The organism is Micromonospora zhanjiangensis (genome assembly GCF_042650605.1).
Lineage (GTDB): Bacteria > Actinomycetota > Actinomycetes > Mycobacteriales > Micromonosporaceae > Micromonospora_J > Micromonospora_J zhanjiangensis.
The window spans coordinates 222371-280041 of sequence record NZ_JBHSBN010000004.1 but is presented as its reverse complement, the minus strand read 5'-3'; the positions used below and the strand labels follow the sequence as shown (position 1 = coordinate 280041).

The following is a 57671-nucleotide window of genomic DNA, read 5'->3' as shown; positions in this document are numbered from 1 at the left end:
CCGGCCCGCGCGGCGTGCCGTAGAGGTTGCCCGCGAACTCGGCCCACTCCAGCAACTGGCCGGCGGCGATCATCCGCTCGAACTCGGGGCGGTCGACGAAGAAGTAGTGGACGCCGTCGACCTCGTAGTCCCGCATCTTGCGGGTGGTCACCGAGACCGACAGCCAGACCCAGGGTGAGCGCGCCCGGATCAACTCGATCACGCTGTCCTTGCCGACCCCGGAAGGGCCGGACAGGACGGTCAGCCGAGCTGCCGGGCGCGCCCCGTCATCCATGCTCACTGCTTGTTTCTACACGGTGCTGCGAATCAGTTCGCAGCGAACTCCCCAAGCAGTGCCTTGCGCTGCTGCTCGCCGAGGCCACGAAGGCGACGGCTGTCAGCGATCTTGAGCTTCTCCATGATCTGAGTCGCCCGGATCTTGCCGATACCCGGCATCGCCTGCAGCACGGCCGAGACCTTCAGCTTGCCGACGACGTCGTCCGATTCCGCCCGGTCCAGGACGGCGGCGAGGGTGGTCTTACCCTGCTTGAGCTGCTCCTTCAGCTCAGCGCGGGCTTTGCGGATCTCCGCGGCCTTCAGCAGCGCGGCCGTGCGCTGCTCGGGGCTCAGTGACGGGAGCGGCACCAGTTCTCCTCAGGTCCCTATTGCGGCGGGCGGGACGCGCCGCCGCAGCTGTGAAACTTGGTGTGGCTGTGAACCAAGGGGTATTTGGTTCCCAGCGCCGGGAAAACTAGCGTTCTACGGAGCTTTCGGCAACGTGGGCACGCGATGATCACGGGAAAGTGACCGAGCGGTCACTCAGTCGGTGGCGGCGAGCGCGGCCCGGCAGTCGGCCAGTACGCGGTCGGCGGCGTCCCGTAGACCGGACGCGGTGGGGCCCGCGCCGAGCACCTCGCGGGAGTACGACGGCAGCACCGCGGCGAGCGCTCCGCCGAAGACGGCGCGGAGATCGGCGGCGCTGCCACCCTGCGCGCCGAGCCCCGGGGCGAGCAGCGGACCACCCACCCGGGACAGGTCGTGGCCGGTCTCCCCGACCGTCGCGCCGACCACCAGACCGAAGCTGCCGAGCGGTTGCGCACCCGCGTTGAGCTGCGCAATCTCGTCGATCACGGTCTGTGCGACCGTGCGGCCGTCCGCGCCGCGCGCGTGCTGGACGCTCGATCCCTCGGGGTTGGAGGTGAGCGCCAGGACGAAGACGCCGCCGCCGTGCGTCGCCGCCGTCTCGAACATCGGCGCGAGCGATCCGACACCGAGGAAGGGACTCGCGGTGATCGCGTCGACATACATCGGGCTGGATGGGTCGAGGTACGCGGAGGCGTACGCGGCCACCGTCGAACCAATGTCGCCACGCTTCACGTCAAGCAAGACAAGCGCTCCAGCGGAATGTAACTGTCGGATAGTTGACTCAAGCACGCCCACACCGTGGGCGCCGAAACGCTCGAAAAAGGCGGACTGGGGCTTGACCACCGCAACTCGGTCACCGAGCGCCTCGACCACGGTGTCGCAGAACCGGGTCAGGCCGGTCACGTCGTCCGGCAGCCCCCACCGGGCCAGCAGGCCGGGATGCGGGTCGATCCCGACACAGAGCGGCCCGCGCCGCGCCGTCGCGCGGTGCAGCCGGGTCCCGAAGCTCTCCATGGGCGTCTCCATCTCTCCGAGGTCGCGGGCCGGCCCGCGACCTTCAGCTCCTGTCCCCCGGGCCGGTCCCGGGCCGCCGGCCGCCGCGCCCGCGGCTCAGCCGGCCGCGACGGCAGCCGCGACGGCGGTGGTTATCCGCGTCACGTCGTCGTCGGCCGTCAGGTACGGCGGCATCGTGTAGACCAGGTCCCGGAACGGCCGCAGCCACACGCCGTGCTCGACGGCGGCGGCCGTGGCGGTCGGCAGGTCCACCTCGTGGTCGAGCTGCACCACGCCGATGGCGCCGAGCACCCGGACGTCGGCGACCCCGGGTGCGCCCCGCAGCGGGGCCAGGCCGGCGCGCAGGCCGGTCGCCACCCGGGACACCTCGGCCGCCCAGTTCCCGGCCCGCAGCAACCCGATGGAGGCGTTGGCAACCGCACAGGCCAGCGGGTTGCCCATGAAGGTGGGGCCGTGCGCCAGCACCCCCGTGGCGGAGATGCCCCGGGTCACCTCGGGCGTGCACAGGGTCGCCGCGAGCGACAGGTAGCCGCCGGTGAGCGCCTTGCCGACGCACATCACGTCCGGCGTGACGCCGGCGTGTTCGGCGGCGAACAGCGTCCCGGTCCGGCCGAACCCGGTGGCGATCTCGTCGAAGACGAGCAGCACCCCGCACTCCCGGGTGACCTCGCGCAGCACCCGCAGGTAGTGCGGGTTGTGGAAGCGCATGCCACCGGCGCCCTGGACCACCGGCTCGACGATCACGGCGGCCAGTTCGCCGGCGTGCCGGCGCACCGCGTCGGTCAGCTCCGCCTCGTACGCCGGGTCGACCGGCGCGTCGAAGCCGGCCGGCGGTTCGGCGGTGAAAACCTGCCGGGGCAGCACGTCCGTCCACAGGTGGTGCATCCCGCCGACCGGGTCGCAGACGCTCATCGGATGGAAGGTGTCCCCGTGGTAGCCGCCCCGCCAGGTGGCCAGCCGGTGCCGCTGCGGGCGGCCCCGGCCGCGTTGGTACTGCAGGCACATCTTGACCGCGACCTCGACGCTGACCGAGCCGGAGTCGCACAGGAAGACGTGTTCCAGCCCGTCCGGGGCGAGCTCGACCAGGTCACGGGCGAGGCGGGTGGCCGGCTCGTTGGTGAGCCCGCCGAACATGACGTGACTCATCCGACCGAGCTGGTCGGTGACCGCCGCGTCCAGCACCGGATGTCGGTAGCCGTGGATCGCCGCCCACCACGACGACATGCCGTCCACCAGCTCCCGGCCGTCGGCCAGCCGCAGTCGTACCCCGGCGGCGGACTCCACCAGGTACGGCGGCGTGGCCGGCGGCAGCGGGGCGTACGGGTGCCAGACGTGCGCCCGGTCGGCGGCGAGGACCTCCTCGGGCGTCACCGGGCCGCCCGCCGGGCGATCGCGCGGACCAGACCCGGCCCCCGGTAGACGAACCCGGTGTAGAGCTGGACCAGGCTCGCGCCGGCGTCGAACAGCGCGTCCGCGTCGGCCGGGTCGAGAATGCCGCCCACCCCGATCACCGGCAGTCGCCCGCCGGTCTCCCGGTGGACGAACGCGACCACCTCGCGGGCCCGGGCGGTCAGCGGCCGGCCGGACAGGCCGCCGGCCTCGGCCGCCCGGGCGCCGTCCGAGGTGGACAGCCCGGACCGGCCGAGGGTGGTGTTGGTGGCGATCACTCCGGCGGCGCCCCGGTCCAGGCAGACCTCCAGCAGCTCGGCGACGGCCTGGTCGGTCAGGTCCGGGGCGATCTTCACCAGGATCGGCCGTTCGCCGACCAGCGTGTCGAGCAGCGCGGTCAGGTGCTCCCGGTCCTGCAGGGTACGCAGCCCCGGCGTGTTGGGCGAGGAGACGTTCACCGCGAAGTAGTCGCCGTACGGGTGCAGCGCCCGGTAGGAGGCGAGGTAGTCGTCCACCGCGTCGGCCAGTTCGGTGACCTTCGACTTGCCGAGCGAGATGCCCAGCGGTACGCCGAGCGGACGGCGGGCGGCGGCCAGCCGGGCGGCGAGCGCCTCGGCGCCGGCGTTGTTGAAACCCATCCGGTTGATCACGGCTTGGCTCGCCGGCAGCCGGAACAACCGGGGCCGGGGGTTACCCGGCTGCGGGTGCGCGGTGACGGTGCCCACCTCGACGAAGCCGAAGCCCAGCGCCGGCCAGGCGGGCAGCGCCACCCCGTTCTTGTCCATCCCGGCGGCCAGCCCCACCGGGTTGGGGAAGTCCACCCCGAACACCCGTCGCGGCGCCGCCACCGCGTACCGTCGCCGCAGGGCCGCGAGCGCGAGCGACGAGCGCGACACCCCGGCCAGCCGCCGCAACGTCCACTCGTGCGCCGTCTCCGCGTCACCGCCCCCGATCCGGAACAGCCCGGACCGGACGACCCCCTCGAACGCCCCCACGCCTACTCCCCGCCGTTCCGGACCGCAACGATCGTGCGGTCGTCGACACCGCGACCGGCGCGCGGCGCCCCGCGACCCAGGGTGAACCCGCGGCCGGGCCGGGTCCACCCGACGCGGTCCGGGCCGGCCGGGCTGGCCGTCGCGGCTGACTCGATGCTCAACGGGCCAGCTCCGGGCGGAGCGCGGCGTGCAGGGACTGCAGCGGACGGACGGTCATGTCACCCCGGATCCGGGCTTCGATGCCCATCACTGCGGCGGCGGCGCCGGGGACCGTGGTGATGCAGGGGATGTCCGCCGTCACGGCGGCGCTGCGGATCTCGTAGCCGTCCGAGCGGGCGCTCGCGCCGGAGCCCTGCGGCGTGTTGATCACCAGCGCGACCTCGCCGGCGAGGATCAGCGAGACCGCGTCCGGTCCCGCGCCGGCCTCCTCGTAGTGCTTGCGGATCAGCTCGCAGGAGATGCCGTGCCGGCGCAGCACCTCGCCGGTGCCGGTGGTGGCGACGATCTCGAAGCCGAGGTCGGCCAGCCGCTTGACCGGGAAGATCATGCCCCGCTTGTCGCGGTTGGCCACCGAGACGAAGATCCGGCCGGCGGTGGGCAGCGAGCCGTACGCGGCGGACTGCGACTTGGCGAACGCCTCGCCGAACGACACGTCGATGCCCATCACCTCGCCGGTCGACTTCATCTCCGGGCTGAGCAGCGAGTCGACGCCCTTGCCGGCGGGGGTACGGAACCGCTTGAACGGCAGCACCGCCTCCTTGACCGCGATCGGCGCGCCGGCCGGCATGGCGCCGCCGTCCCCGGTCGCCGGCAGCAGACCCTCGCCCCGCAACTGCCCGATGGTCGCGCCGAGCGCGATCCGGGCCGCCGCCTTGGCCAGCGGCACCGCCGTCGCCTTCGACACGAACGGCACGGTCCGCGAGGCGCGCGGGTTGGCCTCCAGCACGTACAGCGTGTCGTCCTTGAGCGCGTACTGCACGTTGAGCAGGCCGCGCACGCCGACCCCGCGGGCGATCGCCTCGGTGTAGGAGCGCACGGTCACCAGGTGCGAACTGGCCAGCGTGATCGGCGGCAGGGCGGACGCCGAGTCGCCGGAGTGGATGCCGGCCTCCTCGATGTGCTCCATCACGCCACCGAGGTAGACCTCGCCGTCGGCGTCGCAGAGCGCGTCCACGTCGATCTCGATGGCGTCGTCGAGGAACCGGTCCACCAGCACCGGGTGGTCCGGCGACACGGCGGTGGCCCGCCCGATGTAGTCGCGCAGGGTCGCGTCGTCGTAGACGATCTCCATGCCCCGCCCGCCGAGCACGTACGACGGGCGCACCAGCACCGGATAGCCGATCTCGTCGGCGATGGCCTTGGCCTCCTCGTACGAGGTGGCGGTGCCGTGCGCCGGCGCCCGCAACCCGGCCCGGGCCAGCACGGCGCCGAACGCGCCCCGCTCCTCGGCCAGGTTGATCGACTCCGGCGAGGTGCCGACGATCGGCACCCCGGCGTCCTTGAGCCGCTGGGCGAGCCCGAGCGGGGTCTGCCCGCCGAGCTGGACGATCACCCCGACCACGCCGGGACCGCCGGCCGCCTTGCCGGAGCTGTCCTCGGCGTGCCAGACCTCCAGCACGTCCTCGAAGGTCAGCGGCTCGAAGTAGAGCCGGTCGGCGGTGTCGTAGTCGGTGGAGACGGTCTCCGGGTTGCAGTTGACCATCACGGTCTCGTACCCGCCGCGCAGCGCCATGACCGCGTGTACGCAGGAGTAGTCGAACTCGATGCCCTGGCCGATCCGGTTCGGCCCGGACCCGAGGATCAGCACCTTCGGCCGGTCCGACGGCGCCACCTCGGTCTCCTCGTCGTACGACGAGTAGTGGTACGGCGTGGTCGCGTCGAACTCGGCCGCGCAGGTGTCCACCGTCTTGTAGACCGGTCGCAGGCCGAGCCGGTGCCGCAGGGTCCGTACCCCGTCCTCGGCCGCCAGTTCCGGACGCAGCGCGGCGATCTGACGGTCGGACAGCCCGGCCCGCTTGGCCCGGCGAAGCAGCTCCTCGTCGAGCACGGCGGCGTCGACGATCTCGGCGCGCAGGTCGACCAGCGCGGCGATCTGGTCCAGGAACCACGGGTCGATCCCGCCGGACGCCTCAGCGACCCGCGCCACCGAGGCACCCAGCCGCAGCGCCCGCTCCACCGTGTAGAGCCGCCCGTCGTGCGGCGTCGCCAACGCCCGCAGGGTGTTCTCCAGGGTGGCGCCGAGGGGATCCGGCAGGGTCCAGAAGCCGGCCGCCTTCGTCTCCATCGAGCGCATCGCCTTGTTCAGCGCCTCGGTGAAGTTGCGACCCAGGCTCATCGCCTCGCCCACCGACTTCATGGTGGTGGTGAGCTCCGGGTCGGCGCCGGGGAACTTCTCGAACGCGAACCGCGGGATCTTCACCACCACGTAGTCCAGCGTCGGCTCGAACGCGGCCGGAGTCTGCAGGGTGATGTCGTTCGGGATCTCGTCGAGCGTGTAGCCGATGGCCAGCTTCGCGGCGATCTTCGCGATCGGGAAGCCGGTCGCCTTCGAGGCCAGCGCCGACGACCGGGACACCCGGGGGTTCATCTCGATCACCACGAGCCGGCCGTCGCGCGGGTTGACCGCGAACTGGATGTTGCAGCCGCCGGTGTCCACCCCGACCTCGCGCAGCACCGCGATGCCGAGGTCGCGCAGCGCCTGGTACTCCCGGTCGGTCAGGGTCATCGCCGGGGCCACCGTCACGCTGTCCCCGGTGTGCACGCCCATCGGGTCGATGTTCTCGATCGAGCAGACCACCACGACGTTGTCGTTCCGGTCGCGCATCAGTTCGAGTTCGTACTCCTTCCAGCCCAGCACGCTCTCCTCGATGAGGACCTCGTGCACCGGGCTGGCCGCCAGGCCGGCGCCGGCGATCCGGGCCAGTTCGTCGGGCGTGTGCGCCATGCCGGAGCCGAGCCCGCCCATGGTGAACGACGGCCGGATCACCACCGGCAGGCCGAGTTCCGCCACGGTCTGCTCGACCTCGGCCATCGAGTGGCAGACCCGCGACCGCGGCGTCTGCCCGCCCGCGGCGGCCACGATGTCCTTGAACAGTTGCCGGTCCTCGCCCCGGCGGATGGCCTCGATGTCCGCGCCGATGAGTTCCACGCCGTACTTCTCCAGGACGCCGGAGGAGTGCAGCGCGACGGCCGTGTTCAACGCGGTCTGCCCACCCAGCGTGGGCAGCAGGGCGTCCGGCCGTTCCTTGGCGATGACCAGCTCGACGAACTCCGGCGTGATCGGCTCGATGTACGTCGCGTCGGCGAACTCCGGGTCGGTCATGATGGTCGCCGGGTTCGAGTTGACCAGGCTGACCCGCAGCCCCTCGCCGCGCAGCACCTGACAGGCCTGCGTGCCGGAGTAGTCGAACTCGCACGCCTGCCCGATCACGATCGGCCCCGAGCCGATCACCAGGACGTGTTCCAGGTCGGTCCGTTTCGGCATCAGCGCGCCCCCTCGGTCGGCTTCCGGTCGTGGCGGCCCGATCCCTCGATCAACTCGGCGAACCGGTCGAACAGGTAGTCGGCGTCGTGCGGGCCGGCCGCCGCCTCCGGGTGGTACTGGACGGTGAACGCGGGCACCTCACGGGCCCGCAGCCCTTCGACCACGTTGTCGTTGAGGCAGACATGACTGATCTCGACATCACCGAACTCGGTGGAGATCAGCCGATCGGGCACCACCGCGTCGGCAGCGCCGACCCCCGGCCGCGCCCCGCCGGCCGCGCCGGGCTGGTCGTCGCGGCCCGGCCAGGCGACCGCACCGGGCTGCTCGTCGCGGCCCGGCCAGGCGACCGCGAAGCCGTGATTGTGCGACGTCACCTCGACCTTGCCGGTGGACCGGTCCAGCACCGGCTGGTTGATCCCCCGGTGGCCGTAGCCGAGCTTGTAGGTGCCGAAGCCCAGCGCCCGGCCGAGCACCTGGCTGCCGAAGCAGATCCCGAACAGCGGCAGGCGGCGGGCCAGCACCTCCCGGGCCAGCGCCACCGGGTGGTCGGCGGTGGCCGGGTCGCCCGGTCCGGGCGAGATGAACACCGCGTCCGCGCCGGTGGCCAGCACGTCGTCCAGGGTCGACGAGGCGGGCAGCACGTGGGTGGTGACGCCGCGGGCGGCCAGCCGGCGCGGCACGTTGCGCTTGATGCCCAGGTCCAGCGCGGCCACCGTGAACCGGTGCTCGCCGATCGCCGGCACCGTGTACGGCCGTTCGGTGCTCACCTGCGCGGACAGGTCGGCGCCGACCATCGAGGGGGCCTGGCGAACCCGCTCCAGCAACGCCCGTGGGTCGTCCTCGACGCTGGACACGCCGACCCGCATCGCGCCCCGCTCGCGCAGGTGGCGGGTCAACGCCCGGGTGTCCACGCCACAGATGCCGACCACGCCCTCGGCGGCCAGCCGGTCCTCCAGGCCGCCGATGGCCCGCCAGTTGGAACCGATCCGGGCCGGGTCGCGGACCACGTAGCCGGCCACCCAGATCCGGCCCGACTCGTCGTCCTCGCCGTTCACCCCGGTGTTGCCGATGTGCGGCGCGGTCTGCACCACCACCTGCCGGTGGTAGGACGGGTCGGTCAGGGTCTCCTGGTAGCCGGTCATGCCGGTGTTGAAGACCGCCTCGCCGAAGGTCTCCCCCACGCTGCCGTACGCCTCGCCACGGAACGTCCGCCCGTCCTCCAGGACCAGGATCGCGGACCGCCGCCGGATGGAACTCATTTCACAGCCTTTCCGTCGAGGACCGTCGGCTCGCCGTGCAGGAAGGTGGCGACCACCCGGCCGGGCAGTTCGCGCCCCGCGTACGGGGTGTTGCGGCTGCGGCTGGCCAGGTCGCCCGGGTCGACGACGCGCCGGGCGGTCGGGTCGACCAGGGTGAGGTTGGCCGGGACGCCGGGCGCCGGGGTGCGACCGTGGCCGGTGAGGCCGGCGATCCGGGCCGGGGTACGGGACATCCGCTCGGCGATCAGGTCCCACCGGGCGACGTCGGCCCGCCCGGCACCGGCGCCGGACGCGTCACCGTCGCCCAGCACGTCGATCACGACCGACAGCGCCGTCTCCAGCCCGAGCATGCCCGGCCGGGCGTACGCCCACTCGCACTCCTTGTCCTCCACGGCGTGCGGCGCGTGGTCGGTGGCCACCACGTCGATCACCCCGTCGGTTAGCGCCGCCCGCAGCGCGAGCACGTCGGCCCGGGTCCGCAGCGGCGGGTTGACCTTGAACACCGGGTCGTAGCCGGCGGCCAGTTCGTCGGTGAGCAGCAGGTGGTGCGGGGTCACCTCGGCGGTGACCCGGACCCCTCGGGCCTTGGCGTGCCGCAGCACCTCGACGCTGCCGGCGGTGGACACGTGGCACACGTGCAGCCGGCTGCCGACGTGCTCGGCGAGCAGCACGTCCCGGGCGATGATCGCCTCCTCGGCCACCGCCGGCCAGCCGGTCATGCCGAGCCGGGTGGACACCTCGCCCTCGTGCAGCTGGGCGCCCTCGGTCAGCCGTGGCTCCTCGGCGTGCTGGGCGATGATCCCGTCGAACGCCTTCACGTACTCCAGCGCCCGGCGCATCAGCCGGGGGTCGGCGACGCAGAACCCGTCGTCGGAGAAGATCCGTACCCGGGCCGCGGAGTCGGCCATCGCGCCCAGTTCGGCCAGCCGCTCGCCGGCCAGCCCGACGGTGACCGCGCCGATCGGCTGCACGTCCACCAGGCCGGCCTCCCGGCCGAGCCGCCACACCTGCTCCACCACCCCGGCCGTGTCGGCAACCGGGGAGGTGTTGGCCATCGCGCAGACCGCCGTGTAACCGCCCAGCGCCGCGGCCCGGGAGCCGGACTCGACGGTCTCGGCGTCCTCGCGTCCCGGCTCGCGCAGGTGGGTGTGCAGGTCCACCAGGCCGGGCAGGGCGACCAGCCCGGCGGCGTCCAGCACGCCGGCGCCGCGGGCCGACAGGCCACGCCCGACCTCGGCGACCACGCCGTCGCGGATCAGCAGGTCGGTCGGTTCCGCGCCGAGGACACCGACCCCCTTGATCAGGTACGGAGAACTCATTTACTCATCCCTCCGAGCAGTAGGTAGAGGACGGCCATCCGCACGGAGACCCCGTTGGCAACCTGTTCGACGATGGTGGACCGGGGCGAGTCGGCGACCTCGGGGGCGATCTCCATGCCCCGGTTCATCGGTCCGGGGTGCATCACGATCGCGTGGTCGGGCAGCCGACGGCACCGGGGCGCGTCCAGCCCGTAGCGCCGGGCGTACTCGCGGGCGGACGGGAAGTAGGAGTCGGCCATCCGCTCCCGCTGCACCCGCAGCATCATCACCACGTCCGTGCTGGGCAGCACCGCGTCCAGGTCGTACGACACCTCGGTGCCGGGCGCGAGCGCGGCGCCGATGTCCACCGGGATCAGGGTGGGCGGGCCGACCAGGGTGACCTTGGCACCCAGGGTGGACAGCAGCAGCACGTTCGACCGGGCCACCCGGCTGTGCAGCACGTCGCCGACCACGGCGACCTGGAGGCCGGCGAGCCGGCCCAGCCGGGACCGCATGGTGTACGCGTCGAGCAGCGCCTGGGTCGGGTGCTCGTGGGTGCCGTCGCCGGCGTTGACCACGCAGCCGTCGACCCAGTTGGCCAACCGGTGCGGCGCGCCGGACGCCGGGTGCCGGACCACCACCGCGTCGGCGCCCATCGCCTGCAGGGTCAGCGCCGTGTCCTTCAGGCTCTCGCCCTTGGAGACGCTGGATCCCTTGACCGAGAAGTTGATCACATCGGCGGAGAGGCGCTTCGCGGCGGCCTCGAAGGAGATCCGGGTCCGGGTGGAGTCCTCGTAGAAGAGGTTCACCACGGTCCGGCCGCGCAACGCGGGCAGTTTCTTGACCTCCCGCCCGGAGACGGTGGCCATCTCGGCGGCGGTGTCCAGGATCAGGGTGGCGCGCTCGGCGTCCAGGTCGGCGCCGGACAGCAGGTGTCGCATCAGGATCGCTCCCCGTAGAGCTTGACCTCGTCGGTGCCGTCGGTCTCGGCCAGGGTGACCTTCACGCTCTCGCTCAGCGCGGTCGGGATGTTCTTGCCGACGTAGTCGGCCCGGATGGGCAGTTGCCGGTGGCCGCGGTCGACCAGCACGGCGAGTTGGACCGAGTTGGGCCGGCCCAGGTCGCTCAGCGCGTCCAGGGCCGCCCGTACGGTGCGGCCGGAGAAGAGCACGTCGTCGACGAGGATCACCCGGCGGCCGTCGATCCCACCCTCGGGAAGTTGGGTGGGGCCCACCGCGCGGGTGGCCTGGCGACGGAGATCGTCCCGGTAGAGAGTGATGTCGAGCACACCGACCGGCACCCGGACGCCTTCGAAGGCACCGATCCGGTCGGCCAGCCGACGGGCCAGCGGCACACCCCGGGTGGGGATGCCGAGCAGGACCGTGTCGGCGGCGCCCTGGGTCTTCTCCAGGATCTGGTGTGCGATGCGGTCGACCACGCGGAGCAGATCGGCACTGGTCAGGATGCCCTTCACGGACGGTGCTGACGCCGCCTGCGGGCTGGCAGCCGAGGGTAAGGCCACGGCGGACCTCCTTCCCCGCCTCACGGGACGGGTCGTTAAAGGATGTCGGGTTCGGCCTGGTCAGATGCGGTCAGGCCGGGGCTGGCCGTCACGTTACCAGCGATCCGGGGTGGCCGAACCCGGGCCGGGCAACGAGGGTCGTACGTCACTGACCGACTGATCAGCGGGCTGCTGTGGCAGGCATCTTCGGCGGGCCGGGGCCGACACGAAAGTAACTGGCACTTGACCCCGTCTCGCAATCCCCGTACCGTCACGCTCCGTAGCGACCGCTGGGGAGAACCCCGAGCCAGCACCCTGGGAGTGACGCCAATGCCCTCTGAGTACGCCAAGTCGTTGGGCGCCCGACTGCGCTCAATCCGCCAGCAGCAGGGGCTCTCCCTGCAGGGGGTGGAGGAGAAGTCGAACGGGCGCTGGAAGGCCGTTGTGGTCGGCTCGTACGAGCGTGGGGACCGGGCAGTCACCGTGTCCCGGCTCGCCGAGCTGGCCGACTTCTACCGGGTGCCCGTCTCGGAACTGCTGCCCGACGGCAGCGGTGTCCGGCACGAACCCACCAACAAGATCGTGCTCGACCTGGAGCGGCTCTACGACGAGGCGTCCGAGGAACTCGCCTACGTCGCCCGCTACGCCCGGGCCATCCAGCAGCAGCGCGGTGACTACAACGGCCGCGTGCTGTCCATCCGGGCGGACGACCTGCGGGCGCTGGCGATCGTGTACGACGCCTCCCCGTCCGGGCTGATCGAGCGGCTCACCGAGCACGGTGTGCTGGTCGCCGACCCGCGGGCGCTGTTCGCGTCCTGACCCGAGCCGGCCGAACCCGAGCCGGCCGACCGCGAGCCGACCGACCGCGAGCCGACCGACCGCGAGCCGACCGACCGCGACAGGGCGGGTGCCATCCGGCACCCGCCCTGTTCGGCACCGGTGTCAGCGGGTGGCGTACTCGGCGATGCGGCCCAGGACCCCGTTGAGGAAGCGCGGCGAGTCGTCGGTCGACATCTGCCGGGCCAGTTCGACCGCCTCGGTGATCGCCACGGCGTCGTCGATCTCGTCGACGTAGAGCAGTTCGTAGACCGCGATCCGGGCCAGGTTACGGTCCACCACCGGCATCCGGTCGAGGGTCCAGCCCTCCGCGTAGCTGGCGATCAACTCGTCGATCCGGTCCAGGTGCTGGGCCACCCCCTCGACCAGGCTCACCGCGTACCCGAGGTGTTCGGGACGGGGCTGCTCCAGCCGCTGGATGTACCCGGCGAGCACCTCAACCGGCGGCCGGTCCCGCAGGTCGGCCTCGTAGAGGACGTCGAGGGCCCGCTTACGCGCCTTGCGGCGGGCGGGCATCTGCTGTTTGGGACCCTCGGCCATCAGGAGCGGCCGAGGTAACGGCCGTCGCGGGTGTCGACCTTGATCTTCTCGCCGGTGGTGATGAACAGCGGCACCATCACCGTGGCCCCGGTCTCGACGGTGGCCGGCTTGTTGCCGCCGGTGGAGCGGTCGCCCTGCAGCCCCGGCTCGGTGTAGGTCACCTCGAGGAAGACGCTGGTGGGCAGCTCGATGTAGAGCGGCACGCCCTCGTGCAGGGCCACCGTCGCCTCGGCCTCGGGCAGCAGGTAGTTGGCCGCGTCGCCCACGGTCTGCCCCGGCACCGGGATCTGGTCGAAGGTGTCCAGGTCCATGAACACGTAGTCTTCGCCGTCGGCGTACAGGTACTGCATGGTGCGCTTGTCGACGGTGGCGGTCTCGACCTTGGTGCCCGCGTTGAAGGTCTTGTCGACAACCTTGCCGGACAGCACGTTCTTCAGCGTGGTGCGGACGAACGCACCGCCCTTACCGGGTTTGACGTGCTGGAACTCCACGACGGCCCACAGATCGCCGTCGAGGTTGAGAACCAGACCGTTCTTGAGGTCGTTGGTGGTGGCCATTTCCTGCCTTGATCTTCAATTGACGGACAGACCCGGCAAGTCTACTGGTCGGCCACGCCCGACAGCCGGGCCAGGTGGTGCAGCGCCAGCCGGTAGCCGTCGATGCCGAGACCGCAGATCACCCCGGTGGCGATCGCGGAGATCACCGAGTGGTGCCGGAACTGCTCCCGGGCGTGGATGTTGGAGATGTGCACCTCGATCAGCGGACCGCGCAGCATCGCGCAGGCGTCCCGGACGGCGTACGAGTAGTGCGACCAGGCGCCCGGGTTGAGCACCACGGCGGCGGCCTCGTCGGCCGCGGCGTGCAGCCAGCCGAGCATCTCGTGTTCGGCGTCGGTCTGCCGAACCTCGACGTCCAGGCCCAGCTCGGCGCCGTCGGCCCGGCACCGCCGCTCCAGGTCGGCGTAGGAGGTGACGCCGTACACGTCGACCTGCCGGGTGCCCAGCCGGCCAAGATTCGGGCCGTTGAGCACGTACACCCTCATCCGCCGACCGCCCGGTACGCCGCCCGCAGCAGCTCGTCGTCCGGGCCGTCGAGGATCTCCGGCCGGCCGGTGCCGGCCAGCACCACGAAACGCAGCCGCGCGCCCCGGGTCTTCTTGTCCACCCGCATCGTGGCCAGCAGGTCCGGCCAGGCGTCCGCCCGGTAGCCGGTCGGCAGGCCGAGCAGGTCGAGCACCGTCCGGTGCCGGCGGGCGGTCGGCTCGTCCAGCCGCCCGGCGAGCCGGCTCAGCTCGGCCGCGTAGACCAGGCCGACCGCGACGGCGTGCCCGTGCCGCCACCGGTAACCCTCGGCCCGCTCGATCGCGTGGGCCAGCGTGTGCCCGTAGTTCAGCACCTCGCGTACGCCCGATTCGCGCAGGTCGGCGGAGACCACGTCGGCCTTCACCCGGATCGCCCGCTCGATCAGCTCGCGGACCACCGGCCCGTCCGGTACGACGGCCGCGACCGGGTCCGCCTCGACCAGGTCCAGGATCGCCGGGTCGGCGATGAAGCCGCACTTGACCACCTCGGCCAGGCCGGCGACCAGGTCCACCGGCGGCAGGGTGGCCAGCGACGACAGCTCACACAGCACGCCGGCCGGCGGATGGAAGGCGCCCACCAGGTTCTTGCCGGCCGCGGTGTTGATCCCGGTCTTGCCGCCGACCGCGGCGTCGACCATGCCGAGCAACGAGGTCGGCACGGCCACCCAGCGGACCCCGCGCAGCCAGCAGGCCGCGACGAAGCCGGCCAGGTCGGTCACCGCGCCGCCGCCCAACCCGACCACCGCGTCGGTACGGGTGAAGCCCGCCTCACCCAGCCGGTCCCAGCACCGGGCGGCGACCTCGATCGTCTTGCCGTCCTCGGCGTCCGGCAGCTCGATCGGCGTGGGCGCCACCCCGGCCGCCCGCAACCGCTCGGCGAGCGCGTCGGCCCGTCCCTTCAACGGTGGCGCGAACAGCACCGCTACCCGGGTCGCGCCCACCAGCAACGGCGGCAGCGCGTCGAGCAGGTCACGCCCCACCAGTACGTCGTACGGCCGCTCGCCGCCGACCGGGATCCGGGTCACCTCGTCCATCGGCTGGCAGCCTAGTCGTTCCGGGGCGCCGCCGGGTGCCCTCGCGACGCCCGCAGCCGCGCCGCGTCCAGCCGGTCGGCGGTGGCCCAGTCGGCGAGCCGGGCGGCGTGCCGGGCCACGGCGGTCCGCAGCTCGTCCGGGGTGAGCACGGTGAACGGCCAGCCCAGCCCGGCGAGCAGGTGCGCCATCCCGTCCAGGCTCTCCGCCCGGGTGTGCAGCAGCACCCCGTCGTCGGTCTCGGTCAACCCGGCCACCGTGGCGGGGATCCGCCGGCTGGCGGTCGGTAGGTCGACCGCCAGCAGCACCCGTACCTCGACCGCGTACGGCACGGCCGCCAGCCCCCGGGTCACCTGGGCGACCGGGTCGAAGCCGGCCGGCGCGGTGAAGGTCTCCGCCCCGGTGGTCACCTCGTCGACCCGGTCCAGCCGGAAGGTCCGCGGCTGCCCGCGCAGGTGGTCGTGTCCGGTGACGTACCACCGGCCGGCGTGGAAGACCAGGCCGTACGGGTCGAACCGGCGCCGGGTCCGTTCGCCCCGCCAGGACCGGTAGTCGAGGGTGACCCGGCGCCGGTCCCGGGCCGCCGCGCCGAGGGTGAGCAGGGTGTCGGTCGCCGGCTGCGGTCGCGGGTCCCGGGGACGCATGGTGAAGCCGAGGTGTTCCCGCAGGCCGGCGAGCCGGTCGGCGAGGGCGGCCGGCAGGACCCGGCTGATCTTCGCCAGCGCGGACCCGGTGGCCGGCGCCTCGGTGGCGAGCCCGATCCGCTCGGCGGCCAGCAGACCGAGCACCACCGCCGCCGCCTCGTCCTCGGTCAGCATCAACGGCGGGAGCTTGAAACCGGGCCGGATCCGGTAGCCGCCGTACCGGCCCCGGCCGGCCTCGACCGGGACGCCCAGGGCGGTGAGGGTGCCCGCGTACCGGCGGACGGTCCGCTCGTCGACGCCGAGCCGGCCGGCCAGCTCGACCCCGGTGAGCCGGTGGTGGGCCTGCAGCAGTTCGAGCATGCCGAGCACCCGGGCGGCCGGACGTGACACGGGCCACACTCCTTATCCGGGCGGGTTCTGTCCGGATGCCATCGTACGGTCGCCGGAACGACGGGAACGAAGGAGCGAGCAATGGCGACATTCGTACTGGTGCCGGGGTTCTGGCTGGGGGCCTGGGCGTGGCGGGAGGTGACCGCCGGGCTGCGCGCCCACGGACACGAGGTCCACCCGCTGACCCTGACCGGGGTCGCGGACCGGGCGCACCTGGCCGGCCCGGAGGTCGGCCTCAAGACGCACACCGAGGACATCGTGCGGGTGGTCGAGACCGAGGAGCTGCGCGACGTGGTGCTGGTCGGCCACTCCGGCGGCGGGATGCCGGTGGCCCAGGTCGCGGACCGGATCCCGGACCGGCTGGCGCGGGTGGTCTACCTGGACAGCGGCCCGCTGCCGGACGGCACGGCCCAGTTCGACGTCAATCCGCCCGAGGAACAGGACCGGCTGCGCGGTCTGATCGGTGCCGGTCACCTGCTGCCGCCCCCGGCCTGGGATCCGGCGGCCGACCCGCGGAACCTGGCCGGCCTCGACGCCGACACGCTGGCGCTGCTGCGTCGCCGGGCGACCCCGCAACCGCTGCGGGCGGCGACCGACCCGGTCCGGCGCACCGGCGCGGCCGCCCCCGTGCCGACCGCCCTGATCTCCTGCACCTTCCCGGTCGAGGTGGCCCGGTCCATGATCGAACAGGGACACCCGTTCTTCGCCCTGCTCGCCGGGGCAGACCTGCACGGGCTGCCGACCGGGCACTGGCCGATGTTCAGCGAACCGGAGCGGCTGGTCGCGATCCTCGACGAGATCGGCCGGAAGAGCTGACCCACGGTCGGTCGGCGTCCTCGGGCCCGCCGTCGGTGGCGGCGGGCCCGACGGCTCGCCATGCTCACAGTCAGACCTTGAGCAGGGCGACGATCTCCTCGACGATCTCCTCGGGGGTGCGCCCGTCGGTGCCGACGGTCCCGACGGCGACCTGCTCGTAGAGCGGGCGGCGCTGGTCCATCAGATGCTTCAGGGTGGCCCGCGGGTTGAGCGCGAGCAGCGGCCGGCCGGCGCCCATGCCGATCCGCTTCATCGCGTCCGGCAACTGCACCGACAGGTGGACCACCGGATGTCCGGCGAGCGCGGCCCGGGTCGACTCGGCCAGGATCGCCCCGCCGCCCAACGCCAGCACCCCGTCGAAGGAGGCCAGCGCCACCGTCACGGCGGCCCGTTCCAGGGTACGGAAGTGCTCCTCCCCCTCGTCGATGAAGATCTCCGGGATCGGCTTGCCGGCGGTCGCCTCGATGTCCAGGTCGGTGTCCCGGAAGCCGCGGCCCAGCCGGTCGGCCAGCAACTGCCCGACGGTGCTCTTGCCGGCGCCGGGCGGGCCGACCAGCACGCAGACCGGCCCGGTCGACGGCGTTCCGGCGGCCGTCGGGGCGGTCACCGGATCACCAGGTGGTCGAGGTAGCCGGCCAGGTTGCGGCGGATCTCGGTCACCGAGTCGCCGCCGAGCTTCTCGGTCGCCGCCTCGGCCAGCACCAGCGCGACCATCGCCTCGGCCACCACCGCGGCGGCGGGCACCGCACACACGTCGGACCGCTGGTTGATGGCGGTGGCCGGCTCGCCGGTGCTGACGTCCACCGTGGACAGGGCCCGGTTCAACGACGAGATCGGCTTCATCGCGGCGCGTACCCGAAGGGGTTCGCCGGTGGTCATGCCGCCCTCCAGGCCGCCGGCCCGGTCGGTGACCCGACGCACGCCGGTCGCGGTCGGCACGATCTCGTCGTGCGCCACCGAGCCCCGGGAGCGGGCCTGCTGCCACGCGTCGCCGATCTCCACGCCCTTGATGGCCTGGATCGACATCAGCGCGGTGGCCAGCCGGGCGTCCAGCTTGCGGTCCCACTGCACGTGACTGCCGAGGCCCGGGGGCAGTCCGTAGGCGAGCACCTCGACGATGCCGCCGAGCGTGTCGGCGTCCTTCTTGGCCGCGTCGACCTCGGCGACCATCCGTGCGCTCGCCTCCGGGTCGAGGCAGCGCAGCGGGTCGGCGTCCACCCGCTCGGCGTCCTCCGGCCGGGGCTGCAGGCCCGGCTTGGCCGCCACCGAGCCCAACTCCACCACGTGCGAGACGATCTCCACGCCCAGCGCCTGCCGCAGCAGCGCCTTGGCGACGGTGCCCACGGCCACCCGGGCGGCGGTCTCCCGGGCGCTGGCCCGTTCCAGGATCGGCCGGGCGTCGGTGTGCCCGTACTTCTGCATGCCGGCCAGGTCGGCGTGGCCCGGCCGGGGACGGGTCAGCGGGGCGTTGCGGGCCTGAGCGGCCAACTCCTCCTCGGACACCGGATCGGCCGCCATCACGGTGCGCCACTTGGGCCACTCCGAGTTGCCCACCCGTACGGCGAACGGGCTGCCCAGGGTCCGGCCGTGCCGCAGGCCGCCGATGATCTCGACCTCGTCCTGCTCGAACGCCATCCGGGCGCCCCGGCCGTAGCCGAGCCGCCGGCGGGCCAGCTCGCGGACGATGTCCGCGCTGGTCACCTCGATCCCGGCGGGTACGCCCTCCAGCACGGCCATCAGGGCGGGGCCGTGCGATTCACCTGCGGTCAGCCAGCGCAACACGTTCCGACGCCTTCCGTCTCAACGGCGGCGAGGACTCCGGCTCGCCCGCCCGCCGATCAGTCTGTCACGCTCGGTGCCCGCTCCGGCTCCCCGCCCGCCGCGTCCCGCCCTGCGGACGCGGGGCCAGGCGGGCGGCCAGGTCGTCACGGTCCTGACCGGATCAGGTGACCGGCATCGGGACGAGTTGGAACCGGGCCGTGAGCCAGGGCAGGATCTCCTGGTACGCCACCGGGGTCTGCGGTTTCAGGTTGTCGTGGCTGAGGATGATCGAGCCCTTACGGGTCTCCTGCCGCACCATCGCCGCCATGTGACCGGTCATCTTCGCGCCGCTGCCGTACTTCGCGGTCTGCCAGCACTCGTCGTCGACGTTCCAGGACAACGGGATCATGCCGAGCCTCGCGGCGAAGCCGTTGAGCCGGGTGGTGAAGTTGCCGTACGGCGCCCGGAAGTACTGGATCTTCGCGCCGGGCACCGCCTTGTGGATCTGCTCGTTGGTCGCCACCAGGTCCCGCATCAGGTACTTGTCCGGCCGCTTGGCCAGGTCCTCCAGGTGCTGCCAGGAGTGGTTGCACAGGGTGTGCCCCTCGGCGGCGATCCGCTTCACGATCTCCTGGTTGTCCCGCACCCGGTGGCCGACCAGGCAGAAGGTCGCCTTCACCCCGTGCGCCTTGAGCAGGTCGAGCAGCTTGGGGGTGTTCACCGGGTCCGGCCCGTCGTCGAAGGTCAGCGCCACCGCGTCGGTGCCGGTACGGCTCTGCGAACCGGCGGGACCGTGCATCACCTCGGGTCGCGGGCTCGGTTTGGGGCCGGGGGCACCGCCCGGCTGCGTACCGGCCCCGGCCGGCCCCGAGGTCGACGCGGTAGCCGGATCGCCGGCCGGCTGACCGGGCCTGGCCGCGCCGCCGTCGGCCGCCGGTGCCGCCGCGGCCCGGCCGACCGGCTTCGGACCGATCACCTGCCGAGCGGAGGACGACCCGCAGCCGGCGACGGTGAGCAGCAGCGCCAGGCCCAGGGCCGGGACCCGGACGGCGAACGGCAGTACGCGTACCAGATGCATCGGAAGAAACTCCCTGAGGCGGAGGGGACGCTTCCCGAGGAACGCTCGTCCGGCGAATGGTACGCGCCGTCATCTTCCAATCAACCAGCTCCGGTCGCCCGGAACAAGACTTGATCTTCGGTTGTGGACGGTCGACGCTGTCCGGCATGACCTGGGACCCGTTCGGCACCATCCGGAACGCCCTCTGGATCGGCGGCGGCCAGTGGGCCGGCAAGTCCACCGTCGCCCGGCTGTTGGCGGTGCGGTACGGCCTCACCGCGTACCACCACGACTACCACGACGCGCGCGGCCACGACGACCGCCGGTTGGCCCACCGGGTCCGCAGTGGACAGTCCGCCGAGCGACCCGATCCGGAGCGGGAATGGGTCACCGCGACGCCGCAGGAGATGGCGGAGGCGGCGCTGGCCGACTTCGAGCTGCGGTTCGAATGGATCCTCGACGACCTGCGGGCGCTGGTCTCCGGCCGGCCGGTGCTCGCCGAGGGTTGGGGACTACGGCCGCACCTGGTGGCCCCGATCCTCGACTCGCCGCGTCGGATGGTGCTGCTGGTGCCCACCCCGCAGTTCCGCCGTCGTCAGGTCGCCGAGTTGCCCCGGGCCGGCGCGCTGGGCGTACCGGTGAGTGATCCGGAACGGGCGCAGCGCAACCGGCTCGCGCGGGACGAGCTGGTCGCCGCGGCGGCGGCGGATTCGGCCCGGCGGCTCGGCGTCCGCGTGATCGAGGTGGACGGATCGGGCGGGCCGGAGGCCGTCGCGCACATGGTCGCCGACCACTTCGGGCCCTACCTCCACCGCGTCTCCACCGACTGAGCGAGCGATCGAGCCGACCTATGCGACGTCGGGTCGGGTCATCAGCGGCGACCGCAGGTGCACCACCAGATCGGGGCTGCTCATTGGCACGGTGTGCCACGTCGCCACGGCTGTCCCCGCGGCGGCGTCGACCACCAGCCGGACCCGGTGCGGAGTGGTGATGACGTAGAGGTCGGCGACGAACGTGTCGCCCTGCCAGGCGCCGGCCGCGACGACAGGACGGCCGAGCGGGAGGCTCTCCCGCCATTCGCCGTGTCCGACGTCGACGGTGAGCGACGACCCTATCCGCAGGCGCCAGCCATCGTCCAGGGCGTCGAGGAGCACCGTGGTGCCGTCGGGCAGCGGCGGACACTCGGCGGAGGCGTCGATTCTCGCCTTGGCCGCACGTCCCGGGGCGGCCACACCCGACACCGGCGCCAGTGACAGCCGCCGCAGCCGGTCCGCGAGAAGCTCGTCGTCCCGGGCGCCGTCGCGGTGGTCCATGCCGGGCAGCAGACACTCCCATATCGCGTCGAACGTCGCCTGCTCCTGGGATGTGGCGCAGGTCAGGACCACCACGAGGTCGTGCTCGGGGACCACCACGCACTGCTGGCCGTAGGCGCCGTTGGCGAAATAGCCGTGCCGCGACATCCAGAACTGGTATCCGTACCCGCACTGCCAGTCGGCGCCCCCCGCGCCGATCTCCGCGGGCGGGGTCTCGATGTGCCGGCTGGTCGCGAGCCGCACCCATTCCCGCGGTGCGAGTTGCCGGTCCCCCCACCGGCCCTCGCACCGCAGCATCTCACCGAAGGCGGCGACGGCCTCGGTCGTGAGGTGCAACCCGTGGAATCCGAAGACGGCGCCGCTCGCCACCCGGTCCCATTCGGCGTGGTCGACGCCCATCGGCTCGAACAGCCGCTCGTCGAGCAGCTCCGGCAGGCCGCGGCCGGTCGCTCGTTCCACCATCCGGGCCAGGACGAACGTGGTCGCGTTGTCGTAGGCGTGCCGCGTTCCCAGCCCGTCCAGGAACGGTACGCGCAGGAAGCCCTTTACCAGGTCGCCCGGTTCCAGCCGCCAGGCCTCGGCGAGGCTGTCCGTCCGGTGCCCGCTCGTCATCGACAGCAGGTGGTGGACGGTGAGCCGCCGGCCCTGCTCCGGGATGCCCTCCGGAACGTGGTCGGGCAACACGTCCACCACCCGGTCGTCCAGCGAGAGGCGTCCGTCGGCGATCGCGAGCCCCACGGCGACCGAGGTGAACGACTTGGTCACCGAGTACAGCAGGTGCGGGCGCTCGGCCGAGTACGGCGCCCACCAGCCCTCGGCCACGACATGGCCGTGGCGCACGATCATGATCGAATGACACTCGACCGATCGCGCTTCGAGCCGGTCCAGCAGGGCGGCGATCGCGCGGGAGGACACCCCCGAGTCGGCCGGCCTCGACCTCGGCAGCAGGGCGCGTCGCGGCGGCATCCGGGCACCCTAACAGGACCGACCGACCTGCTGGCCCTACGTTTTTGACCAGGTCTTTCAACCTTTCCGTTGACACGCTCGACGCCACCAGGTAGCGTCCAATCAACCGAGCGGTTGAAAGAGAGGTGGGATGGCTACGACGGCGGACGTCCTGTCGCGGGTCTTCGCGGCGCTCGCGGATCCGACCCGGCGCGACATGGTGGCCCGGCTCTCGGCGGGCGACGCGACCGCGAGCCAGCTCGCCGAGCCCTACCAGATGTCGCTGCAGGCGGTCTACAAGCACCTCAAGGTGCTGGAGGAGGCCGGGGTGGTGACCCGACCGCCCGGGCCGCAGCCGCGACCGGTGCGGCTGGACGCGGAGGTCTTCGACCTGATGGACAAGTGGATCGAGCGCTACCGGCGCCAGGCGGAGGAACGCTACCGCCGCCTGGACGCGGTGCTGGCGCGGATGGACGACGAGAAACCGAACGACACCGGACAACAGGAAGGAAGCGCGGCGTGAACACTGTCGCCGAAACCACGATCGAGGCCGACCCGAAGGTGCCGGTCATCCGGACCACCCGGGACTTCACCGCGACCCCGGAGCAACTGTTCCGGGCGCACACCGACCCCGAGCTGTTCGCGCAGTGGGTCGGACCGGACAGCACCCGGACCCGGGTGGTCGAGTGGGACGCCCGTCCCGGCGGCAGCTGGCGGTTCGTCTCCTCGCACGACGGCCAGGAGTTCGCCTTCCGCGGCTGTTTCCACGATGTGCGGCCGGACCGGATCGTGCAGACGTTCACCTTCGAGGGGCAACCCGACGGGGTGGCGCTGGAGACCCTGCGGTTCGAGGACCTCGGCGACGGGCGTACCCGGCTGCACGCCCAGTCCCTGGTCGACAGCTTCGCCGACCGCGACGCCTGGCTCGCCAGCGGCATGGAGACCGGGGTCAACGAGGGCTACGCCAAGCTCGACACCATGCTGGCCGACGGCAGTGTCTGACCGGCCCGCCGAACGGCACCGGCAGATCGCCCGCGAGTTCACCGACCGGGTCCGGGGCACCCGCTCCTGGGACGCGCCCGCGCCGGTCGCCGGCTGGACCGCCCGGGACGTGGTACGGCATCTGGTCGACTGGTTGCCGGCGTTCCTGGCCGGCGGCTCCGACGTGCGGTTGCCGGCCGGGCCGGCGGTCGACGACGACCCGGTCGGGGCCTGGCAGGCGCACGTCAACGCCGTCCAGGCGCTGCTCGACGACCCGGCGACCGCCGACAAGAGCCTGTCCAACCAGCACATCGGCCAGCTACCGCTGGACCGGGCGATCGACCAGTTCTACACCACCGACGTGTTCATGCACACCTGGGACCTGGCCCGGGCCACCGGCCAGGACGACCGCCTCGATCCGGACCTCTGCGCCCAACTGCTGGCGGGCATGGAGCCGATGGAGGAGATCATCCGGTCGTCCGGGCAGTACGGCCCCCGGGTGCCGGTGAAGGACGACGCCGACGCCCAGGACAAGCTGCTGGCCTTCATCGGCCGCGATCCGCACTGGAGGCCGACGACCTGACCGCTCGCCGGCCCGCCGGCCGGCGCGGCTCAGGCCGGCGAGCGGGCCGCGCGCAGCGCGGCCCGCATCGCCGCCACCGGCGCGTCCACCCCGGTGAACTGCTCGAACTGGCCGACCGCCTGGGCCAGCAGCAGGTCCAGGCCGGAGACCACCCGACAGCCGGCCGCCGCGGCGGCGCCGGCCAGCGGCGTCGGCCACGGATCGTAGAGGGCGTCGAACAGCACCGTGCCGGATCGCCAGGAGACCTCCGGCGCCAGCGGGTCGGCGACCCCCTTCGGCACGGTGGAGATCACCACATCGGCGACAAACGCCGCCTCGGCGACGCCCCGGCCGCCGGGCCGCCGGCCGGGAGCGGCATCCGGGCCGCCGGGCCGCCGGCCGGGAGCAGCGGCGTCCGGGCCGCCGGACGCCGGCCAGGGCGCGGCGTGCAGGTCGATGCCGAGTGCCTCGGCGGCCGGACGGAGGTCGTCGACCGCCTCGGCCCGCCGGGCCACCACCGTCACCGCCGGCGCACCCAGCCCGGCCGCGGCCGCCAGTGCGGCCCGGGCGGTGCCGCCCGCGCCGAGCACCGTCACCGTCGGGCCGCGGGACACGCCGGCCGCGGTGAGCACGTCCACCATGCCGGCCACGTCGGTGTTGTCCGCGTACCAGGAGCCGTCCGCCCGGCGTACCAGGGTGTTGGCGGCGCCGGTCGCGGCCGCGACCGGCGCGACCTCGCCGGCCAGCGCGAGCGCCGCCTGCTTGAGCGGCATGGTCAGCGACAGCCCGGCCCACTCCGGGCCGAGGCCGGCCACCAGGGCCGGCAGCTCGGCCTCGGCACATTCCACCGCCGTGTACGACCAGCCGGTCAACCCGGCCGCCCGGTAGCCGGCGTTGTGGATCACCGGGGAGAGCGAGTGGGCGATCGGCTTACCGAGGACGGCCGCTCTCACTTCGGGCAGTTCTCCCCGCTGAGCACGCCGTTCTTGCACATCTGTCGGATCAGGCCCTGGTATTCCGCGTCGGTGGAGCCGTAGCCCATCGTGCCCTTCTTGTCGACGGTCATGAAGTAGACCCAACTGCCGGTCGGCGGGTCCATCGCGCCCTTGAGCGCGTCCTCGCCGGGGTTGCTGATCGGCGTGGGCGTCAGGCCGTTCACCCCGTGCGTCCGGTAGGGGTTTTTCGGGTCGTTGAGCTCGCTCTGCTTGAGGACGTCCGAGTCCTTCGGGTCCTTGCCCTGCAGCCGCAGCCAGTAGTTGATCGCGCTGTCGATCTCCAGGCACTTGCAGTGGTACTTGTCCGTGTAGACCCGGTTGTAGATCACCCGGGCGACCTTCGGCATGTCGACGTGGTGCACCGACTCGGCCTGCGCGATGGACGCCGTGATCAATGCCTCGTACGGCGAGATGCCCCGCTGGTTCTGCACCGTGTCGACGAACTTCATGTCCTGGGTCACCTGGAGGAAGTGCTGGACCATCATCCCGAGGATCTGCTCGGCGGTGGCCTTCGGCGGGATCTCGTAGGTGGCCGGGAAGAGGAAGCCCTCGATGCTCTTGGTGGACTTCTTGCCGTCGGTGCGGTTGAACCAGAACGCCGGCACGCCGAGCTTCACCGGGTCGGCGGCGGCCTTCTTGAACTCCGCGACCGGGATCTTGGTCTCCTTGGACAGCTTGTCGTAGATCTGCAGGCTCATCATGCCCTCGGGGATGGTGATCCCGTTGACCACCTTGCTCTTCGGGTCGAGCATCAGGTTCAGCGCGTCGGCGGCCTTCATCTGCTTGCGCAGCTTGTAGCTGGCGGCCTGGATGTTGCGGCTGCGCGAGTTGTCGTTCGCCGCCTCCACGAACGCCTTGGCGCTCTTGACCACGTCCGCGGCGGCCAGGGTGTCGCCGATCTCGGCCGCGAGCTGGCCGGGCTTGACCTGCACGACGACCTCGCCGGTGCCCGGCCCGTCGTAGTCCGGCGCGGTGAAGAAGCCCTGGACCTTGTCGAAGCCGTACCAGGCGCCGCCTCCCAGCACACCGAGCAGCAGCACCGCCATCAGCAGGGCGACCACGGTCTTGCCGCGGCCCCCGCCGCCCCCACCGCCGGCCTTCTTCTTCCTGCGCTTCTCCACGAAGCTGCGCCGATGTCGGCCCTTCTCGGTCCGTTCGTCGGCGCGTTCGTCGAACGCGAGGTCCAGCTCGTCGATCATGTTGTCCGCCTCCGCTGCCTGTCCAGCCAGCTCTGCAGGATCTCCACCGCGGCCGCCTGATCGACCACCGCCCGTTGCCGTTTACCCCGGACGCCCCGCTCGGCAAGCCTACGAGACGCGACGACGGTCGACATCCGCTCATCGACCAGCCTCACCGGAACGGGGTCCAGCGCCCGACCCAACCGCTCCGCGTACGCCTTGGCGTGGCCGGCCGCCGGTCCGTGCCGACCGGCCAGGTTGACCGGCAGGCCGAGGACCACCTCGACGGCATCGTGCTCCCGGGCCAACCGGACGATCGCCGTGATGTCGGCCGGGACGGCGGGTTCTTCCGCGGTCAGGTCCCGGGCCAGCGTCACCAGCGGAGTCGCCAGGATGCCGTCCGGGTCCGAGCGGGCCACCCCGACCCGGACCTGCCCCACGTCGATGCCGAGCCGGGTGCCGCGCGGAGAGTCACTCATCTGTGGTGACTCCTCGTACGCGTCCGACTGCGGCAGGCTACTGGTTCGGGGCGGGTCATCGTGGCTGAGGAAACCACAACGCTCCGCCCCGAATCAACCAGGGAATTTCTCACGCCTCGGCGATGGCCTTCTCCACCGCGGCCAACAGGTTCGGCACCTCGGCCGCGGGCACGCCGCCACCCTGGGCCAGGTCGGCGTTGCCGCCACCCCGGCCGGACAGGGCGCCCTTGACCAGGTCCGCCGCGGACAACCCGCGCTGCTTGGCCGCCGGGTTGGTGGCCACCACCAGGGATGCCTTGCCGCCGGACCGGGCCGCCACGGCCACCACCGCCGGCCGGACCGGGTCGATCTTGCCCCGAATCTCCTGCGCCAGAGTCCGCACGTCGTTACCGGCCGCGCCCTCGGGCGCCTCGGTGCCCACGTACGCGGTGCCGCGGACGTCCCTGGCCTGCGCGGCGAGCGCCCCGGCACCGCCGAGCACCAGTTGGGCGCGCAGCTTCTCCAGCTCCTTCTCGGCGTCCCGCAGCTGGGTCACCGTCTGCTCGACCCGGTCGGCGACCTGGTCGTTCGGCACCCGGTACAGCTCGGCCAGCCGGTTCACCAGCAGGTGCTCCTTGGCCAGGAAGGAGAACGCGTCGATGCCGACCAGCGCCTCGACCCGGCGTACCCCGGAACCGATCGACGACTCGGAGAGGATCTTGACCAGGCCGAGCTGGCCGGACCGGGTGACGTGGGTGCCACCGCACAACTCCCGGGCGTAGTCGCCGACCTCGACGACCCGCACCTCGTCGCCGTACTTCTCGCCGAACAGCGCCATCGCGCCCAGCCGGCGGGCCTCCTCCTGGGAGGTGATGAAGGCGTGCACCTCCAGGTCCGCCAGCAGCACCTCGTTGATCTGCTGCTCGACGTCGTGCAGCACGCTCGGCGCCACCCCGGTCGGGGTGTTGAAGTCGAACCGGAGCCGGCCCGGCGCGTTCAGCGAACCCGCCTGGGTCGCCGACTCGCCGAGGAAGTTACGCATCGTCTGGTGTACCAGGTGGGTAGCGGTGTGTGACCGGGAGATCGCCCGGCGCCGGGTCACGTCGATCTCGGCGAGCCCCTCCTCGCCGCTGCGCACCTCGCCGCGTACCACCCGGGCCTTGTGCACGATCAGTCCCGGCATCGGCTGCTGCACGTCGAACACCTCGACCAGCCCGCCACCCACGGTGATCAGTCCGGTGTCCGGCTGCTGGCCACCGCCCTCGGCGTAGAACGGGGTCGAGTCGAGGACCAGCTCGACGGTGTCCCCCTCGCCGGCCGCGGTGAGCGGCGCACCAGCAGTGCCCAGCAACGCGCGGACCCGCGACTCGCGGCGCGTCTCGGTGTAGCCGGTGAACTCCACCGGACCGCCGGTGTCCAGCACCGTCCGGTACGCCGACAGGTCGACGTGGCCGGTCTTGCGCGCCTTCGCGTCGGCCTTGGCCCGGGACCGCTGGTCGGCCATCAGCCGGCGGAAGCCCTCGTCGTCGACCGCGAGCCCCTGCTCAGCCGCGATCTCCAGGGTCAGGTCGATCGGGAAACCGTACGTGTCGTGCAGCTGGAACGCCTTGTCCCCGGACAGCCGGGAACCGCCGGTGGACTTCGTCTCGGCGATCGCCGTGTCCAGGATCGTGGTGCCCGCCCGCAGCGTGGCCAGGAAGGCGTCCTCCTCGGCGTACGCGTACCGGGAGATCCGCTCGAAGTCGGTCGCCAGCTCGGGGTAGGACGGCGCCATGCAGTCCCGCGCGACCGGCAGCAGCTCGGGCAGCGCCCGGTCCTGGTAACCCAGCAGCCGGACCGCCCGGATCGCCCGGCGCATGATCCGACGCAGCACGTAGCCGCGGCCCTCGTTGGCCGGGGTCACCCCGTCGCCGATCAGCATCAGCGCGGTGCGGACGTGGTCGGCGATCACCCGCAGCCGCACGTCGTCCGGGTGCGACTCGCTGGCCACGTGGGACGGATTCGCCCCGTACCGCTTGCCGGTCAGCTCCGACGCCCGGTCCAGGATCGGCCGGACCTCGTCGATCTCGTAAAGGTTGTCGACGCCCTGCAGGATGGAGGCCATCCGCTCCAGGCCCATGCCGGTGTCGATGTTCTTGGCCGGCAGCTCGCCGACGATCCGGAACTCATCCTTGCTCCGGACGTCGGCGATGTCGTACTGCATGAAGACGAGGTTCCAGAACTCCATGTAGCGGTCCTCGTCGACCTCCGGACCACCCTCGCGGCCGTACTCCGGGCCGCGGTCGTAGAACAGCTCCGAGCACGGGCCGGCCGGACCGGGGATGCCCATCGACCAGAAGTTGTCCTGCTTGCCGCGGCGCACGATCCGCTCGGCCGGTACCCCGACCGAACGCCAGATCTCGTACGCCTCGTCGTCGTCGAGATAGACGGTCGGCCAGACCCGCTCCGGGTCGAGCCCGAAACCGCCCGCCTCGACCGACCTGGTCACCAGGTCCCAGGCCAGCGGGATGGCGCCTTCCTTGAAGTAGTCGCCGAAGGAGAAGTTGCCGTTCATCTGGAAGAACGTGCCGTGCCGGCTGGTCTTGCCGACCTCGTCGATGTCGGGCGTACGCAGGCACTTCTGCACGCTGACCGCCCGGGCGTGGGGCGGCTTCTGCTGACCGAGGAAGTACGGCACGAACTGCACCATGCCGGCGTTGATGAACAGCAGGTTCGGGTCGCTGATGGCGGGCAGCGGAGCGGACGGCACCACCGTATGTCCGTTGGCCTCGAAGTGCGCCAGGTAGCGCCGCTTGATCTCCGCCGTCTTCATCGAACGCCTTCCTCCGGAAACAGCCTCTGGTCGCCGATCCGGGGGTCCTCCCGCAGGTCGGCGAACTGGTCCTCGTACGCGACACCCTCGGCGAAGGCGTCGTTGATCTCCTGCTCCCGCTCGGCCATGCCCTCGCGGACGTCGTCCACGAAGCTACGCAGCGACTCCACGAGGCCGCCAGCGGATTCCGTCAGCGACGTGGCGATGCCGCTCGGCGTGTACGCCTGCGCGGTCTTGGTCAGTTTCCGTACCACCAGCGCGCCGACGGCGAGCCCGACGCCCAGCCACAGCAACCGCCTCATGTCCCCATCCTCTCCAACCCTGCCCGTACCGTCGGCGGCGGGATCAGCGTCCGGCCCGCTTGGCCGCCCGGCGCTGCTGCTTGATCGTCGCCCGCACCTCGCGCTCCTGCTCGGCGTTGCGGCGGGTGGCCGCCGCCTTGCGGACGCCGTAGCCGAAGGCGGCGACCTTGACCAGCGGGTTGGCCACCGCCGCGGAGACCACCGTGGAGAGGTTGGCGACGTTGGCGGTGATGTTCTGTACGTGCCCGGTCATGGTGTCGACCTTCGCCAGTTGGATGTTCACCCCGTCCAGCGACGTCTGCACCTGACCCAGCGCGGTGTTCACGTTCTCGACCGTGGTGTTGACGTTGCCCAGCAGCGGGGCCGTCCGATCGTTGATGTCGTTGATCGCCCGGGTGGCGGCGTCGACCGTGTGCCGCAGCCGGAAGATCGGTATGGCCAGAATCAGCACCAGCAACGCGAACGCGCAGGCCGCAACCAGCGCCGCGATCTCTCCAAGGTGCACGCGAATCCTCCTTCGCCGAAAGCCGTTGTCAACCGGGCGGGTCATACCCCGCTGGGGCGCGTGCCTATCCGGGCACGGGCCACCAATCACCACGCAACCGCACGGCACGCCACCGTGCAGACCCAGACCCTACCGTCCGTGACGAAGGTGGACCTCAGGACGGGGCGGGTGTCGGTCCGCGGAGCGGGTCGTCCGGGAGGGTGGGGTCGGGGTCGACCCCGGTCAGTGACGGATCGGTGCTCGGCTGCGGTTTGGTCCGGTCGTCGTCGATGGCGTTGCGCACCTTGACCGACACCTGCGCACCGGAGCAGTCGTCGGCGCCGTTCGGCGCCGTCGACTTCTTCGGGTCGGCCGGTGCGCCGTCCGGCGGGGCCGGGTTGACACAGGCCGGCTTGCGCACCCACAGGTCGAGGGTGAGTTCGTCGCGCTTCCAGCAGGTGTAGTGACCCTCCACCGGTTGCTCCGGGCACAGCGCGGGCTTCCACCGCTGCCACCCGGCGGTGACGAGGGCCTGCTGGTAGGCCCGCGCGGTCTCGTCCGGCGCCTTCTCGGACTGGACGGTGCGCTCCCGCAACCGGCACTCGATCAGGCACCAGCGGCTGCCGCTCACGTCGTCGTCCCGCTTGCCGAGGGCCGCCCAGGCCGGCACGTCGAGTTCGTCCAGCGAGGTGAACACCGGATCGCGGGTGGCGGCCCGGATGCCGAAGAACAGCGGCAACGCGGCCAGCACCACCAGGCAGGCCAGGATCAGGGCGGCGGCCCGCAGCCGGCGTTGTTCCCGCGACTGCCGGCTGGTCTCGGAGCCCGCGCGCGACCCGGGCGAACCCGCGTCGTCGGTTCCGACCTCGGGTCCCTCCGGTCGCACCGATCCGACGTCCGACCGGGCCAGAGCGTCCGATCGACCTGAAGCGTCCGACCGGGCCGGGTCGACGGGGGGCGGCGGCACCGATGCCCGGCCGCCGGGTGCGGTCGGGCCGGCGGCCGGCACCGACGCGGCGGCCCGGGCCACCGGTGTGGCGCCGCCGTCCGGGACGGTGGTCCGCCTGGAGAGCGGAACCTGCCCGGGACGCGAACCGGGTGGACCGTCGGGCTGCCCGGCCCGTCCCGGCGGGCCCTGCCCCGGACGCGGGCCGGGCGGGCCGTCGGGCCCCTCGGCCCGTCCCGGCGGAACCTGTCCCGGGCGCGGGCCGGGACCGGGCTGCTCCGGCACGGCCCGACCGGGTTCGACCGGGCGGACCCGACCACCGGCGGGCGGACGGGCGGGGACCGTGGGCGGGCCGGACGCCGGGCGTACGGATGCCGTCGCGGCACCCGACACGGGACGGCCCGGAGCGGTCGGCGGACCGGACGACGGCCGGATCGGGCCGGTCGGCGGGTCGGACACCGGACGGCCCGGCATTCCCGGCGCACCGGAGACGGGACGGCCGGGCGTCGCCGGCGCCTCCGCGGACGGGCGGCCGGGGGTTCCCGGCACGGGGCGACCACCGACGGGTGGCGGGCCGGCGGGCCGGCGGCCGGATTCCCGGCGCGGTCCGGCGCCGGTCTGGTCGGGCCCGGACGGGTCGGTCGACCGGTCGGCGGGTGGGCGTGGCGGCGCCGGCACGCTCGCCGCGGCGCTCGTCCGCCCGGTGGGCCGGTCGGTCGGCGGGCCGGCCGGCCGGCGCTCCGGGCCGATCGGCCCGGCGGCGTCCCGGGACCGGCCGGGCGCACCGGGCCGGTTCGGACCGACCGGCGAAGCGCCGTCGGGACCCGGCAGGCGGGGCACGGTCCGGTCCAGCGGCCCGCCGGGGGACGGTTGGTCACCGGACGGTTGCTGGCCGATGCCGGGACCGAGGTCACCGGTCCGACCGGTACGGCCGGCTCGGCGCAGCCAGTCGGCCGGTCGGGCGGGTCGGTCCGGGGCGGCGTCGGCCGGGCCGGGGCGGCCGGGCCGGGGGCCGTCCCAACCCGACCGGTCGGCCGTCACCGGTGGTTCCGCACCCGGTCGGGGCGGGCCCGACTGGTCGGGTGCGGCCCGCCGTGGGCCGTCCCGGCGTGGCCCGGGCACGGACCCGCCGGCGGGTGGTCCGGCCGGCCGGAAGCCTCCGGTGGTCGACGCGCCGGACGGGTCCCGGTTGGGCAGCGGTGGCGGAACCGGCGCGTTGCCGCTGCGCGGCACCACCGGGCCGGCGGGCGCGTCGGTGGCGCCGGTCGGGTCGGCGCCGGCATGGCGCGGACCGCCGGCCCGGTCGTCCACGGGCGGGCGGGCCGGGAAACGACCCGGACCGGCCGGCGCACCGGGTCCGGACCCGGGCGGCGGCGCGGCGCCGGACCGGGCGGCGCCGCGGTCCGGTAGCCGGCCCGACTCGGGCCGGTCCCGGCCACGGTCGCCGTGCCGACCGGTCGGCGCGTCGACGTCAGCCGGAGCGGGCCGCCGGCCGCGCTCACCGTGCCGACCGGTCGGCGCGTCGACGTCAGCCGGGTCGGGCCGCCGGCTCGCCGGCTCGGCCGGAGCGAACCCGGGTCGCCGGTCAACCGGCTCGCCCCGCTCCGGACCGGGCCGCCGATCGGTCCGCTCGCCCTGACCGAAAGCGGGCCACGGCTGCACCCCGGCGGTCGGGTCGTCGACGGGTGGCCGCCCGCCCGGCGGGAAACCGTCCCGGCCGGTCGGCCCGGACCGGCGCGGCGGGTCGGCCGGTACGGCCGGCTGGTCGGCGGTGCCGTGTCGGGACCGGCCGCCCGGCGGTCCGGCCGGGGCCGACGGTCCCGCGCCGGGCCAGGGCTGGTTGAGGTCACCCGTACCCGGACCCGGACGGCGCGGCGGTGGGGCACCGGCCGCCGTGCCGGGTCGCGTCCCCGGTCCGGCCGGGTACGGCGGTGGGGCGTCCCGGCGCGGCGCGCCGTCCGGCGGCGTGTCCGGCCGGGACGGTCCGGCCGGCGGTGCCGCCCGCCGTGCGCCGGGCGGCGGGTTCTCCCGCCGTGGAGCGGGCGGCGGGTCGTCTGCGCCGTCGCCCCCGGGGCCGATGTCCACCCGCTGCTGCTTGGCGGTCCGCAGGTCGTCGATCCAGCCGAACTCCTCGCCGCTGACCGGCGGCTCCGCCGGCTGCTCGGTCCGGCCGCCCCGCCCCCAGCGCCGCCCCTTGGCCGGTGCCTCCGGCCGTTCGTCCCGGCCGTCCCCCGGCTGGTCCGATCCGCGCGATCTCACTGGTGATTCCCCCCGGCACTCGCCGTGTCGTTGTCGTCGTCCGCCACCGTGCCGTTACCCCGGGCCGGCTCCGACCTACCGTTCCCCGACGCGGGGTCGGTCCGGCCGGCACCGGTCGCGGAGTCGGCCCGGCCGGCTCCGGTCGCGGAGTCGGCCCGGCCGGCACCGGCACCGGTCGCGGAGTCGGCTCGGCCGGCACCGGTCGGCGCCGGCGCACCCCGCACGATGCCGCGCAGCACGGGCAGCCGGGCGGCCACCGCCCGCTCCGCGCCGTGTCCGGTCGGGCGGTAGTAGTCGACCCCGGTCAGGTCGTCCGGCACGTACTGCTGGGTGACCACGCCGCGCTGGTCGTCGTGCGGGTAGCGGTAGCCGCGGCCGTGTCCCAGGCCGCGGGAACCGGCGTAGTGCGCGTCGCGCAGCCCGGGCGGGACCGGGCCGCCCCGGCCGGCCCGGACGTCCGCCATGGCCGCGCCGATCGCGGCGGTGGCCGAGTTGGACTTGGGCGCGGTGGCCATGTGGATCACCGCTTGGGCGAGGTTGAGCTGTGCCTCGGGCAGCCCCACGAATTCGACGGCGTGGGCGGCGGCGGTCGCCACGGACAGCGCGGTCGGGTCGGCCATCCCGATGTCCTCACTGGCGAAGATGACGATCCGGCGGGCGATGAACCGGGCGTCCTCACCGGCCACCAGCATCCGGGCCAGCCAGTGCAGCGCCGCGTCCACGTCCGAGCCCCGCATGCTCTTGATGAAGGCGCTGGTCACGTCGTAGTGGGCGTCACCGTCCCGGTCGTACCGGACGGCGGCCACGTCGACCGCGCGTTCCGCGGTGGCCAGGTCGATCTTGTCGTCGCCCTGCGCCGCCGCCGAACCGGCGGCAGCCTCCAGCGCGGTGAGCGCCCTGCGGACGTCGCCACCGGCCAGCCGTACCAGATGGTCCTCGGCGTCGTCGGCGAGGGTGACCGCGCCGCCGAGGCCGCGCTCGTCGGTCACCGCGCGGCGCAGCAGGCCGCGCACCGCCGCGTCGTCGAGCGGTTGCAGGGTGAGCAGCACGCAGCGGGACAGCAGGGGTGAGATGACCGAGAAGTACGGATTCTCGGTGGTTGCGGCGAGCAGGGTGACGGTCCGGTCCTCGACGGCGGCCAGCAGCGAGTCCTGTTGCGTCTTGCTGAACCGGTGCACCTCGTCGATGAACAGCACGGTGGGCGGCCCGCCGGACCGCCGCCCCCGACGCGCGGTGTCGATCACCGCGCGGACGTCCTTCACCCCGGCGGACAGGGCCGACATCGCCACGAAGCGGCGTCCGGTCGCGCCGGCGACCAGGTGCGCGATGGTGGTCTTGCCGCTGCCCGGCGGCCCCCACAGGATCACCGACATCGGCGAGTTCCCGGTCACCAACTGGCGCAGCGGCGCACCCGGCGCGAGCAGGTGTTCCTGGCCGACCAGCTCGTCCAGGGCGGCCGGGCGCATCCGGACCGGCAGCGGCGCGTCGGCGCCCGGCGCGGCGAATCCGGCCACCTCGACCGGCCCGGCCGGCGCGACGCGCGCGCCACCGGGATCGACGAGGGGGAACAGGCCGTCGGACTCCATCGCCGAAACACTACCGGCCCGGCTTCCGACGCCGGAAACGCGCCGAGAGCCGGGCCGTTCGATCTTGTCAGCCCCGGCCGGGCCGACGGCCGCGGTACCAGCGCCCGCCACCGCCACCGGCGCGCGGGCCGCTGCCCACCCCGGCCAGGTAGAGGGCCAGCAGGAGCAGACCGATCAGCACCAGCGTGTTCCAGTTGAACAGGTCCGGTGCACCGAAGTTCGTGTTGAGCAGGTCGAGCAGCAGGGCGAATCCGAAAACGATCGCCGCGGCGATGGCGAGCATGATGTCCTCCATGGGGTCCCGGGTGGTGCCGCCCCGATGTACCCAGTCCGGTCGCCGCGCAATCTCCACCGTGGACGGCCGGACCCGCGCCGGTCAGCCGGTACCGGCCGGGGTGGGTGTCCGGGCCGGCACGGGCTCCGGTCCGGCCCTGCGGGCGGCCCGCCAGGCGGGCAGGTACAGCGGCGCGGCCACGGCCAGCACCACCGCACCGACCAGCATCGCGAGGCCCACCCCGCTGCGGTCGGCGAGCGCGGTCAGGACCACCCCACCGAGCGCTGCGGCCGGCTGCCCCATCATCGAGTTCAGCGACAGCACGCTGGTCCGGTACGGGCCGTCGACCTGCCGGTGCAGCAGGCCGACGTGCAGCGGGTTCGACGCGCCGTGCACGGCGTAACAGGCCAGGTAGGCCACGAGCACCCCGACCGGGCCGGCGAGCAGGCCCATCCCGACCACGGTGGCGCCCTGCAGGATCCGCATCAGCGCGGCGGCCGGCGCGGCCCCGATCCGGCGCAGCAGGAACGGGGTGAGCGCGGCTCCGGCGGCGTTGGCCAGCCAGGCCGCCGAGCCGGCCGGCCCGAGCAGCGCCGCCGCGCGGTCCGCGTCGCCGACCACCTCGGCGAGGCGGACCGGCAGCAGCGACTCGAAGGTCACCATGCCGAAGCCCCAGAACAGCTCCACCGCGACCAGGGCGGTCAGCACCCGGGACCGGCGCAGCAGGCCGACGGCCCGACCCACCATGCGTGGCGCCTCGACGATCGACGCCCGCAGCGCGGCCGCGCCCCGCGCCGGCCGGGTCTCGCGCAGCAGGACCAGCAGTGCCGTCAGGGCCACCCCCTGCAGCAGGACGGCGACGAACACCGGCACGGTGAGGGCGCTGACCGGGCCGACCGGGCCGAGTGCGACCAGACCGCCGCCGAGCAGCGCCCCGGCGCCGATGGCGATCCCGATGACCGTGCCGGCCCAGCCGAGGCCGCGTTCGTACTCGGCCTGCGGGTCGGCCGCCAGGGTGGCGTCGACGTACCAGGATTCGAGCGGGCCGCTGTCCAGCGCCCGGTAGACACCCTGCAGCGCGGAGTAGAGGAAGAAGAGCCAGAAGGACTGGGCGACCGCGAAGAGGGTGAGCGAACACAGGCCGATCGCCCAGGCGGTGGCCAGCAGCGGCTTGCGGCCGAGGGCGTCGGCCATCCCGCCGGTGGGCAGTTCCAGGGCGAGGATGACCAGGCCCTGCGCGGTGCCGACCAGGCCGATCTGGGACAACGACAGGCCGCGTTCCTGCAGGAGCAGCACCAGCACCGGGATGGTCAGGCCGGTGGGCAGCCAGCGCAGGCCGTGCAGGACGAGGTAACGGTCGCGGACCTGGCGTACGGACAGCGCGGTCACGATTCCTCCCCGGGCGGTGTGGCCGGCCGCGCCCCGGTCAGCAGCGGGAACGCGGCGAGGTAGAGCTCCACCTGGGCGGCGTCCGGCTCGGCCGGGTCGGCGGCCTCCCGGTACCGCTCGAAGATCCGCCACACCTCCGCCTTCAGCTCCTGCAGCCGGGCGGCCGGGATGGTGAGGAACACGTCGCCCATGCCGAACGCGTCCCGCCACCGCGGCGACCACTCGTGCCGGGTGGCGGACCAGCGCTCGGCGTGCTGCACGAGGTGCCGGACCTGGTCGTCCTCGATCCACTCGATCGCGGCCCGCGAGTCCGGGTCGTCGTCGAAGTCGCTGGCCTCCCAGCTGGTGACGTCGTGCGCGGCCCGCCAGAACCGCTGCCGGCCGGTGCCCAGGTCCGGGTCCTCGACGACCAGGCCGGCCTCGGCGAGCTGCCGCAGGTGGTAACTGGTCGCGCCGGTGTTGGTGTCGAGCAGCTCGGCCAGGGCCGTCGCGGTCAGCGGCCCGCGCACCCGCAGCGCGCCCACCACCCGCATCCGCAGCGGGTGGGCCAGGATCCGCACCTGCCGGTGGTCCAGCCGGACCGCGCGCGGCTCGGGCCGCACCCGCGTCTCGTCGTTCTCCATGGTTGCACAATATCTGTGCACACTTTCTGTGCACAAGACTCATGCAAAGAAATTGTGCATGTCGTCGGTCGGTTCAGTCGAACAACTCCCGGACGCCGCGGAGCCGGACCCGCAGCAGGCCGGCCGCGCGGGCGGAGTCCAGCCGTACGTCCGCGGGCCGGCGCAGCCCGGCCTCCGCGAGGGTGCCGGTCTTCAGCCCGGCCGGGTCGACGCCCTCGTGACCGGCCACCAGCCGGCCCAACTCGGCCCGGCTCACCGGGTCCGGCCCGGCCACGTTGAGCAGACCGGCGTACCCGGAGGGGACCAGTTCCAGGACGGCGGCGGCCAGGTCCGTCACGTCGACCGGGCAGCGCGCCTCGTCGGTGAACAGGGTGGCCCGGCCGGCGAGGGCGTCCCGGCAGAGCTGGATCTGCTTGCTCCCCTCCCCCACGATCAGCGAGGTCCGCACCAGCGCCGCGCCCGGGTCGACCGCCCGCACCGCCGTCTCCGCCGCCGCCTTCGCCGCCCCGTACGCGTGCACCGGCGTCGGCACGTCCTCGTCCAGGTACGGCGTCGGCCGCCCGGCGTGCAACGCGTCGCTGGACAGGTGCACCAGCCGGGCGCCAACCTCCGCGGCGGCGCACGCCACATGGGCCGCCCCGTCGGCGGTGATCGTCCAGTCGTCGGTGCGGTAGGCGGTGGACACCACCGCGTCCGGGCGTACCCCGGTCAGCAGCGTCCGCACGGCGGCCCGGTCGGTGATGTCCAGCCGGCGCGGCTCGACGCCCGGCACCCCGACGGCGGCCGAACGGTGGGTGCCCACCACCCGGTGCCCCGCGGCGATCGCCTGCCGGCACACCTCGGCGCCCAGGAAGCCACTGGCGCCCACCACGAGCAGTCTCATCCGCACCACCTTCGGATCGGCACGTCGCCACGGACCGGAACGGCCCGCGTCATCATGACGCGGGCCGTTCCGTCGGGGCCAGGATTCCGGGCGACCGGGGTCAGACCGGATCGGCGACCGGCGCGGCCGGGCCGGCGGTGCCGGTGTGCGGCGTCGCGGCCGGCTTGGGCTTGGCGTCGATGCCGGCCTCGGTGCGCTGCTGCGCGGTGATCGGCGTCGGGGCGCCGGTCAGCGGGTCGAAGCCACCCCGGGTCTTCGGGAAGGCGATCACCTCGCGGATCGAGTCGGCGCCGGCCAGCAGCATGCAGGTCCGGTCCCAGCCCAGCGCGATGCCGCCGTGCGGCGGCGGGCCGAACTTGAACGCCTCCAGCAGGAAGCCGAACTTGTCGTTCGCCTCGTCCGGGGTGATGCCGAGCAGGTCGAAGACCCGGCGCTGCACGTCGGCCCGGTGGATACGGATCGACCCGCCGCCGATCTCGTTGCCGTTGCAGACGATGTCGTACGCGTACGCGAGGGCCTTGTCCGGCGCCTCCTCGAACCGGTCCACCCAGTCGGCATTCGGCGAGGTGAACGGGTGGTGCACGGCCGTCCAACCGCCCTCGTCAGTCTTCTCGAACATCGGCGCGTCGACCACCCAGCAGAACGCCCAGGCGTCCTCGTCGATCAGGCCGGCCCGCTTGGCGATCTCGATCCGGGCCGCACCGAGCAGCTCCTGCGCCTCCCGGGCGTTCGTGCCGGCGGCGAAGAAGACCGCGTCCCCCGGCTTCGCGCCGACCGCGTCGGCCAGCCCGCCGAGGTGCTCGGCGGACAGGTTCTTGGCCACCGGGCCGCGCGGCTCGCCGGTCTGGGCGTCCAGCACCACGTACGCCAGGCCGCGGGCGCCCCGCGCCTTGGCCCAGTCCTGCCAGCCGTCCAGCTCCTTGCGGCTCTGGCTGGCCCCGCCGGGCATCACCACGGCGCCCACGTAGCCACCCGCGTCGATCGCCCCGGCGAACACCCGGAACTGGGTGCCGCGCAGGTAGTCGGTCAGCTCGGTCAGCTCCACGCCGTAGCGCAGGTCGGGCTTGTCGGAGCCGTACCGGGCCATCGCGTCGTGCCAGGTGATCCGCGGGATCGGCCGGGGGATGACGTGGTCGGCCAGGTCGGCCCAGAGCGCGGCGACGATCTCCTCGCCCAGCTCGATCACGTCCTCCTGGTCGACGAAGGACATCTCGATGTCGAGCTGGGTGAACTCGGGCTGCCGGTCGGCCCGGAAGTCCTCGTCCCGGTAGCACCGGGCGATCTGGTAGTAGCGCTCCATCCCGCCGACCATCAGCAGCTGCTTGAACAGCTGCGGTGACTGCGGCAACGCGTACCAGGTGCCCGGCTGCAGCCGGACCGGGACCAGGAAGTCCCGGGCCCCCTCGGGGGTGGACCGGGTCAGGGTGGGCGTCTCGATCTCCAGGAAGTCCCGGGCGTGCAGCACGCCCCGGGCCAGCTGGTTGGCCCGCGAGCGCAGCCGCATGGCGTGCGCCGGACCACTGCGCCGCAGGTCCAGGTAGCGGTACTTGAGGCGGACGTCGTCACCGGCCTCGACCTGGTCGTCCACCGGCAGCGGCAGCGGCGCCGCCTCGGAGAGGATGGTCAGCTCGGTGGCGGTCACCTCGACCTCGCCGGTGGCCAGGTCCGGGTTGTCGTTGCCCTCGGGACGCCGGGTCACCTCGCCGGTGACCCGGACACAGAACTCGTTGCGCAGCGCGTGCGCCGCCTGGATCTCCTCGCGGAACACCACCTGCGCCACGCCGGAGGCGTCGCGCAGGTCGACGAAGATGACCCCACCGTGGTCGCGCCGGCGGGCCACCCACCCGGCGAGCGTCACCGTCGTGCCGGCGTGCGTCGCGCGCAGGCTACCGGCGTCATGGGTACGGATCACGGTTGGTGTCTCCTCACGTGTACGGACTGCCCCCGCATTCTGTCAGGGCCGCCGGGAGGGCCGGTCCCGGGTGTGCGGACGGGCCCTCGCGGAAGCGGACACCTCCGCCGTACCCCGGACACGGATCGAGCCGCCGGGCGGACCCGGCGGCTCGATCTGGTACGGGGTGGATCAGTGGGTGCCGGTGGATCAGTAGACGCTCACGCCGTAGACGCTGAGCGGCTCGGTGACCGGCTGGAAGTAGGTCGTGCCGCCGGAGGTGCAGTTGCCGCTGCCGCCGGAGGTCAGGCCCAGTGCGGTGCTGCCGGCGAAGAGCGAGCCGCCGCTGTCGCCGCCCTCGGCGCAGACGTTGGTACGGATCAGGCCGGAGACGCTGCCCTCGGCGTAGTTGACCGTGGCGTTGGTGGCGTTGACCGAGCCGCTGCGCAGGCCGGTGGTGCTGCCGCTGCGCTTCACCGCCTGGCCGACGTACGCGTTGCCGGCCGAGGTGATGTCCTGGTAGCTGCCGTTGTAGAGGTAGACGTCGCCGGGCGGGACGCTGCCGTTGGTGTAGCGCACGATGCCGTAGTCGTTGCCCGGGAAGCTGGTGCCGGCCCGGGTGCCCAGCACGGTGGTCTTGCTGGAGTTGGAGTACCAGGTCGACCCGAGGTTGGTGCAGTGCCCGGCGGTGAGGAAGTAGTAGGTGCTGCCGCTGCGCACGTTGAACCCGAGCGAGCAGCGGTAGCCGCCGGTGTAGATGGCCTGGCCGCCGGAGAGGCGCTTGCTCAGCACGCCCGGCTCGGACTCGACCCGGACCGCCCCGCCGAGCTTCTGCGCGACGGCCTTGACCTGGTCGAGCTTGGCGCCGGTGACGGTGCTGTCGACCGAGACGACGACCTGGTTGGTGGCCGCGTCGGTCCACCACGCGGTGCCCGGGATGCTGGCCGAGCGACGCAGCTCGGCCTTCGCCCCGTCGAGCACGGCCACGCCGCGGGCGACCAGCTTCGGCGCGGCGCCGGCGGCGCGTACCTCGTTGGCCGCGGCCTGGTCGGTGACGGTGACGACCATGCGGCCGTTGGCGTCGGCGTAGCTGCCGGCCGACCGGGCGCCGAGCCGCTCGGAGAGCGCGGCGGCGGCGTCGGGGGACGCGGTCGTGGCCGGGGCGGCCTGGGCGGCCGGGGCGCCGGCGAGTACACCGGCGACGAGCGCGCCGGCCGCGAGGGTGGTCGCGGCACGGCGGGTGAGTGACCTCGTGGGTCGCATGCGAGTCCTCCATGGGGGTTGACGGCGGGACGGCCGGGGGTTGACGCGTCCCGATGCCTAACCTGGCGGAAAATGGGGGTTCCGGCCGGGTCATGGAGAAGTATTCAGATATTTAAGATCGCCAGCAATACATGCGCCGTGACAAAATTTTCTCCATCCGCCACTGCGGCGTAACAGTTGAGTCAACAGACACACATCTATAAGATGCGCCCGCGAGCGGGGTCAGCGCGCGGCGAGCCGGTCCCGCCGGGCGTCCCGCTTCTCCTCGAACCGGGCCGCCGCCCGGTCCAACTCGGCCAGGTGTCGGGCCAACTGCTCACGGGCCGCCTCGCCCTCGCCACCGAGCCCGGTGACGTTCCAGACGTCCCACTGCCGCAGCACCGGCACCAGCACCTCGTCCCGGTGCTGACGCAGGTCGTAGATGCCGGCCAGGGCGATCGCCACCGACTTGCGGGCAAATCCGTCGATGCCGCTGCCGGGCATCTGGAAGTCGGCCACCACGTCGGCCACCGCCCGCATCGCCTGGTCCGGCGCGAGTTCGAAGGCGGCGGCGAGCAGGTTGCGGTAGAAGACCATGTGCAGGTTCTCGTCGGCCGCCACCCGGGCCAGCAACTGCTCGCAGACCGGGTCGCCGGTCGCCTTGCCCGTGTTGCGGTGCGAGATCCGGGTGGCCAGCTCCTGGAACGAGACGTACGCGAGCGAGTGCAGCACCTCGTCGCCGTGCGCGTTGACGTAGCCGGCCGACATGTGGTCCATCCGCGCCCGCTCCAGCGCGACCGGGTCGACCGCCCGGGTCACGGTCAGGTAGTCGCGGATCGCGACCCCGTGCCGCCCCTCCTCCGCGGTCCACCGGTGCACCCAGGTCCCCCAGGCGCCGTCCCGCCCGAACAGCGTCGCGATCTCGTGGTGGTACGACGGCAGGTTGTCCTCGGTGAGCAGGTTGACCACCAACGCCGTCCGGGCCACGTCCGGGATCGTCGAGTCACCCGGCGCCCAGGCCGCACCCCCGAGCGGTCCGTCGAAGGTACGGCCGGCGCTCCACGGCACGTACTCGTGCGGGAACCACTCCTTGGCCAGCCCGAGATGCCGGTCGAGGTTGCGGGCGACGACCGGCTCCAGCTCGACGAGCAGGGCGGTCTGGCTGAGCGGAGCGGTGCTGCTGGTGACGGTCACGAACTCTCCCTACGGTGGCGTAACTTACGCCACCGTAGGTTAAGTTCCCACGCACCGCCAGTCGAAGTCAGCCCACCACCGGCCGCAGGTCGGCCGCCGGTGGCGTCCACCCGTCCGGCGTCGCCTGGACCTGGTCGCCGGAGCGGATGTCCTTCACCTCGTCGGCGGCGCCGTCCGCGCCCGGGAACCAGACGTACGGGATGCCCCGCCGCTCGGCGTACCGGATCTGCTTGCCGAACTTCGCCGCCGACGGGGAGACCTCGGTGGGCACGCCCCGGCGGCGCAACTGGTCGGCGATCCGGTTGATCTCTGGCCGGTGCGCCTCGTCCGGCACCGCGACCAGCACACAGGTCGGCACCGACCGGGACACGGTCAGCTCGCCGGCGCCGAAGAGCAGGCCGAGCAGCCGGGTCACCCCGATCGAGATGCCCACCCCCGGGAAGCTGGTGCCCCCGGAGCTGGCCAGGTTGTCGTACCGGCCGCCGGAGCAGACCGAGCCGAACCGCTCGTAGCCGCGCAGCTGGGTCTCGTACACCGTCCCGGTGTAGTAGTCCAGGCCGCGGGCGATCCGCAGGTCGGCCACGCACAGCCCCGGCGCGTGCGCGGCGGCCGTCTCCAGCACCGCTACCAGCTCGGCCAGGCCCTCGTCCAGCAGCGGGTGCTCGACGCCGAGCGCGCGGACCTCGTCGGCCACCGAGGCGTCCGGCGCGGAGATGCCGGCCAGCGCCAGGCACGCCTTGGCCTGCTCCGGGGTGGCCCCGGCGGTGCCGACCAGCAGCTCGGCCACCTGGTCCGGGCCGACCCGGTCGAGGCGGTCGACCGCCCGCAACGCGGCGTCCGGGTCGGTCAACCCGATCCCCCGGTAGAAGCCCTCGCAGACCTTGCGGTTGTTGACCTGGATCAGCACCGGCGGGATGGGCAGCCCGCCCAGCGCGTCGCCGATCACCAGCGGCAGCTCGGCCTCGTGGTGCGCCGGCAGGGTGTCCCGGTCGACGATGTCGATGTCGGCCTGCAGAAACTCCCGGTAGCGCCCCTCCTGCGGGCGCTCACCGCGCCACACCTTCTGGATCTGGTAGCGGCGGAACGGGAACTGCAGCTTGCCCTGGTTCTCCAGCACGTACCGGGCGAACGGCACGGTCAGGTCGAAGTGCAGACCCAGACCGCTGTCGCCGGCCGGTCCACCGGCCTCCTCCTGCAACCGGCGCAGCAGGTAGACCTCCTTGGAGGTCTCCCCCTTGCGCAGCAACTGGTCCAACGGCTCGACCGCGCGGGTCTCCAGCGGGGCGAAGCCGTACAGCTCGAAGGTGGTGCGGATCCGGTCCAGCACGTACTGCTCGATCATCCGCTGCGGGGGCAGCCACTCCGGAAAGCCGGAAATGGGCGTGGGCTTACTCATGACGACGCTCCTCAAGGTCCCGCGCGAGGCGCGGGGAAAGCTCTACAGACCTCGGCTGGGGGCCGGTCGCGCGGCGGCGCGGTCCGCGACCTGACGAAGGTACGGGTTGCTCGCGCGCTCGCGGCCGATGGTGGTCTCCGGACCGTGGCCGGGCAGGACGACGGTGTCGTCGGCCAGCGGGAGGACCTTGTCCCGCAGGCTGGCCAGCATGGCGGGCATGCTGCCGCCCGGCAGGTCGGTGCGGCCGATCGAGCCGGCGAACAGCACGTCCCCGGAGAGGCAGACCTGGTCCGCCGCCCACCGGGTGCCCGCCGCCGGCAGCCGGAACAGCACCGACCCGCCGGTATGGCCCGGCGCGTGGTCGACGGTGATCTCCAGACCGGCCAGGGCCAGGGTCGCGCCGTCGGTCAGCTCGGCGACGTCCTCCGGTTCGGTGTACGGCAGCCGCCCGCCGAACAGCTGGGTGAGGTCCGCCGACAGCCCCTTGGCCGGGTCGGCGAGCATGTCCCGGTCGCCGGGGTGCACGTACGCGGTGATCCCGCGCGCCCCGCACACCGGCGCCACCGAGAAGGTGTGGTCCAGATGGCCGTGGGTGAGCAGGACGGCGGCGGGCTGCAGGCGGTGCTCCGCGAGCAGCGCGTCGAGCCGGTCGAGCACCCCGATCCCGGGGTCGACCACGACGCACTGCTCCCCCGGCGCGGTCGCCACCACGTAACAGTTGGTGCCGAAGGCGTCCGCGGGAAAGCCGGCCACGAGCACGTGCGCTCCCCTCCACGGCGGTGTTGTCGTCCGGTGCAGCCTATCTGCCGCCACGGCCGGGCCGCGCCGTCCCGGGCGCCCCACAGTTACCGCCGATCTCATCCGATACCACGTAGGGCGACCTCGTACACCACTTTCTCAGCGGATACCCGTACACTCTGGCGGGCGTGTGGCGTGGCGCACGTGACCGCATGGTGGGGCGGTCGGCCGACGCCCACGATCACCCGGCACACGATCACCAGGTAGAGGAAGGGAGCGCGGGTGGCCTCCAGCAGGGACCGGCAGCGCAAACTGGCGCGGGCCAAGCTCGACCGGCAGATGGCCCGGCGGGCCGCCGCCGCCCGCCGGCAACGGCGCATCCGGGCCGGTGTCGGCGCCGCTGTCGCGCTGGCGTTGATCGTCCTCGGCTCGGTCTGGGCGTTGGGCGGTTTCGACCGCAAGCCGCCCGCGGACACCGCCGCCGACGTCTGCGACTGGACGCCGGTACGGGCGGACACCAACCCGAACGTCAAGGACGTCGGCGAGCCGCCCACCAAGGACCTGCCCACCTCCGGCAGCCGGCCGATGACGATCACCACGAACCAGGGCGCGCCGGTGACCGTGCAGCTCGACCTGGCCACCGCCCCCTGCGCCGGCGCCAGCTTCAGCTACCTGGCCGGCAAGTCGTTCTTCGACAACACCAAGTGCCACGAGATCACCACCGAGGGTGCCGTGCGCTGCGGCGACCCCGGTGGAACCGGACAGGGCGGTCCGTCGTACTCGTTCCCGAGCGAGAACACCCCGTCGGCGCCCACCCCGGAGCCGTCCCCCTCGGCCAGCTCGGCGCCGGCCCAGCCGCCGCTCTACCCGGCCGGCACGGTGGCGTTGGTCGGCAACCCGCCGGGCTCCAACGGCAGCCAGTTCCTGATCTTCTTCAAGGACTTCAACCCGACCAGTCCGCAGTACCCGATCGTCGGCAAGGTCACGGCCGGGCTGGACGTGGTGCAGCGGATCGGTGGCCTGGAGACCGTGGACAATGGGACCGGGGCGAAGGTCAAGCCGAAGACCGACGTGGTGATCCAGAGCCTGACGGTCGGCGAGCCGGCCACCGCGACACCCACCCCGGCAGCGCCGCCGCCCGCGACGACGTCCCCGACGCCGTCGAACCCGCCGAGCACGGCCGCCAAGTCCTGATCGGCACCACAACCTGATCGGCCCGGATCTGATCAGCACAGCCTGATCAGCTTGGAGACAACGATGCCAGGCGCAGACGACCAAGCACCGCCAGATAGCCCAGGAGGAGCCAGCGTGACGTCCACGAGAGAGCGGCAACGGGCCGCGGCGCGGGCACGACTCGAGAAGGAGATGGCCGAGCGGGCCGAACGCGCGCGCAAGCGCCGACGGATTCAGGCCGGCGTCGGTGCCGGTGTGGTCCTGCTGCTCGTGGTCGCCGGCACCGTCTGGCTGGTGGCCAGCCTCGGCGACGACAAGAAGAAGCCGGCCGACAAGGCCGCCCCGGACAAGGTCCAGTGCGGCTGGAACGTGGCGCCGCCCGAGTCCCGGACCCCTCAGGTCAAGGACGTCGGCGTCCCGCCGACCCAGGTGGACGCCAAGGGCACCCAGACGATGACGATCGACACCAACCTGGGCCCGATCACCGCGAAGATCGACGTGAGCAAGGTGCCCTGCACCGCCGAGAGCTTCACCTACCTGGCGAGCAAGAAGTTCTTCGACAACACCAAGTGCCACCGCCTGGTCACCCAGGGCATCCAGGTGTTGCAGTGCGGCGACCCGAGCGTGACCGGCAAGGGGTGGCGGCAGACCGACGGCACCGGCGGCCCGAGTTACCGCTTCGCCGAGGAGAACCTGCCCACCGACAAGCGCCCGGCGTACCCGGAGGGCGTCATCGCGATGGCGAAGACCCAGCAGCCGAACAGCACCGGCAGCCAGTTCTTCATCGTCTACGGCGACTCCCAGCTCGATCCGAGCTACACCGTGCTGGGCACCATCACCGGCGGCCTGGACCTCGTCAAGGAGGTCGCCAAGGCCGGTGACGACGGGGCGAACGGGCAGCCCGGTGACGGCCACCCCAAGAAGGAAGTACTGATCAAGACCCTGACCATGAGCGCCCGCGAGTCCTGACCGCCCGCGCAGCCACGAAACCGGCGCCCGCCCCACCCGTACGAGGTGGGGCGGGCGCCGTGGTTTCAGGCGCCGGAGGTCACCCGGTACGCGTCGAAGACCCCGTCCACCTTGCGGACGGCCGCCAGCAGGTGGCCCAGGTGCTTCGGGTCGGCCATCTCGAAGCTGAACCGGCTGACCGCCACCCGGTCCCGGGTGGTGGTCACGGTGGCGGACAGGATGTTCACCCGCTCGTCGGAGAGCACCCGGGTCACGTCGGCCAGCAGCTTGTGCCGATCCAGGGCCTCGACCTGGATGGCCACCAGGAAGGTGGAGGCCGAGGTCAACTTCCAGGAGACCTCGACGATCCGCTCCGACTGCACGCGTAGTTCCTCGGCGTTGGCGCAGTCGTCCCGGTGCACGCTCACCCCGCCGGACCGGGTCACGAAGCCGAACACGCTGTCCGGCGGCACCGGCGTGCAGCACCGGGCCAGCTTGATCCACACGTCGCTGACGCCCCGGACCACCACGCCCGGGTCGTGGCTGCTGCTGCGGCTGCGCGGCGGGCGGGTGGCGACGGCGGTCTCGGCGATGTCCTCCGCCGCGCCCTCCTCGCCTCCGTAGCCGGCCATCAGCTTCTGCACGACCGACTGGGCGGAGACCTGGCTGTCGCCGACCGCCGCGTAGAGCGAGGCCACGTCGGCCAGGTGCAGGTCGCGGGCGATGGTCATCAGGTTGTCGGAGCTGAGCATCCGCTGCAACGGCATGCCCTGCTTACGCATCGCCTTGACGATGGCGTCCTTGCCGGCCTCGATCGCCTCTTCCCGGCGTTCCTTGTTGAAGTACTGCCGGATCTTGGTGCGGGCCCGGGGACTCTTGACGAAGCCGAGCCAGTCCTGGGTCGGTCCGGCCGTGTCGGACTTCGAGGTGAAGATCTCGATCACGTCGCCGTTGGACAGCGTCGACTCCAGCGGCACCAGCTTGCCGTTGACCCGGGCGCCGATGCACTTGTGCCCGACCTCGGTGTGCACCGCATAGGCGAAGTCCACCGGCGTCGACCCGGTCGGCAGCGGGATCACGTCGCCCTTGGGCGTGAAGACGTAGACCTCCTGGCTGGACAGGTCGAAGCGCAGCGCGTCCAGGAACTCGCTCGGGTCGCTGGCCTCCCGCTGCCAGTCCAGCAGTTGCCGCAGCCAGGTCATCTCGTCGATGTGGGCCGGCGGCCCGACGATCTGGGTGCCCTTGTGCTCCTTGTACTTCCAGTGCGCGGCGATGCCGAACTCGGCGGTGCGGTGCATCGCGTACGTGCGGATCTGCATCTCGACCGGCTTGCCGCTGGGCCCGATGACCGTCGTGTGCAACGACTGGTACATGTTGAACTTGGGCATCGCGATGTAGTCCTTGAACCGGCCCGGCACCGGCTGCCAGTTCGCGTGGATCACGCCCAGCGCGGCGTAGCAGTCCCGCACCGTGTCGACCAGGATGCGCACCCCGACCAGGTCGTAGATGTCGTTGAAGTCCCGACCCCGGACGATCATCTTCTGGTAGATCGAGTAGAGGTGCTTCGGCCGACCGGTGGTCTCCGCCTTGATCTTGGCGGCCTTCAGGTCGACCTGCACCTTGTTGGTGACCTGCCGCAGCAGCGCCTCCCGCTGCGGCTGGTGCTCGCCGATCAGCCGGTTGATCTCCTCGAACCGCTTCGGGAACAGGGTCCCGAAGGCGAGATCCTCCAGCTCCCACTTGATCGTGTTCATGCCGAGCCGGTGCGCCAGCGGCGCCAGGATCTCCAACGTCTCCTTGGCCTTCTGCTCCCGCTTCGGAGCGGGCAGGAAGGAGAGCGTACGCATGTTGTGCAGCCGGTCGGCCAGCTTGATCACCAGGACTCGGGGGTCCTTGGCCATCGCGACGACCATCTTGCGGATCGTCTCGGCCTTGGCCGCGTCGCCGAGCTTGACCTTGTCCAGCTTGGTGACCCCGTCGACCAGCAGGGCGACCTCCGGACCGAACTCGACCCGCATCTCCTCCAGGCCGTAGTCGGTGTCCTCGATCGTGTCGTGCAGCAGCGCCGCGACCAGGGTGGTGGTGTCCATCCCGAGATTGGCCAGGATCGTCGCGACCGCCAGCGGGTGGGTGATGTACGGGTCCCCCGACTTGCGGTACTGCCCCGAGTGCCACCGGGCGGCGACGTCGAAGGCCCGCTGCAGCAGCCGGGCATCGGTCTTGGGGTGCGACGCCCGGTGGGTGGCGATCAGCGGCTCCAGCACCTCGCTCACCTGGGAGCTCTGCCAGGGCGCGTTGAACCGGGCCAGCCGCGCCCGGACCCGCCGCCCCGTCGGTGCGCCGGCCAGGCCGCTGAACCCGCCGGAGGTCGCCGCCGGGTCGTCGTCGGCCAGCGGTTCCGGGGTCAGCGGGTCACCGGCCGGATCGGGTCGGGAACCGTTGCCGCCCCCGGTCGCGGCCGCACCGCCCGCCGACCGGCCGTTCGCCGAGGCACCGGACGCGGACCCGCCGTTCACGGACGCGCCGGTCGTCGCCCCGCCGGCCGCGGACGCACCGGTCCCCGGCACACCGGCCGCCGGCCCGTCGGCACCCGGGTCCGGGGTGGCCTGCGGCTGGACCACCGGATCGGCCGGCCGCTTCACCGCGCCGTCAGCCTCGCCAGTCGGATGCACCGTGCCCTCCGTCGGAGGGGCGACATCGTGGGACACCGGCCTCCTCACACCTCGCCGGGGGATCATCCCGCCGCAACGGAACCGGTCCCGCGTCCGCCAGGTGGGCGGCAGCCCGCCTGGTCACGAAAAGGCAATCCTACCCGCATGCGGTCCCGGTCGCGCCGTCCGGCGAACGGACCGACGAGCCGGCACGAGCACCAGCCGTCAAACGGTCAACAGGGCATGAACCGGGCGCGGCTCCAGCCGTCGCCGCCCGCCGAGAAAGGCCAGTTCCAGCAGTACGGTGAAGCCGGCCACGGTGCCACCGGCCCGCTCCACCAGGTCCAGCGTCGCCTCGGCGGTACCGCCGGTGGCCAGCACGTCGTCCACCACCAGGACCTTGTGCCCGGCCGTGAACGCGTCCTGGTGCACCTCCAACGTCGCCTCGCCGTACTCCAGCGCGTACGAGGCGGCGTAGGCGGGCCGGGGCAGCTTGCCGGCCTTGCGCACCGGCACGACACCCAGCCCGGTCGCGTACGCGATCGCGGCGGCGATCACGAAGCCACGCGCCTCGATGCCGACCACCACGTCGAACGACTCCCGCCCGTGGTACGCCACGATCCCGTCGATCACCCGGCGGAACACGTCCCCGTCGGCGAACAACGGCATCAGGTCCTTGAACACCACCCCGGGCTGCGGGAAGTCCGGTACGTCCAGCACCCGGCTGGCCACCAGTTCGGCCACGGCCGGGCCGCTGTCCCCCCGTACGTCGGTGCCGGTCTCCGTCACGGTGCTCCTCTCACACGCCACGAGGCGTGCCCCCGCACCGCGTACCGGTGGGAGGAACGCCTCGTGGCCCGTTCCGTCGTCTCTTGTCGGATGTCAGCGGCGCTTGGCGCCGCTGGGCCGGTTACCCCCGCCGGGGCGACCACCCCGGGCGCCGGACGGCCGCTTGCCCGCCGGACGGGCCCCGACCTTCGGGGTGGAACTCGGCACCGGGCCGCTCACCGCACCCGCCGGCTCGACCTCGCCGGTCTCGCCGGTGACGGCGGGCTCGGCCGGCCGGGACGCCCGGCGGCCGGTCGGCGTCGCGTCCCGGCCGCTGGCCCGCCGGGCCAGCACCCGCTTGGTGTGGTTCTGGATCTTCGGCTCGAAGCCCTTGAGGGTGGCCAGCACCGGCGTGGCGAAGAACAGTGAGGAGTAGACCGCGAGGCCCTGACCGACGAAGAGCACCAGGCCGAGGTCCTTCAGCGTGCCGGCACCGAGCAGGCCCGCGCCGATGAACAGCAGACCGCCGACCGGGAGCAGGGCCACCACACTGGTGTTGATCGACCGCATCAGGGTCTGGTTGACGGCCAGGTTGGCCGCCTCCGGGTAGGTCTGGGTGCTGCTGCCGGTGATCCCGCGGGTGTTCTCCTGGATCTTGTCGAACACCACCACCACGTCGTAGAGCGCGAAGCCGAGGATGGTCAGGAAGCCGATCACCGTCGACGGGGTGACCTCGAACGCCACCAGCGCGTAGACGCCCGCGGTCAGGGTCAGGTTGAGCAGCAGCGAGGAGACCGCGGCGACCGCCATCCGCCACTCGAAGCGCACCACCAGGTAGACCATCACCAGCGCGACGAAGATCACCAGACCGAGCAGCGCCCGCTCGGTCACCTGGCTGCCCCACGCTGCGCTCACCCGGTTGGCGGTGATCTGGTCCGGCTTCAGGCCGAACTTCTCCGCCAGTTCGTTCTGCACGGCCGTGGACTGCGCCGGGGTGAGCTCGGTGGTCCGGCTCTCGTAGTAGTTGCCGCCCGGCCCACCGATCCGCTGGGTGGAGACGACCTTGTCCTCGTCGCCGATCCGGGCCAACGCGTCGTTGACCGCGCCCTCCGACTGCTCCAGCGTGCCGACGCTGGCCGGCACCTGGAACGAGTTGCCGCCGCTGAACTCGATGCCGAGGTGGAACCCGCGGATCGACATACCCAGGATGGCGATCAGCACCAGCACGCCGGCGACCGTGAACCACATCCGCCGCCGGCCGACGATGTTGAGACCGGCCTCGCCCCGGTAGAGGCGGGCGGCCAGACCCTCCCGACGAGCCATCTCAGGCCTCCTTCACGCGCTGCTTGCGGGGACCGGCCGGCTCGGTCTGGGGTTTGTCCAGCACCCGTCCCAGACCACTGACCTTGGGCGACAGGAACGCCCGGGTCCGGGCGAACATCGTCATGATCGGATGCCGGAACAGGAACACCACGACCAGGTCCAGCACGGTGGCCATGCCCAGCGCGAAGGCGAAGCCCTTCACCGTGCCGACCGACACGACGTAGAGCACGACCGCCGCCATCAGCGAGATCGCGTTGGCCGAGATGATCGTCCGACGGGCCCGCGCCCAGGCCCGCGGGATCGCGCTGCGGGGACTTCGACCGTCCCGGATCTCGTCCTTGAGCCGCTCGAAGTAGATGACGAACGAGTCGGCCGCGACGCCGAGCGAGACGATGAAACCGGCGATGCCGGCAAGCGTCAGGGTGAAGCCGATCTGCCGGCCGAGCACCACCAGCGCGCCGAAGACCAGCAGGCCGGACAGGATCAGGCTGAGGAAGATCACCGTACCGAGCAGCCGGTAGTAGAAGAACGCGTAGATGATCACCAGCAGCATGCCGATCGCGGCGGCCAGCAGGCCGGCCTGCAGGTAGGCGGCGCCCAGGGTGGCGGTGACGCTCTGCGCCTCCTGCTGCTTGAAGGTCACCGGCAGGGCGCCGTACCGCAGCTGGCTGGCCAGCTCGCTGGCGGTCTTGTTGGTGAAGCTGCCGCTGATCTGCGAGTCGCCGCTCAGCACGCCCTGGATCGTCGGCGCGGAGATGACCTCGTTGTCCAGCACCACGGCGACCCGGCACTTGGTGTCCCCGGCGAGCGCGCTGGCGTCACAGGCCTGGCCCTCGTTGTTGAACGCCTCGCGGGTCAGGTTGGTCCAGTTGGTCTGGCCCGGCCCGGTGAACTTCAGGCTGACCACCCACTGGCTCTGCTGGTCGAGCTGCGCGGTGGCGTTGGACACGTCGGTGCCGAGCACCTTGGCCTTGTCGAGCAGGAACTTGCTGGCCTCGTCCTCGCAGGAGACGACCTGCTCATCCTTGTTGCTGATCGACGCCGGCGGGCGCTCGTTGAGCTGCTTGCAGGTGATCGTCGGGACGTTGAACTGCATGCTCGCCGGAAGGACGGCCACCTCCTCACCGGTCAGCGTGCCGAACGGCTTGAACTTCTCCGCCGCGGTCGGGTCCTGGCTGGTGTCCACCGGCCCCTGCAGAGCGCTGGCCGCCTGCCACGCCGCCGCGCCGACCTTCTGCTGCACGGCGGCCCGCAACTGCTCGGCCGTCGGCGCCGCCGGCAGGCCGCCGGTCGAGGCGCTCGGCGTCGGGGACGTGCCCGCCGGGGTCGGCGTCGGGGCCGAACCGCCCTGACCGCCGCTGCCCGTCGCGCCGAGCGCGGCCGGCTTGGCCGACCCGGTGGCGGACGGCTTGGCGGTGCCGGCCGGGGACGGCGAGCCGCTCGGCACGGCGTTCGCCCCGGGGGTCGGCGTCGCGGTGGGCGCGGGCGCCGCGCTGACGCCGGCGCCGCTGGCCGCCTTGAGCACCTTGCGGAAGCGCAGCTCGGCGGCGTTACCGACCTCGGTCAGGTCCCGGTTCTGGCCGGGCAGCGAGATGACGATGTTGCGGTTGCCCTCGGTCACCACCTCCGCCTCGGAGACGCCCAGACCGTTGACCCGCTGCTCGATGATCCGCCGGGCCTCGGCGAGATTCTCCTGCGTCGGCGGCTGACCGTTGGCGGTGTTGGTCGCCTCGAGGGTGACCCGGGTGCCGCCGATCAGGTCCAACCCCAGCTTGGGATGCAGCCGATCGGTGAAACCGCCCTTGGCGCCCCCGGCGAAGAAGACCATGAGATAGAGGACCACGAAGACCAGCCCGAGCACGGCGAGTTGCCGCCCGGGCCGCATCTGTCCCTGAGGTGGTGCCACGGCTGTCCTGTCTCCCTGCGGAATTCGGCCGCTTGCTGGTGGGCGGCGGCGGGGTTGGGCGCCGGACTACCCGGCGACGTGGTGCCGGGGCGGCTCACCGCCGACCCGGCCGGGCTCACCGACCGCGGCGCGTGGCCGCGGCACGGTCACTCCTTGACTTCGGCCTCGTCCGGGATGCGCTCGGCCGCCGGCACGGCGTCCGCCTCGGGCGTCTTGTTGATCACCCGGGCGATGGCCGGACGGGCGTAGCGGGTCTGCACACCGGGGGCCACCTCCAGCATCACCGTCTCGTCGTCGACGCTGGTCACGGTGCCGTAGAGGCCACCGATGGTGACCACCTCGTCGCCGGGGCCGATCGAGGACTGCATCTGCTCCGCCTCGCGGCGCCGCTTCTGCTGGGGCCGGATCATCATGAAGTACATGACGCCGAAGAGCAGCGCGATCATGAGGATCGGCATCATGCTGCTGGCTCCGCCGCCCTGTGCTGCCAAAATCACGGTGGTATTACCTTCCCATTGGCCCCCGTACGACATCGGGATGTCGGAGCGGAGGCAGGATCTCACGTCCTGTACAAACCGCGGCGAGTCTAAACCCTTACGCTGGGAACGCCGAATGCGGTACAGATCACGAACGCGTTACGGCGTTACGGCTCAGTTGTGAACAGGTCGGGCGCCGCGGGAGCACCGGTACCAAATGTACCATTCGGCGGCGTACGCCCCAGATGGCGCCAGGCCGCCTCGGTGGCGACCCGGCCCCGGGGCGTCCGGGCCAGCAGCCCGGCCCGCACCAGGAACGGCTCGCAGACCTCCTCCACCGTGTCCGGCTGCTCACCGACCGCCACCGCCAGGGTGGACAGCCCGACCGGACCACCCCGGAACGAGTCGACCAGCGCGGACAGCACCGCCCGGTCGAGCCGGTCCAGGCCCAGCTCGTCAACGTCGTACACGCGCAGCGCGGCCCGGGCGGTCTCCAGGGTGACCACCCCGTCGGCGCGTACCTCGGCGAAGTCGCGGACCCGGCGCAGCAGCCGGTTGGCGATCCGCGGCGTCCCCCGGGACCGGCCGGAGATCTCCACCGCGCCCTCGTCGGTGATCGGCACGCCCAGGATCCGGGCCGACCGGTGCAGCAGCGCCTCCAGGTCGGCCGGACTGTAGAAGTCCAGGTGCGCGACGAACCCGAACCGGTCGCGCATCGGCCCGGTCAGCAGGCCGGACCGGGTGGTCGCGCCGACCAGCGTGAACGGCTCGACGTCCAGTGGGATCGCGGTCGCCCCCGGCCCCTTGCCGACCACCACGTCGACCCGGAAGTCCTCCATCGCGCTGTAGAGCAACTCCTCGGCCGGCCTGGCGATCCGGTGGATCTCGTCGATGAACAGCACGTCACCCTCGGCCAGGCCGGTCAGGATCGCCGCCAGGTCGCCCGATCGCTCGATCGCCGGGCCACTGGTCACCCGGATCCCCGAGCCCAGCTCCGCGGCCACGATGTTGGCCAGGGTGGTGTTGTGCACGACCAGGTCGTTGACGGTGAAGGTGTGATCGTCGGCGACGGTCAGGCAGCGACACGGGTGCAGCCCGGCCGGCTCCACCGACGCCACCCGGTCCGCGGCCAGCCGCTCCTCGAACCGGTCCCGCCGGGGCGCCCACTGCCGCAGCCGTTCGCCGCGCTGCCCGATGACGGTGATCCGCTCGACGAACCGGGCGACGTCGTCCTGGCTGGTGACGCTGAGCCGCCAGGACTCGTGCGGCCGGCCCTGGTAGCGGCCTCGCTTGAGCTTCAGCCGGGACTGCACGCCGAGCCGGAGCAGCAGATGCTGTACGTCCGCCAGCAGGTCGCGGGACACGCTGTAGAACTCGACCACCACGTCGTACCGCTGCTGGCCACGCCGGCTGACGGTGCCGTCACAGGCGAAGTACGCCCCCAGGAAGGCCGACACCTGCCATTCGTCCCCGCGGTGCACGAACGCTGGCACCCGCTTCTGCCAGGCCGTCTTTCCGAGCAGCTCGTGCTCGCGCAGCCAGGCCGTCAACCCGGAGATCCGGATCAGCGAACTGCGCGCGCTGTTCGGGGTGGTCCGGTGCGGATGGCCCAACCGGTCGCAGACGGCCCGGAAGTCGGCCAGCACGTCCGGATCACCGCCGGTGAAGGTGACCTGGTTGCTGGTGCAGCCGTCCCCGACGAGATAGCCGGCCAACCGGAACTCGTCGGAGTCCTGGGTCGCCGTGGCGGTCAGTTCCGGACTGAGCACGTTGGCGAGCACGTCCCGGTCGGTGAGGTCACCGGCCTTGGCCCAGCCCTCGGCGGTCCAGAACGGGTGATCCGGTGCGGCGACCACCTCCCGGCCGCCGGTGGTACGGATCCGGACGCAGTCCAGCTCGCCCTGCTCGTGCACCGCCCGCACCTCGGCCGGCGCGCCGGTACGGGTGATCACCCGGTCGCCGACCTCGATGTCGCCCAACCGTCGCCGCGAACCGTCTGCCAGCAGCACCAGCGCGTCCACCGAGACCGGCTTGCCCAATCCGGGCGGTCCGGACAAAAGGATGTGGTCGGGCGGGGTACCGCGGCCCATCGCGCCCTTCAGCAGCAGGTCGAGCTGGTCACGGACCCGGTGCTGGGCGATGAAGTCGGCCAGCCGCTTCGGCCGGACGCTGACCTCCGCGTCCCGCTCGGCGTCGCTCGCGTACGCCGACACCAGCCCGTCCTGCTCACTCACCCGGCCACCCCTTCCCCGGCCCCGCCGGCGCCACCGGACCGTCCACCGTCATCGACCGGTCTTGCCGAGCAGCCGGATGGCCTGCTTCAGCAGCACCGGCACCGGCGGCGCCTCGCCGTCCACCGTCTCGGCCACCGCGGCCACCGCCTGTTCGGCCTGCGCCCCGGTCCAGCCGAGTCCGACCAGCGCCTGGCGGACCTGCTCGGGCCACGCGCCGGTGGTGACGCCGGCCGCGCCGTCCGGGCCCACCGCGACCGGTCCGATCCGGTCCCGCAGCTCCAGCACCAGCCGCTCGGCGCCCTTCTTGCCGATCCCGGGCACCCGGGTCAGGGTGGCCAGGTCGGCGTTGGCGACGGCCTTGCGGACGATGTCCGGGGTGTGCACCGCCAGCACCGCCTGGGCCAGCCGGGGACCGACCCCGCTGGCGGTCTGCAGCAGTTCGAACAGTTGCCGCTCGTCGTCGTCGGCGAAGCCGTACAGGGTCAGCGAGTCCTCGCGGACCACCAGGCTGGTCGCCAGCCGGGCCGGTGCGCCGACCCGCAGGCCGGCGAGGGTGCCGGGGGCGCAGTGCACGGCCAGCCCGACGCCGCCCACCTCGATCACCGCGCCGTCCGGCGTCATTCCGGCGACCACGCCGCGCACGCTCGCAATCATCGCGCTCCTCCTCGTCGGACCCGTTCGGCGGCGGCGGCCAGCTTGGACCGGGTCCCGCCGCGCCAGATGTGACAGATGGCCAGCGCCAGCGCGTCGGCCGCGTCCGCCGGCCGGGGCGGCGCGTCGAGCCGCAGCAGCCGGGTGACCATCGAGGTCACCTGCGCCTTGTCCGCCTGCCCGGAGCCGGTCACCGCCGCCTTCACCTCGCTCGGGGTGTACGTCTGCACCGGCAGGCCGACCCGCGCGCCGGCCAGCACCGCCACCGCGCTGGCCTGCGCGGTCCCCATCACGGTACGGACGTTGTGCTGGCTGAACACCCGCTCGACCGCCACGCTGTCCGGCCGGTGCTCGGCGACCAGCTCGGCCAGCGACCGATCCAGGTGCAGCAGCCGGTTCGGCAGTTCGTCGTCCGGATGGGTGTGCACGACGTAGTAGGCGACCAGGGTGCAGGGTCGTCCGGGCACGCCCTCGACGACACCGACTCCGCACCGGGTCAGTCCCGGGTCGACGCCGAGTACCCGCAACGTGACCCCCTCTCCGTCGGCGCGTACACGTGTTCGACACCCTAGTGGTTGATCAGAAACCACCGCCCACCGACACGCCCGGTGCCGGGCCCGCGCCACCGGGCGGCCCGCCCGGGTACGTGACGTCGTGGTCGCCGCCGCCAACGAGGTCCGACCGCGGGTGGCGACGTCCGCGGACCGGCGGGCGGAACGCCACATAGGGCGGGGGTTGAGTATGTGTGCGGCGGCCATGTGAGATCGGGCACGGGCGTCGTTACTTTGTGCGCCATGACGGCAGAACCCGTAGTGGTCCCCCACGTCGTACAGGTCGACCTGTCCGGTCGTACCGCGCTGGTGACCGGTGGTGGGAGTGGCATCGGCCGGGCCTGCGCGGTCCGGCTGGCCGCGGCCGGCGCGGCGGTGGTGGTGGTCGACCGCAACGTCGAGGCGGCCGAGGCCGTCGCCGCGGAGTGCGGCGGCCGGGCCGAGGGCGTCGACCTGGCCGACCGGGACGCCGTGGACCGGCTGGACGGGGCGGTGGACATCGTGGTGAACAACGCCGGGCTGCAGCACGTCGCGCCGGTGCCGGAGTTCCCCGCCGAGCGGTTCGCCTACATCCACCGGGTCATGGTCGAGGCGCCGTTCCTGCTGATCCGCCGGGCGCTGCCGCACATGTACGACCGCGGCTGGGGCCGGGTCGTCAACATCTCCTCGGTGCACGGGCTGCGGGCCTCGCCGTTCAAGTCGGCGTACGTGTCGGCGAAGCACGCCCTGGAGGGGCTGTCGAAGGTGGTCGCGCTGGAGGGCGCCGAGCACGGGGTGACCGCCAACTGCGTCAACCCCGCGTACGTGCGCACCGCGCT

At 72.7% G+C, this 57671-nt stretch carries 53 protein-coding genes and 2 pseudogenes (2 of these 55 running past the window's edge); 9 read left to right on the top strand and 46 right to left on the bottom strand.

The genetic code is table 11. The features are described 5' to 3' along the window. The 10 genes from gmk to pyrR form a co-directional block, all read right to left on the bottom strand. Positions 1-274 carry the start of a guanylate kinase gene (gmk, locus tag ACFOX0_RS09045; protein WP_377543449.1) on the bottom strand. Its footprint begins 329 nt before the window's first position, so the window shows 274 of its 603 coding nt (coding positions 1-274); the start codon lies at positions 272-274; its stop codon lies beyond the left edge, outside the window. Between the two features lie 32 nt (positions 275-306). Next, positions 307-624 (bottom strand): integration host factor, actinobacterial type, encoded by a 318-nt coding sequence (gene mihF, locus ACFOX0_RS09040; RefSeq protein ID WP_377543447.1) that lies wholly within the window; start codon positions 622-624, stop codon positions 307-309. A 174-nt stretch (positions 625-798) separates the two neighbouring features. Continuing rightward, a complete protein-coding gene (pyrF, locus tag ACFOX0_RS09035) occupies positions 799-1638 on the bottom strand; it encodes an orotidine-5'-phosphate decarboxylase (RefSeq protein ID WP_377543445.1) in 840 nt (279 codons plus the stop codon). Positions 1639-1734: 96 nt separating this feature from the next. Next, a complete protein-coding gene (locus ACFOX0_RS09030; RefSeq protein ID WP_377543443.1) occupies positions 1735-3009 on the bottom strand; it encodes an adenosylmethionine--8-amino-7-oxononanoate transaminase in 1275 nt (424 codons plus the stop codon). Further along, a complete protein-coding gene (locus ACFOX0_RS09025; RefSeq protein WP_377543441.1) occupies positions 3006-4022 on the bottom strand; it encodes a quinone-dependent dihydroorotate dehydrogenase in 1017 nt (338 codons plus the stop codon). Before ACFOX0_RS09025 ends, ACFOX0_RS09030 begins: the two co-directional genes overlap by 4 nt. Before the next feature lie 157 nt (positions 4023-4179). After that, complete coding sequence (gene carB / locus ACFOX0_RS09020; protein ID WP_377543439.1) at positions 4180-7506, bottom strand: carbamoyl-phosphate synthase large subunit; 3327 nt, start codon at positions 7504-7506, stop codon at positions 4180-4182. After that, complete coding sequence (gene carA, locus ACFOX0_RS09015) at positions 7506-8756, bottom strand: glutamine-hydrolyzing carbamoyl-phosphate synthase small subunit (protein ID WP_377543586.1); 1251 nt, start codon at positions 8754-8756, stop codon at positions 7506-7508. The genes carB and carA overlap by 1 nt, the downstream gene beginning before the upstream one ends. Before the next feature lie 5 nt (positions 8757-8761). Continuing rightward, positions 8762-10084, bottom strand: a complete 1323-nt coding sequence (locus ACFOX0_RS09010) for a dihydroorotase (RefSeq protein WP_377543436.1) — start codon at positions 10082-10084, stop codon at positions 8762-8764. Further along, the gene (locus ACFOX0_RS09005; protein ID WP_377543584.1) at positions 10081-11007 is read right to left on the bottom strand and encodes an aspartate carbamoyltransferase catalytic subunit; all 927 of its coding nucleotides are present in this window, start codon (positions 11005-11007) and stop codon (positions 10081-10083) included. Before ACFOX0_RS09005 ends, ACFOX0_RS09010 begins: the two co-directional genes overlap by 4 nt. Next, positions 11004-11585, bottom strand: coding sequence for a bifunctional pyr operon transcriptional regulator/uracil phosphoribosyltransferase PyrR (pyrR, locus tag ACFOX0_RS09000; protein ID WP_377543434.1), 582 nt, complete (start codon positions 11583-11585; stop codon positions 11004-11006). The genes ACFOX0_RS09005 and pyrR overlap by 4 nt, the downstream gene beginning before the upstream one ends. 309 nt (positions 11586-11894) lie before the next feature. Between pyrR and bldD the strand changes: the two genes are divergently transcribed. Further along, the gene (gene bldD, locus ACFOX0_RS08995) at positions 11895-12383 is read left to right on the top strand and encodes a transcriptional regulator BldD (RefSeq protein WP_095564825.1); all 489 of its coding nucleotides are present in this window, start codon (positions 11895-11897) and stop codon (positions 12381-12383) included. 123 nt (positions 12384-12506) lie between these two features. Here bldD and nusB read toward each other — a convergent pair whose 3' ends face one another. Genes nusB through ACFOX0_RS08970 form a run of 5 tightly spaced genes read right to left on the bottom strand, consistent with a single transcriptional unit; the run spans position 12507 to position 16087 of the window. Next, positions 12507-12917 carry a transcription antitermination factor NusB gene (gene nusB / locus ACFOX0_RS08990; RefSeq protein WP_377543582.1) on the bottom strand — a complete coding sequence of 137 codons (411 nt, stop codon included), beginning with the start codon at positions 12915-12917 and terminating at the stop codon, positions 12507-12509. Positions 12918-12940: 23 nt separating this feature from the next. Beyond that, positions 12941-13498 carry an elongation factor P gene (gene efp / locus ACFOX0_RS08985; RefSeq protein ID WP_377543432.1) on the bottom strand — a complete coding sequence of 186 codons (558 nt, stop codon included), beginning with the start codon at positions 13496-13498 and terminating at the stop codon, positions 12941-12943. Between the two features lie 41 nt (positions 13499-13539). Next, positions 13540-13983 carry a type II 3-dehydroquinate dehydratase gene (aroQ, locus tag ACFOX0_RS08980; RefSeq protein ID WP_377543430.1) on the bottom strand — a complete coding sequence of 148 codons (444 nt, stop codon included), beginning with the start codon at positions 13981-13983 and terminating at the stop codon, positions 13540-13542. Next, on the bottom strand, positions 13980-15056 hold the full coding sequence (aroB, locus tag ACFOX0_RS08975; RefSeq protein ID WP_377543428.1) for a 3-dehydroquinate synthase: 1077 nt from the start codon (positions 15054-15056) through the stop codon (positions 13980-13982). The genes aroQ and aroB overlap by 4 nt, the downstream gene beginning before the upstream one ends. Positions 15057-15067: 11 nt before the next feature. Then, entirely contained in the window at positions 15068-16087 is a 1020-nt protein-coding gene (locus ACFOX0_RS08970) for a helix-turn-helix transcriptional regulator (protein WP_377543426.1), read from the bottom strand. Between the two features lie 81 nt (positions 16088-16168). Here ACFOX0_RS08970 and ACFOX0_RS08965 point away from each other — a divergent pair, with 81 nt between their 5' ends. Further along, positions 16169-16903, top strand: coding sequence for an alpha/beta fold hydrolase (locus ACFOX0_RS08965; protein WP_377543424.1), 735 nt, complete (start codon positions 16169-16171; stop codon positions 16901-16903). A 70-nt stretch (positions 16904-16973) separates the two neighbouring features. On the opposite strand, the gene ACFOX0_RS08960 is transcribed toward ACFOX0_RS08965, so the two are convergent. From ACFOX0_RS08960 to ACFOX0_RS08950, 3 genes are all read right to left on the bottom strand, one after another. Further along, complete coding sequence (locus tag ACFOX0_RS08960; protein ID WP_377543422.1) at positions 16974-17510, bottom strand: shikimate kinase; 537 nt, start codon at positions 17508-17510, stop codon at positions 16974-16976. Further along, positions 17507-18685 carry a chorismate synthase gene (gene aroC / locus ACFOX0_RS08955; protein ID WP_377543420.1) on the bottom strand — a complete coding sequence of 393 codons (1179 nt, stop codon included), beginning with the start codon at positions 18683-18685 and terminating at the stop codon, positions 17507-17509. Before aroC ends, ACFOX0_RS08960 begins: the two co-directional genes overlap by 4 nt. A gap of 160 nt (positions 18686-18845) precedes the next feature. Next, the gene (locus ACFOX0_RS08950; RefSeq protein ID WP_377543417.1) at positions 18846-19742 is read right to left on the bottom strand and encodes a polysaccharide deacetylase family protein; all 897 of its coding nucleotides are present in this window, start codon (positions 19740-19742) and stop codon (positions 18846-18848) included. Positions 19743-19888: 146 nt separating this feature from the next. Here ACFOX0_RS08950 and ACFOX0_RS08945 point away from each other — a divergent pair, with 146 nt between their 5' ends. Continuing rightward, a complete protein-coding gene (locus tag ACFOX0_RS08945; RefSeq protein ID WP_377543416.1) occupies positions 19889-20551 on the top strand; it encodes a hypothetical protein in 663 nt (220 codons plus the stop codon). Between the two features lie 18 nt (positions 20552-20569). On the opposite strand, the gene ACFOX0_RS08940 is transcribed toward ACFOX0_RS08945, so the two are convergent. After that, a complete protein-coding gene (locus tag ACFOX0_RS08940; RefSeq protein WP_377543413.1) occupies positions 20570-22000 on the bottom strand; it encodes a serine hydrolase domain-containing protein in 1431 nt (476 codons plus the stop codon). A 130-nt stretch (positions 22001-22130) separates the two neighbouring features. On the opposite strand from ACFOX0_RS08940, the gene ACFOX0_RS08935 reads away from it, so the two are divergent. The 3 genes from ACFOX0_RS08935 to ACFOX0_RS08925 are packed head-to-tail and all read left to right on the top strand — an operon-like array spanning position 22131 to position 23543. Beyond that, positions 22131-22502, top strand: a complete 372-nt coding sequence (locus ACFOX0_RS08935; protein WP_377543411.1) for an ArsR/SmtB family transcription factor — start codon at positions 22131-22133, stop codon at positions 22500-22502. Beyond that, positions 22499-22981: an SRPBCC family protein gene (locus ACFOX0_RS08930; RefSeq protein WP_377543409.1), complete on the top strand. Its 483-nt coding sequence runs from the start codon at positions 22499-22501 to the stop codon at positions 22979-22981. The genes ACFOX0_RS08935 and ACFOX0_RS08930 overlap by 4 nt, the downstream gene beginning before the upstream one ends. After that, the gene (locus tag ACFOX0_RS08925; RefSeq protein WP_377543406.1) at positions 22974-23543 is read left to right on the top strand and encodes a TIGR03086 family metal-binding protein; all 570 of its coding nucleotides are present in this window, start codon (positions 22974-22976) and stop codon (positions 23541-23543) included. The genes ACFOX0_RS08930 and ACFOX0_RS08925 overlap by 8 nt, the downstream gene beginning before the upstream one ends. Before the next feature lie 29 nt (positions 23544-23572). On the opposite strand, the gene ACFOX0_RS08920 is transcribed toward ACFOX0_RS08925, so the two are convergent. The 17 genes from ACFOX0_RS08920 to ACFOX0_RS08840 all read right to left on the bottom strand — a co-directional run bounded on the left by ACFOX0_RS08920 (position 23573) and on the right by ACFOX0_RS08840 (position 44193). Next, entirely contained in the window at positions 23573-24475 is a 903-nt protein-coding gene (locus ACFOX0_RS08920; protein ID WP_377543404.1) for a shikimate dehydrogenase, read from the bottom strand. Then, a complete protein-coding gene (mltG, locus tag ACFOX0_RS08915) occupies positions 24472-25716 on the bottom strand; it encodes an endolytic transglycosylase MltG (protein ID WP_377543401.1) in 1245 nt (414 codons plus the stop codon). The genes ACFOX0_RS08920 and mltG overlap by 4 nt, the downstream gene beginning before the upstream one ends. Beyond that, positions 25713-26174, bottom strand: coding sequence for a Holliday junction resolvase RuvX (ruvX, locus tag ACFOX0_RS08910; protein WP_377543399.1), 462 nt, complete (start codon positions 26172-26174; stop codon positions 25713-25715). The genes mltG and ruvX overlap by 4 nt, the downstream gene beginning before the upstream one ends. A 109-nt stretch (positions 26175-26283) precedes the next feature. Continuing rightward, positions 26284-28965: an alanine--tRNA ligase gene (alaS, locus tag ACFOX0_RS08905; RefSeq protein ID WP_377543397.1), complete on the bottom strand. Its 2682-nt coding sequence runs from the start codon at positions 28963-28965 to the stop codon at positions 26284-26286. After that, entirely contained in the window at positions 28962-29267 is a 306-nt protein-coding gene (locus ACFOX0_RS08900; RefSeq protein WP_377543396.1) for a hypothetical protein, read from the bottom strand. The genes alaS and ACFOX0_RS08900 overlap by 4 nt, the downstream gene beginning before the upstream one ends. Positions 29268-29310: 43 nt before the next feature. After that, complete coding sequence (locus ACFOX0_RS08895; RefSeq protein WP_377543395.1) at positions 29311-29772, bottom strand: DUF948 domain-containing protein; 462 nt, start codon at positions 29770-29772, stop codon at positions 29311-29313. A gap of 154 nt (positions 29773-29926) precedes the next feature. Then, the gene (locus ACFOX0_RS08890; protein ID WP_377543580.1) at positions 29927-30637 is read right to left on the bottom strand and encodes a hypothetical protein; all 711 of its coding nucleotides are present in this window, start codon (positions 30635-30637) and stop codon (positions 29927-29929) included. Positions 30638-32952: 2315 nt separating this feature from the next. Further along, positions 32953-34542, bottom strand: a complete 1590-nt coding sequence (locus ACFOX0_RS08885; RefSeq protein ID WP_377543394.1) for a replication-associated recombination protein A — start codon at positions 34540-34542, stop codon at positions 32953-32955. Positions 34543-34609: 67 nt separating this feature from the next. Beyond that, on the bottom strand, positions 34610-34825 hold the full coding sequence (locus tag ACFOX0_RS08880) for a hypothetical protein (RefSeq protein WP_377543392.1): 216 nt from the start codon (positions 34823-34825) through the stop codon (positions 34610-34612). A 93-nt stretch (positions 34826-34918) separates the two neighbouring features. Continuing rightward, the gene (locus tag ACFOX0_RS08875) at positions 34919-36208 is read right to left on the bottom strand and encodes an MFS transporter (protein ID WP_377543577.1); all 1290 of its coding nucleotides are present in this window, start codon (positions 36206-36208) and stop codon (positions 34919-34921) included. Then, positions 36202-36828, bottom strand: a complete 627-nt coding sequence (locus ACFOX0_RS08870) for an ArsR/SmtB family transcription factor (RefSeq protein WP_377543390.1) — start codon at positions 36826-36828, stop codon at positions 36202-36204. The genes ACFOX0_RS08875 and ACFOX0_RS08870 overlap by 7 nt, the downstream gene beginning before the upstream one ends. A gap of 73 nt (positions 36829-36901) precedes the next feature. Continuing rightward, the gene (locus tag ACFOX0_RS08865; protein WP_377543388.1) at positions 36902-37711 is read right to left on the bottom strand and encodes an SDR family oxidoreductase; all 810 of its coding nucleotides are present in this window, start codon (positions 37709-37711) and stop codon (positions 36902-36904) included. 100 nt (positions 37712-37811) lie between these two features. Continuing rightward, positions 37812-39623, bottom strand: coding sequence for an aspartate--tRNA ligase (gene aspS / locus ACFOX0_RS08860; protein WP_377543387.1), 1812 nt, complete (start codon positions 39621-39623; stop codon positions 37812-37814). A 189-nt stretch (positions 39624-39812) separates the two neighbouring features. Beyond that, positions 39813-40865, bottom strand: a complete 1053-nt coding sequence (locus ACFOX0_RS08855) for a S1 family peptidase (RefSeq protein ID WP_377543386.1) — start codon at positions 40863-40865, stop codon at positions 39813-39815. Positions 40866-41087: 222 nt separating this feature from the next. Next, positions 41088-42038, bottom strand: a complete 951-nt coding sequence (locus tag ACFOX0_RS08850) for an acyl-ACP desaturase (protein WP_377543385.1) — start codon at positions 42036-42038, stop codon at positions 41088-41090. 67 nt (positions 42039-42105) lie between these two features. Then, a complete protein-coding gene (hisS, locus tag ACFOX0_RS08845; protein ID WP_377543383.1) occupies positions 42106-43434 on the bottom strand; it encodes a histidine--tRNA ligase in 1329 nt (442 codons plus the stop codon). A gap of 42 nt (positions 43435-43476) precedes the next feature. Beyond that, positions 43477-44193, bottom strand: coding sequence for an MBL fold metallo-hydrolase (locus ACFOX0_RS08840; protein ID WP_377543382.1), 717 nt, complete (start codon positions 44191-44193; stop codon positions 43477-43479). 261 nt (positions 44194-44454) lie between these two features. Between ACFOX0_RS08840 and ACFOX0_RS08835 the strand changes: the two genes are divergently transcribed. Continuing rightward, positions 44455-45366 (top strand): peptidylprolyl isomerase, encoded by a 912-nt coding sequence (locus ACFOX0_RS08835; RefSeq protein ID WP_377543381.1) that lies wholly within the window; start codon positions 44455-44457, stop codon positions 45364-45366. A 114-nt stretch (positions 45367-45480) separates the two neighbouring features. Further along, a complete protein-coding gene (locus ACFOX0_RS08830; RefSeq protein ID WP_377543380.1) occupies positions 45481-46314 on the top strand; it encodes a peptidylprolyl isomerase in 834 nt (277 codons plus the stop codon). A gap of 65 nt (positions 46315-46379) precedes the next feature. Here the strand turns inward: ACFOX0_RS08830 and ACFOX0_RS08825 are convergent, their stop codons facing one another. The 10 genes and pseudogenes from ACFOX0_RS08825 to ruvC form a co-directional block, all read right to left on the bottom strand. Further along, positions 46380-49001, bottom strand: a complete 2622-nt coding sequence (locus tag ACFOX0_RS08825; RefSeq protein ID WP_377543379.1) for a RelA/SpoT family protein — start codon at positions 48999-49001, stop codon at positions 46380-46382. A gap of 168 nt (positions 49002-49169) precedes the next feature. Further along, positions 49170-49733 carry an adenine phosphoribosyltransferase gene (locus tag ACFOX0_RS08820; protein WP_377543378.1) on the bottom strand — a complete coding sequence of 188 codons (564 nt, stop codon included), beginning with the start codon at positions 49731-49733 and terminating at the stop codon, positions 49170-49172. Between the two features lie 93 nt (positions 49734-49826). Continuing rightward, positions 49827-51035 carry a protein translocase subunit SecF gene (gene secF, locus ACFOX0_RS08815; protein WP_377543377.1) on the bottom strand — a complete coding sequence of 403 codons (1209 nt, stop codon included), beginning with the start codon at positions 51033-51035 and terminating at the stop codon, positions 49827-49829. Between the two features lies 1 nt (position 51036). Further along, complete coding sequence (gene secD, locus ACFOX0_RS08810; RefSeq protein ID WP_377543376.1) at positions 51037-52941, bottom strand: protein translocase subunit SecD; 1905 nt, start codon at positions 52939-52941, stop codon at positions 51037-51039. A gap of 146 nt (positions 52942-53087) precedes the next feature. Continuing rightward, positions 53088-53438 carry a preprotein translocase subunit YajC gene (gene yajC / locus ACFOX0_RS08805; RefSeq protein WP_377543375.1) on the bottom strand — a complete coding sequence of 117 codons (351 nt, stop codon included), beginning with the start codon at positions 53436-53438 and terminating at the stop codon, positions 53088-53090. A gap of 146 nt (positions 53439-53584) precedes the next feature. Then, positions 53585-54526 (bottom strand): Holliday junction branch migration DNA helicase RuvB, encoded by a 942-nt coding sequence (ruvB, locus tag ACFOX0_RS08800; RefSeq protein WP_377543575.1) that lies wholly within the window; start codon positions 54524-54526, stop codon positions 53585-53587. 105 nt (positions 54527-54631) lie between these two features. After that, positions 54632-55273, bottom strand: a pseudogene (locus ACFOX0_RS08795) (LAGLIDADG family homing endonuclease); the annotation flags it as partial. Between the two features lie 174 nt (positions 55274-55447). Then, a pseudogene (locus ACFOX0_RS08790) lies at positions 55448-55651 on the bottom strand (Holliday junction branch migration DNA helicase RuvB); the annotation flags it as partial. 48 nt (positions 55652-55699) lie between these two features. Continuing rightward, positions 55700-56305: a Holliday junction branch migration protein RuvA gene (gene ruvA, locus ACFOX0_RS08785; RefSeq protein WP_377543374.1), complete on the bottom strand. Its 606-nt coding sequence runs from the start codon at positions 56303-56305 to the stop codon at positions 55700-55702. After that, complete coding sequence (ruvC, locus tag ACFOX0_RS08780; protein ID WP_377543373.1) at positions 56302-56829, bottom strand: crossover junction endodeoxyribonuclease RuvC; 528 nt, start codon at positions 56827-56829, stop codon at positions 56302-56304. The genes ruvA and ruvC overlap by 4 nt, the downstream gene beginning before the upstream one ends. 267 nt (positions 56830-57096) lie before the next feature. Here ruvC and ACFOX0_RS08775 point away from each other — a divergent pair, with 267 nt between their 5' ends. After that, positions 57097-57671, top strand: the 5' portion of a protein-coding gene (locus ACFOX0_RS08775) for a 3-hydroxybutyrate dehydrogenase (RefSeq protein WP_377543372.1). It continues 208 nt past the right edge of the window; 575 of the gene's 783 nt are visible here — the first part of the coding sequence; its start codon is at positions 57097-57099; its stop codon lies beyond the right edge, outside the window.

What these genes read in the sequence shown, in the direction of transcription:
- alaS (WP_377543397.1), bottom strand. Translation starts at nt 28,965, where the DNA reads ATGAAGACGGCGGAGATCAAGCGGCGCTACCTGGCGCACTTCGAGGCC.
- ACFOX0_RS08865 (WP_377543388.1), bottom strand. Translation starts at nt 37,711, where the DNA reads ATGAGACTGCTCGTGGTGGGCGCCAGTGGCTTCCTGGGCGCCGAGGTG.
- carB (WP_377543439.1), bottom strand. Translation starts at nt 7,506, where the DNA reads ATGCCGAAACGGACCGACCTGGAACACGTCCTGGTGATCGGCTCGGGG.
- mltG (WP_377543401.1), bottom strand. Translation starts at nt 25,716, where the DNA reads ATGATCGACGAGCTGGACCTCGCGTTCGACGAACGCGCCGACGAACGG.
- ACFOX0_RS08870 (WP_377543390.1), bottom strand. Translation starts at nt 36,828, where the DNA reads ATGGAGAACGACGAGACGCGGGTGCGGCCCGAGCCGCGCGCGGTCCGG.
- ACFOX0_RS08900 (WP_377543396.1), bottom strand. Translation starts at nt 29,267, where the DNA reads ATGAGGCGGTTGCTGTGGCTGGGCGTCGGGCTCGCCGTCGGCGCGCTG.
- efp (WP_377543432.1), bottom strand. Translation starts at nt 13,498, where the DNA reads ATGGCCACCACCAACGACCTCAAGAACGGTCTGGTTCTCAACCTCGAC.
- pyrF (WP_377543445.1), bottom strand. Translation starts at nt 1,638, where the DNA reads ATGGAGAGCTTCGGGACCCGGCTGCACCGCGCGACGGCGCGGCGCGGG.
- aroQ (WP_377543430.1), bottom strand. Translation starts at nt 13,983, where the DNA reads ATGAGGGTGTACGTGCTCAACGGCCCGAATCTTGGCCGGCTGGGCACC.
- hisS (WP_377543383.1), bottom strand. Translation starts at nt 43,434, where the DNA reads ATGAGTAAGCCCACGCCCATTTCCGGCTTTCCGGAGTGGCTGCCCCCG.
- ACFOX0_RS09010 (WP_377543436.1), bottom strand. Translation starts at nt 10,084, where the DNA reads ATGAGTTCTCCGTACCTGATCAAGGGGGTCGGTGTCCTCGGCGCGGAA.
- ACFOX0_RS08855 (WP_377543386.1), bottom strand. Translation starts at nt 40,865, where the DNA reads ATGCGACCCACGAGGTCACTCACCCGCCGTGCCGCGACCACCCTCGCG.
- bldD (WP_095564825.1), top strand. Translation starts at nt 11,895, where the DNA reads ATGCCCTCTGAGTACGCCAAGTCGTTGGGCGCCCGACTGCGCTCAATC.
- ACFOX0_RS08935 (WP_377543411.1), top strand. Translation starts at nt 22,131, where the DNA reads ATGGCTACGACGGCGGACGTCCTGTCGCGGGTCTTCGCGGCGCTCGCG.
- nusB (WP_377543582.1), bottom strand. Translation starts at nt 12,917, where the DNA reads ATGCCCGCCCGCCGCAAGGCGCGTAAGCGGGCCCTCGACGTCCTCTAC.
- ACFOX0_RS08885 (WP_377543394.1), bottom strand. Translation starts at nt 34,542, where the DNA reads ATGGAGTCCGACGGCCTGTTCCCCCTCGTCGATCCCGGTGGCGCGCGC.
- aroB (WP_377543428.1), bottom strand. Translation starts at nt 15,056, where the DNA reads ATGGACGAGGTGACCCGGATCCCGGTCGGCGGCGAGCGGCCGTACGAC.
- ruvA (WP_377543374.1), bottom strand. Translation starts at nt 56,305, where the DNA reads ATGATTGCGAGCGTGCGCGGCGTGGTCGCCGGAATGACGCCGGACGGC.
- secF (WP_377543377.1), bottom strand. Translation starts at nt 51,035, where the DNA reads ATGGCTCGTCGGGAGGGTCTGGCCGCCCGCCTCTACCGGGGCGAGGCC.
- ACFOX0_RS08965 (WP_377543424.1), top strand. Translation starts at nt 16,169, where the DNA reads ATGGCGACATTCGTACTGGTGCCGGGGTTCTGGCTGGGGGCCTGGGCG.
- ACFOX0_RS08880 (WP_377543392.1), bottom strand. Translation starts at nt 34,825, where the DNA reads ATGCTCGCCATCGCCGCGGCGATCGTTTTCGGATTCGCCCTGCTGCTC.
- ACFOX0_RS08950 (WP_377543417.1), bottom strand. Translation starts at nt 19,742, where the DNA reads ATGCATCTGGTACGCGTACTGCCGTTCGCCGTCCGGGTCCCGGCCCTG.
- ACFOX0_RS08945 (WP_377543416.1), top strand. Translation starts at nt 19,889, where the DNA reads ATGACCTGGGACCCGTTCGGCACCATCCGGAACGCCCTCTGGATCGGC.
- ruvX (WP_377543399.1), bottom strand. Translation starts at nt 26,174, where the DNA reads ATGAGTGACTCTCCGCGCGGCACCCGGCTCGGCATCGACGTGGGGCAG.
- ACFOX0_RS08940 (WP_377543413.1), bottom strand. Translation starts at nt 22,000, where the DNA reads ATGCCGCCGCGACGCGCCCTGCTGCCGAGGTCGAGGCCGGCCGACTCG.